This is a genomic window from Marinobacter sp. L-46 (genome assembly GCF_056859535.1).
Genome location: NZ_JBSXOP010000083.1, coordinates 1 through 42,285, shown reverse-complemented (window position 1 = coordinate 42,285; position 42,285 = coordinate 1). Strand labels below are relative to the sequence as shown.

Here is a 42,285-nt window from a genome sequence, read left to right as displayed (position 1 = left end):
CTGATAACCGTCTTGACTGACTGAATAGAGAGAATCGAGACTCTATTCGGCTGGATATTGTGGATACGTTCTCGGGCCGAACTGTGATTCGACGCGGCGGGGTCACTTGCTCAAAATACTTCTGCCGCGCAGACTCCTAGCCGAAAAGAGCCCAAATACTGGAAAGATGGCGATGTGCCATGGCTGACCAGCGCCAGTACAGGAGCAATTTTTACAGATTCAGCGGAACAATTTGTAACTAAGAGTGCCGTTGATGAGTGCTCTCTTAAGGTCTTTCCACCAGGCACACTGTTGTTGGCAATGTACGGTGAAGGTAAAACTCGTGGACAGGTAACAGAATTGAGACTGTCCGCCACATGTAACCAAGCCTGCGCAGCCGTCACTGCCGATGAACAAAAGATCCTACGCAGCTATCTGAAGCTGAGGCTTCTTGAGAATTACGAGGAAACCCGAAAAGTAGCGGCCGGTGGGGCTCAGCCAAACCTTAATCTCAACAAGGTTCGTGGGATTGGCATTTCGGTACCTGAGAAGGAAGAACAATCCGAAATCGTCCGCCAAGTAGACCAGCTCTTCGCCCACGCCGACCGCATCGAACTACAGGTCAACAACGCACTGGCCCGCATCAACAACCTCACCCAGTCCATCCTGGCCAAAGCCTTTGCAAAGCACATCCCTGTGCTTTGCCCTTCGGGCCAGCCTTCGGCTGTCCAAAATCGCTCCCGGCGATTTTGTCGGGGCGAACTCACCGAGCAATGGCGCAAGGACAACCCGGAACTGATCACCGGGGAGAACAGTGCGGAAGCGTTGCTGGAGCGGATCAAGGCAGAGCGGGCGGCGGTGAAACCGGCTAAGAAAACCCGAAATCGGCGGCTATAAGGTAGTAAAAGTCAGAAGAATCAGGAAAATACCCATACAACAGGAAGTGAATCAAAACGCGGAGCATCTGCCATGAAAATAGAAGAGCTACATTTGCAGCATTTTCGCCGCTTTGATGATTTTCGCCTGACCTTTCACGAACAAGCCACCGTCCTGGTTGCCCGAAATGGTGCTGGAAAATCCAGCATTCTGGACGGACTGGCAATCGCCCTTGGTCAATTCCTCACCCGCCTGCCTAAGGTAAGTGGTATCAATCCCAAAGATACCGATTTCCAAATCTATCCGGACGGCAGTAAGCCAGCCTTTATGCGTATAAAGTGCGAATCCATGGATGATGTTGTCTGGGACCGCACGGAGAAAAGGGACAAAACGAAAAAAACCGTCAGCCAGATTCCTGAGGGTAAAGGAATCCGGGATTTGAATGAGTATGTCGATAAGTTCATTGATGCCCATAATGAGGGCCATCCTTATCAACTCCCGATTTTCATCTACTACGGAACAGGCCGCGGCGTCTTCCATATTCCCCAGAGAAAACGGGGCTTTGCAAAAGAATTCAGTCGATTCGATGCATTGAAGGGTGCCCTCGAGAGCCACACCAATTTCCGGAGTTTTGTTGAATATTTCTATGCCCTGGAAGACCGAGAAACCCGCGCCCAAAAAGAGGCGCGATCTTTCGATGTTGAGATCCCGGAACTCAAGGCGATCCGCAAAGCGGTAACGACCATGTTGCCGGCCTTCAGTAACCCGCGAGGTGCCGAGCCCGCGGGCATCAAGCTCGACTGGAATCAGGATGGCGTTGTCAAAGAGCTCCGCATTGAACAACTCAGTGACGGCTACCGAACCACGCTCGCCATGGTCATGGATATTGCAGCCAGAATGGCTGAGGCCAATCCGGATATGCCAGACCCTTTGAAAACGGAAGGTGTGGTGATGATTGATGAAGTTGATCTACACCTTCATCCCGGTTGGCAACAGACTATCCTTCTGGACCTCATCCGTACCTTTGAGAACGTTCAGTTTATTGTGTCTACTCACAGCGCTCAGGTTATTTCGTCGGTCAAGCCCGAGTGTCTTCGGGTAATTAACTGGGTTAATGACAAGGCGGAATTGCTACCCGTTTCATTCTCGGAGGGCGCCGAATCCCAACAAGTTCTGTTGGACGTGCTGGGACTGGAGTCACCAAGAGTAGAGTCCCTCTCCATTGTGAAATCGCTGCATGAATACCAACAGATGGTTGAGGAAGGAAAATGGGACAGCCCGGAAGCGAGATCCCTCCGGGCCAGGCTTGATCAGTGGGGGGCAGAATACGAGCCGGAGTTACGGCGTCTGGATATGGATATCCGTATGCAGGAGTGGGAAAAGGAGAATTCGTGAAATACATTCCAAAGGGACTGGAACCCGAAAAACTGGCCAATTACAAAACACTTAAACCGTATAATACTTGGCCGCAATTTGCCCGAGTCGAACATCGCCGTTTACCCGTGCAGGACCAACTGAAAGAGGATCAAGGCTGGCTGTGTGCCTACTGCGAAATCGATCTTATTGATAAGACGATGGATGGCGACGCTGACTTCAGAGTTGAACATTTCCACCCGAAGTCCGATACAACATCTGGCCATAACTGGCACTTGGACTGGCAAAACCTGTTGGGCTGTTGTCACGGGGGGAGCCAAAGTACGGTTGCTGACTCAGCTACACGTTTCACAAGCCCAGACACATCCTGCGATGTCCCGAAGGGCGATAAAAACCTTGATGGAATCATCCTAAACCCGAGACATATACCAGCCTCCCCCGCGCTCTTCTCATGTAGTCGAAGCACCGGAGAGCTTTCTGTATTAGCGCATAATTGCCAGGCAGCAGGCGTTAGTGTTGAGCAAGCGGAAGAGACGATTCAGGAACTGAATCTAAACGCGCCAAGACTTAACCGCCTGAGAAAGCAGGTTCTGAATGAACTGAACAAACAACTTCGAATAGTCGTCGAACAAGGCGAGGATGTTGGTTTGGCCCGCAAGAAACTTGCTCGCGTACATCTCAGTAAAAATCAGGCAGGAAGGTGGCAGGCATTTTTTACAGCCATTCGTAGCTATCTCGGGAGTGACGCTGAACTGCATCTGGAGGAATCCGGATACCAAGGTTAGCAGCAAGGATGAAAGATTGTGCTACAAAGTGAATTGAGTGGTCTCACTGCTCCACCACAATCAACTCCCCAAGCTCAAACCCCTCAGCCTCAGCCCGCGCCTTAAACGCCTCCAGCACCTCATCACTCACCTCCGGCGTGCGAGACATCAGCCACAGGTAATTCCGGTTGTAGCCGGTGATGTACACCGTGGAGTAGTCGTCATCCAGCTCGAACACCACGTAGGACGCGTAAAACGGCCCGAAAAACGACACCTTCATATGGCCCACGTCACTATCGCCCACAAACACCGCCCGGCCTTCGGCTTCTTGCCATTCGCTTTCCTCGGCGTTGTAGCCCCGGTTGATCACTTTGATGCTGCCGTCGTCGTTCAGGGTGTATTCGGCAGTCACCTTGCTCAGGCCTTCCTCGAAGGAGTGGTCCAGGCGGGCGATTTCATACCAGGTGCCCAGGTAGCGGTCTTTGTCGAAGCCGGTAACCGGTTCGATGCCTTCAGGCAGGCCAGTGCAGCCGGCTAACAGCAGCAGGGTGGCGGTAATCAGGCTCAGTGCTTTCATGGTTCTATCCTCACACCGACAGATGGCGCCGGAACAGCGCCAGTGCGCTTGAGAAAAACACTCCGCCAATGGCCACCAGCGCCAGCATTTGCGGCCACACTACCTCCAGCCCGGCACCCCGGTACAGAATGGCCTGGGCCATGCTCACGAAGTGGGTAGTGGGGGCGGCCAGCATGATGTTCTGCACCAGGTCCGGCATGCTTTCCCTTGGGGTGATGCCGCCAGACAGCAGCTGCAAAGGCAGGATGGTGAGGATCAGCAGCAGGCCGAACTGGGGCATGGTGCGGGCCACGGTGCCGATCAGGATGCCGATGGCGGTGGTGGAGAACAGGTGAATGAGCGCCCCCAGCAGGAACAGCCACACAGAGCCGGCAATGGGTACGTTCAGCCAGCCCTGAATCACCAGGGTGATCGACACAGAAGCCGCCAGCAGCACCACCAGGCCGTTGGCCCACACCTTGGACGCCATAATCTCGAACGGCCGCAGCGGCATTACCATCAGGTGTTCCACGGTGCCGTGTTCGCGTTCGCGAATCAGCGCTGCGCCGGTCAGGATGATGCTGATCAGGGTCACCTGGGTGATCAGCTCCATCACGCCGCCAAACCAGGTGCCGTCCAGGTTGGGGTTGAAGCTGGCGCGGGTCACCAACGTCACCGGCAGGCCGTCGGTGGAACTGCCCGGCTGCAGGAATTCCGCCACTTCGGTCATGGCGAAGCGTTCTATGTAGGTGGTGCCGATAAAGGCCTGGCTCATGCGGGTGGCGTCTATGTTCAGCTGCAGGCTTACCGGCTGGCCCTGGCGCACGTTGCGCTCGAAGCCTTCCGGGATTACCAGGGCGAAGGTGTGGCTGCCCTTGTCCAGCAGGTCGTCTATCTGGTCGTAGCGCACCATGTCTGGCGGCAGAAACCAGGGCTGCTGCAGGGCATTGATGACCCGGCCGGAGAGCACGGTCTGGTCTTCATCCACCACCGCTACCGGGGCGTTGTGCAGCTCCATGGAACCGGCGGAGCCGGCGGTGTAGATCATCAGGGTAAAGGCCACCAGCACGAACACCATCAACACCTTGTCCTGCCACAGGCTGCGCAGTTCCTTGATACCCAGGTGCCAGATGTTACCGAGAGATTTCATCATCAGCGCCCCTGTTTCCGCAGCAGTACCATGGCCAGGCCGGTCAGCACCGGAATAAACGCCGCCAGCGCCAGGAACGCGCCCTGCATGTCGGCCAGGGTCAGGCCCTTGGTGAACACACCCCGGCTGATCTGCAAAAACCAGGTGGCCGGCCAGAAGGGGCCGATCCAGGCGCCAGCACCGCTCAGGGACGATACCGGTTCGGTCAGGCCGGAGAACTGCACGGTGGGCAGAATACTGAGTATGGCGGTGGCCGCCAGGGCGGCAATCTGTGTGGAGGCAAAGGTGGACATCACCTGGCCCAGGGCGGTGGTGGCGGTAACAAACAGCAAGGCGCCAAGCGTGAGGGTGAACAGGCCACCCTTCAGAGGTACATCAAACACATAGACCGCCAGTAACACCAGGCTGGCGTAGCTCACCATGCTGAAGGCGATGTAGGGTAACTGCTTGCCCAGCAGAAATTCCAGCCGGGTGACCGGGGTGACGTACAGGTTGGTGATGGAACCCAGTTCTTTCTCCCGGACAATGCCCAGGGCCATCAGTATGGCCGGGATGAAGATCAGCAGGATCGGAATCACCGCCGGCACCATGGCATCCAGGCTGCGGAAATCCTGGTTGTAGCGATAGCGGTCTTCCAGGCTGACCAGGCTCAACGTGGGTACTTCGCCCCACGCCTGCCGGGCCTGTTCGCTCAGGTAACTGATGTGCATACCCTGCACGTAGCCGAGGATGGTTTCGCCCCGGAACGGCATCGCGCCGTCCACCCACACCGCCAGCTCGGTGTCGCGGCCCCGTTTCATATCCCGGCCGAAGCCGGAGGGAATTTCGATGGCCAGGCTGAGCTCCCCGGAACGCATGCGCCGCTCCAGCTCCTCTGTCTTCGACAGTGCCGGTTGCTCGACAAAATAGCGGGAGCCGGAGATCGCCGCGATGTAATCCCGGCTCTGGGGCGTCTGGTCCCGGTCCAGCACCGCAAAGGGCAGGTCTTCTACATCCATGGTGATGCCGTAGCCCAGAATCAGCATCAGCAGGGCCGAGCCGATTAAGGCAAAGGCCATGCGGATCGGGTCCCGCAGCAGTTCCCGGGCTTCGCGCCGGCCGTAGGCCAGCAGCCGTTGCGGGCTGAAGGCCCTGGGGCGTTCCGGCTGGCCGCCCTCTTTATTCAGCAGTTTGCCGCTGGTCTGGCTTTCCGGTTCCTTGTCCACCGCTTCCAGGGTGGTCATGAAGGCGCCTTCCAGGCTGTCGCTGCCGGTTTGTTCGATCAGTGCTTGGGGCGTGTCACAGGCCAGTACTTCACCGGCGTGCATCAACGAAATGCGGTCGCAGCGCTCGCCTTCGTTCATGAAGTGGGTGGAGATAAAGATGGTCACCCCGTCTTCCCGGGACAGCCGCATCAGCAGCTGCCAGAACCGGTTACGGGCGCCGGGGTCTACACCGGAGGTGGGTTCATCCAGAATCAGCAGTTCCGGCTCGTGCACCACCGCCACCGCTAAAGACAAACGCTGGCGCACCCCCAGCGGCAGTGCGCCGGCCTGGTGGTCCAGCACCTCTTCCAGGCCGAATTCCCCGGCCAGGCTGCTGATGCGCCCGGCAATTTTTGCCTCCGGCAGGTGGAACAGCCGGGCGTGCAGGTCGAGGTTCTGGCGCACGGTCAGCTCGCCGTACAGGGAGAACGACTGAGACATGTAGCCCACCTTGCGGCGGGTGGCCAGGTCTTTGGCATCCAGCGGCTCGCCGAATAACGCCACATTGCCCTCCGTAGGCGTCAGCAGGCCGGTGAGCATTTTCATGGTGGTGGTTTTGCCGCAGCCGTTGGAGCCCAGAAAACCGAAGATCTCGCCTTTCGGGATGGTAAAGCTGACGTCTTTGACCGCGGTAAAGCTGCCGAATTTCAGGGTCAGGTTCTCCGCCACGATGGCCGGAGTGCTGTTTTCGGGAGTGGGCGAAGCTGCCGCTTGTGCCGATACCGGCACGCCCAGCTCCTGCTCCCGGCGGCTGTCCGGCAGCAGGGCGATAAAGGCATCGTCCAGGTTATCGGTGCCGGTTTGCTGGCGCAGCTCGGCGGGGGAGCCGGTAGCCAGCACTTTGCCGGCGTCCATGGCCACCAGCCAGTCGTAGCGTTCGGCTTCTTCCATGTAGGCGGTGGCTACCAGCACGCTCATCCCACTACTTTGCCCACGGATGGTGTCGATCAGGTCCCAGAAGCGTTTGCGGGAGAGCGGGTCTACGCCGGTGGTGGGCTCGTCCAGAATCAGCAGGTCCGGGTTGTGGATAAGTGCGCAGCACAGGCCCAGTTTCTGTTTCATACCGCCAGACAGTTTGCCGGCGGGGCGGTCCCGGAAGGCCAGCAGGCCAGTGGCATCCAGCAGGCGGTCGATCTGCTGCCGGCGGGAGGCACCGGTGAGGCCGAACAGGTCGGCAAAGAAGGCAATGTTCTCGTCCACCGTCAGGGTGTGGTACAGGTTGCCACCCAGGCCCTGGGGCATATAGGCAATGCGCGGGGCGGCCTGGTTGCGAAACCGGTGGCTGGCCATGTCGCCGCCCAGCACCTGCAGTCGACCCTGCTGTAATTCACGAGCCCCGGCAATCAGCCCCAGCAGGGTGGATTTACCCACCCCGTCCGGGCCGATCAGGCCAACCATGCAGCCAGCGGGGAAATCCAGCGTAATGTCGCACAGCGCAGCGGTTTCCCCGTAGTGGTGGCTGATTCCTTCCAGCCGGGCTACGGTGTCAGTCATTGGGCAGGCTCGCCTTCAGGCTATCGGGCCAGGGCAGGCTTTCATCCAGCCGCACATAGGCTTCGCCCGGCACACCGGTTTTTACCCGGTCCCGGTAAGCTTTGAGCAGGTCCGGATTGATGCGGATGCGTACCCGGAACATCAGCTTCTCCCGCTCGCTGCGGGTTTCCACCGATTTGGGGGTGAACTGGGCTTCTGCCGCCACAAAGCTGACCTCCGCCGGCACCACGTAATCCGGCAGGGCATCCAGGATGATGCGTGCTTCCGAGCCTACCCGCACTTTGCCGGCCTGGGCCGTGGGCAGGAAGATGGTCATGTAGACGTCGGTCACATCCAGCACTGTGGCCACCTTGCCGCCGCCAGCCAGTACCTCACCGGGTTCCGCCAGCCGGTATAGCACACGGCCACCCACCGGAGTGGAAAGCTGGCTGTCGTCGATGTTGGTCTGGATTTGCCGGATGGCAGCCCGGGCCGATTCAATGCCGGCATCGGCCGAAGCCACCTGTACCCGGGCCGCCTGCAGGGCAGCCCCGGCGGTTTCTGCCGCCGTGCGGGTGCGGTCCAGCTGCTCCCGGGAGGCATGGCCCCGGTCGACCAGGGTTTCAATACGGGCGAGTTCGGCACGGGCATAGCGCTGCTCGCTTTCCCGCTGCAAGACGATGGCTTCAGCCAGCAGCCGGGCCTGTTCGGCCTGGTGCAGGTTGGCTTCGGCAGCCGCCGCACGGGCCTTGAGCTCGTCGGTGTCCATCACCGCCAGCAGCTGGCCGGCTTCTACCATATCACCTTCACGCACCTCGAAGGATTCAAGGCGCCCGGGTATGCGGGTGGCGATATCCACTTCGGTGGCTTCAATACGGCCGTTGCCGGAAGCAATGTGCTCGGGGAGTTCGTCGCCGTTCGGCATCAGGTACCAGACAGCAGCCGCTATCACAGCCACAATCAGCAGTGCCAGCAGGAGTTTGGAGGCAGTTTTGGCGCTTTTACCGGCCATATGTCGTCCTTGATCAGATGAGTAATACGGAAGGGAAGTATAGAGAAAAAGTGTGACGATAAGGCTGACAGGAATCAAGATCGCTTCCAATCTATCTGGACTGTCAGCCTTACAGTAAATCAGTAAGCGCCGCGAATCAGGTCGATACCCGGCTTCAGTACTTCACGCCAGGCTTGCTGTAACTCGGGGGTCCACTCTGGGTCGTGGGCCCGCACGGTTTTCAGCAGGGATTGCTCCCACAGGTCGTACCATTCCGGTTTGATGTTGTAGTTGCTGCGGTTATGGCTTTCGCCCAGGTCCCGCAGTTTGCGGTCCGACATACCCCGGGCAACCAGGATAATCTGCATTACGCCGTTACGGAGCAGGTGGCGCTGGGCCGGCATATCGGTATTCGCAAACCGGGCGCGAATAGCCTCAGAGCTGGCCATGAAGAAATCGTAGAAGTCGACAAAGAAGTCATCCTTGCGGCAGCAACGGCCATAACTCTGAAAAACGAGGTCCGTGTTGGTCATTTGCAGTGAGTGTCCTTGAATTTTTTCGGGAATGGGTAGGAGGGCACGGATTGTAAGGATGAAGCCAGCCATTGCTATAGCGGCATATCGCTACGACTAAAGACTGCGACAAAATGTCGCCGACCGGGGCCAAGAGTTATTCCGAACCAACCTGAACGGAACCTCCAGTCGTTAAATTCTGCGTAGCAAAAGAATGTAAAACGAACCTGCAAATTCACCTCGCCAAGCAGGGTTTGCGATAGACTTGCCGGAAAATACCAAGGAACCACGTTAAGGAACTAACGAATGGCGTTTGAATACGGTACCCAGAAACTCAACATCCGGAACCCGTTCCGGTTCGAAGGGCTTGTCCGGTCTGTTCGAGGTCTTGTGCTGACGGCGATCGGCGTTTATCTCCTGTTGCAGATCCAGCCATTGCTCTCGACGGATAAAACCCAGGCCTGGGTGAATCTGGTGATTGGTGGTTTATTTGTGATTGGTGGTTTCAAAGCTCTGGGTGTCGGGCTGTTTCAGGTTATGCGTTTTTTCGTGGGCCGGGCAGCCCCCGCCTCGCTGACCGGCAACGTCGCCCGGGAAGCGGTTCAGGAAAAAGAACCAACGCTCTACACAGCACGCAGCATACACAACATGCTGATGAGCAAAAGTAACCCGACCTTTACTGAACCCCAGGGGTGGTTTGCCCGCGCCGTGCATTCGGTATTTCCGGGGCTGATCGTAACGCCCTGGCCTATCCGGAACATGGCCAAAACGCTGGTGATGAAAATCACGCGCAGCCTTATCGCGCTATGCGCCTTCCTGATCGCCTCCCTGGTGGTGATGATGGTGTTCTCCGGCACTGCCGGCGGCGAAGCGGGCAGCGTTGTGGTGTCGTTGGTGTTTCAGGTTGTGTTGCTGGTTTATCTCGGCTTGATTTGGGTAAAGCTGGGTAATCCACTCACTCGCCAAAACATGACCAAACTGAACACCTACTCCAGTGGCGGGCTTGCTCTGGTGGTTATTGGCGCGATCGTGGTTCCGGTATTAGTTGCGCAAGGCTGGATTGCGCTCTGGTCCGAGCTGAGCCCCGGAAACCGCGCCGAATTTGTTGAATTGTTGCCCGTTCTCGAGCCGGTCTTTTACACCGGAACTCTGCTCACGCTGACGCTGGTTTGTGCAGCCATTCTTGCCGCCATTGCCGTGTTGATGATTCGGGCGCGTATTCGGATGGTTGAGATCAAAACCAGTAGCTCGGAGAAAAACAACAGCTGGCGCTACGACCTGCACCCAAGACAAATTTTCACCACGCTGAGAGATCTGGTTTTGATGGGAAAACGGGAGCAGGAACTTCCGAATCGCATGTACCTGGATGAAAACGACACCGGCCAGGCTAACCGGGATAACGAGCAATTTAATGGCGACTTGATTACCGAAATTCAGCCCGTAGTCGAGGATATGCCTGAATCCGTTGTTATGCGCTACTCGCGGATCGGCGGCACGGTATTAGCCCAGATCCTGATGCTGTTGGGTGCCGTCCTATTCTGGCTGGGAGCACAAAGCGTCTTGCCCCATATCGATACATGGCGTCAGCTGGTCAGCCAAAGTGCGGGTATTGAAACCGTGGTCAGTCAGCTATTAGTGCCGGTTGGTGCGACCGCAGCCACTTTGCTTGCGGGTCTTTTGCTGATGGGCTTTGGCCGTACGCTGGACAGAATCTGTCATATGTTCTGGGCCGAGATTTTCTTCCGCTCCAGGATTTTTGATTTTCATTGCGAGGGTACCGTCATGCGGGCCACTCATTTTCGCGGGGCAGACCGCCACAGCGCTTCCAGCGAGCAGGATGTTTTTACCTTTGATGCAACGTACTTTGCTTTGGCGGCAGACACAGTAAGCTCCACTTTTGCGGTATCTGGTCAATACAATCTTGAACAGCCACGCTATGTGTTATCAATGAGCCCCTGCGATGGGTTTATGGAAAGCGTTATGGGCGATCTGGAGCAACAGTTCCGCCAGCGGAATGAAGAAATTCAGAACGAAAAACGGTCAGACAGGGAGCAGCGTCTTGACTATATTCGTCAGGAACAGGAAGCCCGCCGCACTGGCGATATGACAGCGCAAGGCCTGGTGCTTCCCCAGCAACCTGCGCTGGACTCTGAGATGGTAAGCCCGAATGCCGAGCGTGAGAAAATTGCTCGCTGGGAAGGGGATAACGACTAATGCTGCCCGGCCGGAGTTAGCCGGAACCTGCAAACCACCACCCCGGTAGCAGTCGTTTTACCGGCGGCTTAAGGAAACGGTCGTCAATCAACCAGATCACGCCCCGGTCGTCCGGGGTGCGGATCACCCGGCCGGCGGCCTGGGCCACCTTCTGCAGGCCGGGAATCAGGTAGGTGTAGTTGTAGCCTTCCCCGAATCGCTGTTGCAGCCGGCCTTTGAGGATTTCATGCCAGGCATCGAACGGTGGCAGGCCGAGGGTAGCCACGAAGGCGCCGATGAGCTGGTCGCCGGGCAGGTCGATGCCTTCACTGAACACGCCACCGAGTACCGCGAAGGCTACTGAGCCTTCAGGCTTCTGGAACTCCGCCAGGAACTGCCGGCGTTGCTCCGGGCTCATGCCCGGCTGCTGGGCGCGTTGGGGAATATCCGGTGCTTGCTGCGCCAGCGTGTCACTCACTTCCTTCGCGTATTTAAAGCTGCTGAAGAACGCCAGGTAATGGCCCGGCCGTTCCCGGTATTGCCGGGCGATCAGTTTGGCGATGGGTTGCAGCGAGCTCTCCCGGTGCACCTGCCGGGTGCTGATGCCGGGGGTGAACTGCACCTGCAATTGTTCAGCACTGAACGGGCTGGACAGGGAGGTGAAGCGGGCGTCTTCCGGCAGGCCCAGCAGGTCCCGGTAATAGACGCCGGGGCTGAGGGTGGCGGAGAACAGCAGTACCGAGTGCGCGGCCTTGAAGCGTTCAGTGAGGAAATCCGCCGGGATCAGGTTCTGGATGGTCAGGCGGGCCCGGCCACGGCCGCTGCGCTGAAATTCGCACAGGGAGTGGTCGCCGAAGCTGTCCGCCAGTTTCATAAAGGCCACGCTTTCGAACATCACTTCCTGCAAGGCCAGATCCGGCGGGTTGTCGGCCAGATAATCGGTGATCACAGAAACCATGGCCTGCAGTGCACCCAGTAATTGCGGTGGCAGAGTCGCCAGGAACACCGGCTGGGCCTGTTCACCGTGATCCCGGATCAGCGCCTGCCAGGCCCGGGCGGTGCGGTCCAGTGCTGCTTTTACCGGTTTCGGGGCAATCTTCTTCAGCTTTAACAGCCGCTGCTGTTCCAGCTGCACCGAATACATGCCCCGGGCCCGGTCCACCAGGTTGTGGGCTTCGTCCACCAGCACGCTGGCTTGCCAGTTGTTCTGGCGGATCAGGCCGTGCAGCAGGGCGGACTGGTCGAACATTCGATTCACATCACCGATCACCAGGTCGCTCCAGCGGGCCATTTCCTGGGCGAGGAAGTAGGGGCAAATGTCATGCCCTGCGGCGATTTTCGCCAAATTCTGCTGATTTAACGGCCCTTTGCTCTGTACCGCCTCGGCCCGGGCGTCCGGCAGGCGGTCGAAAAAGCCTTTCGCCAAAGGGCAGGATTCGCCGTGGCAGGCTTTGTCCGGGTGTTCACAGGCGTCGTCTTTCGACACCAGTTCCAGGGTACGCAGCGGCCAGGGCTGCAGCTCATGCTGGGCGGCTCGCAACTTATCCACAGCATCCAGCGCCAGCTGCCGGGCGGTGTTGCGGCAGGTGAGGTAGAACAGCCGGTCCTGCTTTGCGGCAGGCATGGCCATCAGGGCCGGGAACAGCGTGCCCAGGGTTTTACCCAGGCCGGTGGGAGCTTCCAGCAGCAGGGTGCCGGCTTTGACGGAGTTCTTGTACACCGTTTCCGCCAGTTGCCGCTGCCGGGGGCGAAAGTCCGGGAACGGAAAGGTCAGGGTGGCCAGCAGGGCGTCGCGCTGCTCTCGATGGTGTTCTTCCTGCTCGGCCCAGGCTTGGTAGCGGCCACACAGAGTTTCGAGTTCCTGCCAGAGCTCGTCGGCTTTGGCGGTTTCGGTAAGTACCGTTTCCTTGTCCCGACCGGTGTCGTAATACACCAGGGCCAGCTCTACGCTTTTGCGATTTTCCTGCCGGCACAGCAGGGCGCCATAGGCCCGTAACTGGGCCCGGTGCAAAGCCCGTTGGTGAGGGCGGATACGGGACACATCGCCCCGGTGGGTTTTGATTTCTTCCAGCCGGTTCTTGTGCGGGTTATAGCCGTCAGCCCGGCCTGAAAGCTTCAGCCCCATGCAGTTACCGGTAAGTGAATACTCGCTTTTATAGCCGTAGCCACGCTTTGACTGGATTGCCTGATGGCCGGCAATGCCCTCTTCGCTGGTGGGCGCCGGGGTATAGCGGAAGTCCAGGTCGCCGTGGCGGGCCGCGAATTCACAGAGGGTACGGACCGCGACTTTCACACGCTCGCCTCATCGCCATCCCAGCGCACATAGCAGACGCTGGCCGGGATGCCTTGCCGGGCGAAAAAGTGTAACCAGCGAACCTGGTGGTCCTGCAACCGGTCGCCGGGGCCTTTTACTTCGATCATTTCATAACGCTGTTCAGGTTGCTCGGCATCCGGCACCAGCCGGATCAGGTCCGGGAAGCCGCTGCGATGTTCCTTGATGTTGTGAAGCAGCCGGCGGAACAGGGCATCCAGGTGGTGGGCGGGAATGCAGTGCAGCGCCAGTTCCAGCAGGGCTTCATCCAGTACCGGCCAGAATACGAAGGGACTGGCGATGCCCTGTTTGGCCTGAAAGGTGTCGCGAATGTGCTGTTTATAGGCATGGGTTTTCAGCAGGCCAAAGCGCTCCTCAAAGGCCTGCGCGCGTCGGGCGACAAAGTCTTCCCGGGTCAGGTCCGCTGGGCCGATATGGAACGGATGGAAGAAGGCGCCGGGGATGGGTTTGAAGATCACCGGCCAGCACAGCAGGCCGAACAGGGCATTGATCAGGGTGTTTTCCACATAGAACACCGGGGCTTGCTCGGTGCTCAGGTGCTGAACCGCCGCCAGCTCCACGGTGCCGGTGTCTGGCCTGGGCAGGGTGAGGGTGAATTCCCGCAGTGGGAGGTTATCCACAGGCTCGGGTTTGTCGGCCCCCACCTTGGGCGCCAGCCGCTTCAGCAGGCGACCCAGGCCCTGGGCTTCGGCGTCGCTCAGGTCACTGGTTCGCCACTGACAGGCAATGCCCCAGGCCTCCTGAAAACGCTTCATCCGTTCCAGTAAGCGAAGCTGTTTCAGCCGCGCTTCCCGGTGTCCGCTGTTTTCCCAGACCTCGAGTGCCAGTTCCCGTTCACCCTGGCGCTCCGCCTGCCGGCCCAGTTCCAGCAACAATCGGTCCCGGCGGCTGGTGAGCCAGGGGTTATCCACAGGCCCGGGGACATCGGGCCAGACGTCCGCCGCCGGTTCGCCGGTATCGAGCCGTTCCCGGCACTGGTGCATCTGCAGGTAACAATCCACTTCTGCCCGGCGCTGAAAGGCGCGGGATTCCGGGGTGAAGGGCACCGGCTCGAACTGCTGCACGCCCAGTTCCACCAGCACAAAGTCGGTCCAGCTCTGGCGCAGGTTGCCGAAAAACATCAGGCGGATGCGGTCGAACAGGGCCATGTCCTGGAGCTGGACCACTTCCGGGGCCTGTTCACCGACTGCCTCTGCCAGCCAGTGCTGCAGGGGCTTTAGTTCACTGAACGCTTCCGCCAGCAACTCCCGCATCTGAGCTTTTCCCAGCGTTTTCGGGTGGCCCTGTTGGTGCAGCCAACCGCCAAAGACCGGCCTTAGTTCAGCCAGGGTAAACAGCCGGAACAGATCATCCAGGCTCAGCTCCGGCGAGTTATCCAGCCAGCCCTCCTGCACCAATAACTTGAGCGCTTCGGCCTCCGGCACCGGCAGCTCCGGATAGAGCAGCTTGTCGGCCCGGAAAAGCTCACCGGTACGCATCACCATCCGCGTGAGCAAGGCCCTTGGCCCGGTCGCCAGGTTGGCAAACGCCGCCAGCCGGTTTCGCTCCCGATCGGTCAGCAAATCTGAGTGATGATCGGCCACCCAGGACACAATGGTGTCCATGTTGCTCAAATAGTACAGGGGGTCTTCAAGGTTTGCTGTTTGCGGGCGCTGGCCCGTGGTTTCTGTCGTCATAGGGCTGGAACTGTAATCCATGCACAAAAATTAATCATCACACGCCTTGCCAACCCCTCTAATGATAACTATTATCATTTGCATCACGACAAGGAGGACGCCATGAAATTTCTCTGCCCACGCCATCGCCAGATCTTCTCCCGCCTTTCTCTCAATGAACAGAACGAGTTATGGCTGTTCTGGATGGAATACGCCTTCACCTTCTGCGAGAACCAGGATGCCGAAAAGATGATTGCCGCCACCGGCAGCGCCTTTGACCTGGCCTGCCTGGCGCGGGCGGAGCACCCGGACTGCATGCATGTGGAACTGACGCTGGCCGCCATTCTGGTGTGCCGTGCCCTACGGGACCGGGGCGAGCACAATGCGGCGGATTATGTGCTGTTCACGGCAGTCGAAAACCTGCAGCTGGCCGAGCCCTGTGTTAACAGCGCCAGCGGCTGCTGCAGCACCGATGATTGCATTGCCGTGCTTCTGGACACCACTCGCCAGGCTGATTTCTTCAGCGAATACCTGAACTGGCCGGTATTCCCGGTGGCTCAATACCCGGCCACCCTCGCCGAAAACGCAATCAACTGAGGACGGGAGGCTCTATGGGAATGGCTCTCTTACACCCCGATCTATCCCGGCAGCATCACTACAATCCGGTGAACTGGCCCGGTGCGACGGATTCCGCTCAGGTCGCCATCTCGATTTCCGCCGACTCCCTGTGCCGGCTTTTGCAAAGCCACCAGCTGCACGTGGAAGACCTGACCTGCCTCGATGCGGAATCGAGGGCCCGGGTGCGGCAAATGCTCCTCGACCTGGTGCGTTGACCGAACGCGACCTTCTTTGTCGCAAGTCACAGGTATCCTTTGTTCTGCAACCTGGCGCACCCTCTGCGAATCCGGGAGCGCTTAAGGTAAGCTGTTTGCCATCCATTCCAGCGAATTCCGCAGCTAAGGACACCCATGGCCGCCATTGAACCCGGCTTTCACGCCATCCACGCCAACCACCTGGAAGACCTGCGCCGTGCCGTGGTCTATATCTGCCGGCAGAACCCCATGCCGCCGCTGCAGAGCGAGACCTTTCTGGTGCAGAGTAACGGCATTGCCCAGTGGCTGAAGCTGGCGCTGGCGGAGAAGCGCACTAATGAAGGCGTGGGGGGTGGCTTGGACGGAGGCCTGGGCATTGCCGCCGGCATGGATTTCCTGTTTCCCGCGCGCTTTATCTGGCAGGCCTACCGGGCGGTGTTGCCGGACGGCGAAGTGCCGGAGCAGTCTCCCTTCGACAAGCGCCGGCTGGTGTGGCGGCTGTACCGGTTGTTGCCGGAGCTGGTGGGGCAGGATGAAGCGTTCACGCCATTGGCACGGTTTCTGGACGGCAGCGATACCGACCTGCGCAACTTCCAGCTGGCCGAAAAAGTAGCCGACCTGTTCGACCAGTACCAGGTGTTCCGCGCCGACTGGCTGGCGGCCTGGGAGCAGGGCAAGGACGTGGTGATCACCGCCCGGGGTGAGGAAAAGGCCCTGGATGCGGAAACCCTCTGGCAGCCGTTACTCTGGCGCAAGCTGGTAGAAGACGTGGGCAGCGAGGCCCACACCAGCCGCTCGCAAATTCACACCCGCTTTATGGAGCAGGGCCAGCGCATCAGCGAGCCGGCCAATCCGGGGCGCCTGCCCAAACGCATTGTGGTGTTCGGGGTGTCGTCATTGCCCCGGCAGGCGCTGGAAGCTTTATACGTATTGAGCCGCTTTAGCCAGGTGGTGCTGTGCGTGCACAACCCCTGCCAGTTTTACTGGGCCGACATCATCAGCGACCGGGAGCTGCTGAAAGCCGAACGCAAGCGGGGCGCCGCACACCCGGTGTTGTCGCAAATTGAGGACCCGGACCAGCTGCACCAGCATGCCAACCCGTTGCTGGCGGCCTGGGGAAAACAGGGCCGGGACTACATCCGCCTGCTGGATGAGTTCGACAATCCGGACGATTACCGCAGCAGTTTTCAGACCCCAGGGCAGAAGATCGACATCTTCACCGACCATGGCGATGTGGATAACCCCTGCCTGCTGCACCAGTTGCAGAACGATATCCACAACCTGACCCCATTGCAGGAAATCCGCCAGCAGCACCGCACGGTGGATCTGGCCCGGGACCATTCCGTGGTGTTCCACGACGCCCACGGCCCCCAGCGGGAGGTGGAAATCCTGCACGACCAACTGCTGGCCGCGTTCAATGCCAACCCCACGCTGCGGCCCCGGGATGTGATTGTGATGGTGCCTGATATTAATGTGTATGCGCCGCACATCCAGGCCGTATTTGGCCGCTATTCGCCGGGCCGCAAACGCCACATTCCGTTCACCATTTCCGACCAGGGCCAGCGCCACCACGAACCGGTGCTGATAGCCCTGGAAACCCTGATGTCGCTGCCCCGCAGCCGCTTTGGCGTGAGCGAAATTATCAGCCTGCTGGAAGTGCCCGGCATTCGCGACCGCTTTGATATCAGTGAAGACGAGATTCCCCTGGCCCGGCGCTGGGTGGAAGGCGCCAACATTCGCTGGGGCCTACATGGCGAGCACCGGCAAAGCCTGGACCTGCCGGCGGAGCTGGATCGCAACACCTGGCAGTCTGGCCTTCGGTCCATGCTGCTCGGCTACGGCATGGGCGATGACGAACCCTGGGGCGGGGTAGAGCCCTATGGCGAAATCGGCGGCCTGCAAGCCAGCCTGGCCGGGCGCCTGGGCGAGTTCGTACACCAGCTGGAAACCCTGTGGCAGGCCCTGCAAGCCACCCGCACGCCCGGTGAATGGGAAGCCCTGTTCTCCGCCATGCTGGAGCAGTTTTTCCACAAGGTGGAAGGCCAGGACCTGCTGTTGCTGAACCGCTTCCGCCGCCAGTTGGAGCAATGGCTGGAAGATGCCCTCGCCGCAGGCCTTGATCACCAGCCGCTGCCTCTGAACATCGTCAAGGATGTGCTGCTGCAGGGCCTGGACGAAGGCGGCCTGAACCAGCGATTCCTCGCCGGCAAGGTGAACTTCGCCACCCTGATGCCGATGCGCGCCATTCCGTTCCGCAAGGTGTGCCTGCTGGGCATGAACGACGGCGACTACCCCCGCTCCCGGCCGCCCGTGGATTTCGACCTGATGGCCCAGGACTATCGCCCGGGCGACCGTTCCCGCCGGGAAGACGACCGTTACCTGTTCCTCGAAGCCCTCCTATCCGCCCGGGAGCAGCTGTACATCAGCTGGGTAGGGCGCAGCATCAAGGACGATTCCGAGCGGCCACCCTCGGTCTTGATCGGCCAGTTGCAGGATCACCTGGACAGCCTGTGGTCTGTGGCAGGACAACCGGAACTTGCGGTGACCAAAGCCCTGACCACCCAACACCCATTACAACCCTTCAGCCGGGACTACTTCCCGAAAGCCAATGGCCTGGGCGAAGGCGAAGAGGCCCGGCCCAGGCCGCTGGCCGAGGTGCTGCAGGCCCGTGGATTGTTCACCTACGAACGGGAATGGCGCAGCGCCCACGCTGTGGATAACTCTGAGCAGAGCCGGGAAGCCCTGCCATACCAGGCTCCGGAAGAACCCATCAGCCTGAACGATCTGGCAAACTTTCTGAAAAAGCCCATCGACAACTTCTACCAGCGCCGGCTGCAGGTGCGCTTTGAAGACGTGGAAGACGAGGATACCGACAACGAAAACTTCGACCTGAACGGCCTGGACCGCTGGCGCCTGGATAACGAACTGATTCAGAACAGCGTGCTGAAAGCCGACAGCGAGGAAGAACTGCACGAACGTCTTGCAACCAGCCTGGACCGCATGGCCCGGCGCGGCGACCTGGGCATGGGGGTCACCGAACACCGTCTGCGCACGGAACTGGCCGGCCGGCTGCCGGACCTGTTCGAACGCTATCGGGGCGCCCTGGCGGAATGGCCGGAAGTGATGGCGGAGCCTTTACCCTTCGAGTTTCGCCATACGAGTGACCTCGGCTCGGCGGAAGTGGCGGACCTGATCGACAACCTGCGCTGTAATCCACAAGGGCAAGTGTGCCGGCTGGTCATCGCCAGCTCCGGCCTTCTGAGCAGTTCAGGCAATGGCAAGAAAGTGCGCTACGCCAACCTGCTGCGGGACTGGCTGATCCACCTGGCCGGGCAACTCAGCGGCCAGCCCTTTGAAACCCTGATTCTGGGTAAGGAAGAAGGCCGCAAGTTCCACTTCCCGGTGATGGCACCCGAACAGGCACGAAAACACTTCGAAGCCATTCTCAGAAGCTGGATGGACGCCACCACCCGGGCACTGCCCATTCACTGCGAAGCCGGCTTTGCCTGGATCACCAGTTTCTATGGCGGCAAGAAACACGTGGGCGACCACGAGCGGGCCATCAGTGAGGCAGAGCAGGCCTACACCACGGCACTGGAGCGAGACGCCGGCTACCTGCGCGGTGCCTTTGAAAGCCCCGAGATACTGATGGCCAGCGGCGAGTTCGAAGCCTTGCTGCACCAGCTTTACGTGCCCTTGTGGGAAGCGGAGCAGGGCAAATCGGCGGCCGAGCAGGTGGGTTACCAGGAGGAGCAGGCATGAATCAGACAACCCCTAACCGCAACCCGAACCTGGACCCGCTGGCGTTGCCCCTGAACGGCAGCGCGCTGATCGAGGCCAGTGCCGGCACCGGTAAAACCTTTACCATCGCCATCCTGTATGTGCGCCTGGTGCTGGGCCATGGCCAGGCAGAAGACAGCCCGCTGCAGAACCTGCTGCCGCCGAACCTGCTGGTGGTGACCTTTACCGACGCCGCCACCAAGGAGCTGCGGGATCGCATCCGCACCCGGCTGACCCAAGCTGCCGAGGTGTTTTCCGACGCCGCTGACAGCCTGGAACCGACCCCGGAAACCGCACTTATCCACAAGCTGCGGGATAACAGCTATCCGGACCCGGCCAGCTGGCCCGACTGCCGCAAGAAACTGCTGCTGGCCGCCGAGTGGATGGACGAAGCCGCGGTGTCCACCATCCACGGCTGGTGTAACCGCATGCTCAGCGAACACGCCTTCGACAGCGGCAGCCTGTTCAAACTCACCCTGGCCACCGACCAGAGCGAACTGCTGGAAGACGTGGCCCGGGATTACTGGCGTACCTTTGTCTATCCGCTGCCGCCGGCCCTGATGGACGAAGCCCTCAGCCACTGGAAAACCCCCACCGACCTGCGCAAGGCGGTACGCAACCTGATCGACGATCCGGACGCCCTGGGCACACCGCCAGAGAACGTGCACCAGGCCATCAACCAGGTGGTCAGCGAGCGGCTGGCACGGGCCAATGAGTTGAAAGCGCACCCCTGGGCCCAGTGGCAGCAGGAAGTCACCGATCTGTTGACCGACCTGCACCAAGCCAAGCGCCTGCACGGCGGCAGCAAGAACGCCATGATCAAGGTCTGGGACAACCTGCTGGACTGGGCCGATTCCGACGAACTGCTGCCGGAGAAACTGGACAGCGCCGCCGGTTACAAGAACCAGACCCCCGAAGGCCTGGATAACATCCTGAAAGGGGAGGAGCCCGGCCCCCATCACCCGGCCTTCGACGCCATCGAAGCCTTGATGGCATTCGGCCAGAACCAGCCCAGCGCCAAGTCTGACATCCTGCGACACGCCAGCCACTGGATTGCCAGCCGGCTGGAAGCGGAAAAGCAGCAGCGATCGGAAATGGGCTTTGATGACCTGCTCACCCGCCTGGACGACGCCCTGCACGGCCCCCGGGGCGACCAGCTGGCGGCCACCATCCGCCGGCAGTTCCCGGTGGCGCTGATTGACGAATTCCAGGACACCGACCCGGTGCAGTACCGCATTTTCAACCGGGTCTATAACGTGGATGCCAACAGCCCGGACACCTGCCTGCTGATGATCGGTGATCCGAAACAGGCCATTTACGGCTTCCGGGGTGCCGATATCTACACCTACCTGCAGGCCCGTCTGGGTGTGCAGGCCCGCACCTACACCCTGGGCAAGAACTTCCGCTCCGCCGAAACCATGGTGAGCGCCGTCAACCGGGTGTTTGAACACAGCGACCAGCACAGCGACAAAGGCGCCTTCCTGTTCGGCAAGGGCGACAGCACGCCGCTGCCGTTCCAGGGCGTGGATGCCAACGGCACCAGGCGCCTGTGGGCGGTGCAGGGTGACATCCAGCCCAGCCTGGTGTTCTGGACCCACGAATCCGGTGAAACCGACAAGGAAGGCAATCCGAAGGGGCTGGCCAAGGGCACCGCCACCACCGAGGTGGCCGAAACCTGCGCCAGTGAAATTGCCCGGCTGCTGACTCTGGGTCAGGCCGGACAGGCCGGCTTTGCCCTGCCGGATAACCCGGCGGACCTGGAGCCAGTGGCCCCCAAAGACATCGCCGTGCTGGTGAACAACCGCAACGAGGCGGCCGCAGTGCGGGATGCCCTCGGGCGCCGGCGCATCAAGAGCGTGTACCTGTCCGACCGGGATTCGGTGCTGACCTCCCAGGAAGCCAAGGAAGTGTTGTGCTGGCTGCGGGCCTTCGCCGAGCCCCGGCAACTGGCGTTTATCCGTGCCGCGCTGGCCACACCGACCCTGGGCCAGAGCTGGCAGACGCTGGACTTGCTGCTGACCGACGAGCTGGTGCTGGAACGGGAAATCGAGCGCTTTCAGGGCTACCAGCAACAATGGCAAAGCCAGGGCGTGCTGCCCATGCTGCGCAGCTTTTTGATGGACTTCGAAGTGCCCGGCCTTTTGCTGCAACGCCCCGACGGTGAGCGAAGGCTGACTGACATCCTGCACATTGCCGAACTGTTGCAGCAGGACAGCCTGCAACTGGACGGCGAACACGCGCTGGTGCACCACTTCACCCAGATCCTGCGGGCAGCGGATGAAGAGGACGAACACCGCACCCTGCGCCTGGAAAGCGACGCCGGGCTGGTAAAGGTAATTACCGTGCACAAATCCAAGGGCCTGGAATACCCGCTGGTGTTCCTGCCCTTCGGCACCGCCTTCCGGGCAGAGAACCAGAAGCAGGCGTATGTTCGCTACCACGACGACACCGGCAAGCTGGTAACGGTGTTCGACCCCACACCGGAAGACATCGAACAAGCCGACCAGGAACGCCTGGGCGAGGACATCCGCAAACTCTACGTGGCCCTGACCCGGGCCCGGTTTGCCACCTGGGTGGGCGCTGCGGCTGTGGATAACTGGCATCAGAGCGGTTTGGGATACGTGCTGGCCGGATCACCGGAGCAGGGCATCAGCCAGGCGCTGACAACCCTGGCCCAGGGTCGCCCGGAAATCCGGATGACCCCGCTGCCGGAAGCCGAAAGCACGGTATTCACCGAAACCGCCCCGGAAGCCCTGGGGCCGGCGCTGGTCTCCAGCCGGGAAGCGAAGGAAGACTGGTGGATTGCCAGTTACTCCAGCATCGAATACACCGGCATGGCCGGCACCGGTATTACCTTCACCGGCGAGGTGGAAGACGCCCAGACCCAGAACCTGCTGGAAGAAAGCGCCCAGGAACCAGCCGAAGAAGCCCCGGCCATGCCCAGCGTACGGAACCATCACCACTTCCCCAAAGGCGCCGGCCCCGGCACCTTCCTGCACGAATTACTGGAATGGTGCACAGCCCAGGGCTTCCAGCGGGTTGTGGATAACTCCGAGCTGCTGCACGAACAGCTCACCCGCCGTTGTGGCACCCGGGGCTGGGGCGACTGGGTGGAACCCCTGCAGCAGTGGCTGCTGGCGTTGATCCGGAAACCGCTGAAACTGGACCGGGACGGGCAGCAAAGCGCCAGCCTGGCAGAGCTGGGCAACCTGCGCCCGGAGCTGGAGTTCTGGTTTGAAAGCCGCAACGTCAGCATCCGACAACTGGATGCGCTGGTCACCCGTCACACCCTGAACGGCGCGGACCGGCCCCGGGCCGAAACCTACCGCTTCAACGGCATGCTCAAGGGCTTTATCGACCTGGTGTTTGAACACAAGGGGCAGTATTACGTGCTGGACTACAAATCCAATGCTTTGGGCGAGGACGACGCCGCCTACACCGACCAGGCCATGGGCCAGGCGATCCTGGACAAGCGCTACGACCTGCAATACGTGCTCTACCTGCTGGCCCTGCACCGGCTGCTGAAAGCCCGGCTGCCGGGTTACGACTACGACCAGCACATCGGCGGCGCGGTGTACCTGTTCCTGCGCGGGGTGAATTCCGCCAGTGGCGGCGCGTTTACCGATAAGCCCCCGAGAGTGCTGATTGAACAACTGGATGCCGTGTTCGATGGCGAGCCAGTCTCCGGGGAGGTAGCCGCATGAGCCGTACCCGCCACACCGAAAGCCAGTTTGCCCTGGATCTGGGAGACGACGCACCGGTGAACACAACGGCAACGGAACCGCACAAGCCTGTGGATAACTCACAGCTATTGGCCAGCCTGAACGAAACCGAAGCTTTGTTAGGGCAATGGCAACAGGCCGGCTGGATTCGCCCGCTGGATACCGGCTTTGCCCGGCTGATCCGGGAACTCAGCGAAGAGCAGGGCGAAAGCCCGAAGCCTCTGGTGCTGCTGTTGGCGGCGCTGACCTCCCATCAGGTGGGCCGGGGCCACGTGTGCATCGACCTGGCCACGCTACTGGCCGATGCCGGCCATACGTTGGCACTGCCGCCGGAAGAACCGGCCCATGCCGGTCTGTCCGAATCCGAGGTGGCCAACCTGCAAGGGATTTATCCACAGGAGCTGCTGGCCCGGGTGCAACTGGCCGATTGCCTCGCTGCCCTGCAAGGCTCGCTGGCAGTCAGTGATGGCTCCGTGCCGACACCGCTGGTACTGAACGGCACCCGGTTGTATCTTCGCCGGTTCTGGCGCTATGAACAGCGTATTGCCGAGGGTATCCAGCAACGGCTGGCCTTGCCATCGCCGCTGGCTGACCTGCAATCAGTGGCCGCGCAAACCTTATCCACAGCCCTGGGCGCGCTGTTCCGGTCCACCGAACCGGTGGATTACCAGAAACTGGCCTGCGCCCTGGCGGCCCGCAACCGCTTTGCGGTGATTACCGGCGGCCCGGGTACCGGCAAAACCACCACTGTCGTTAACCTGCTGGCTGCCCTGCAGGCCGTAGCCGGAGAAAGCCCGGAACGGGCCGGGCGCAAGTACCGTATCCGCCTGGCCGCGCCCACCGGCAAGGCCGCCGCCCGCCTGAACGAATCCATTGGCGGCGCCGTCAGCAAACTGCCACTGGCAGACCTTCCCGGCTCCGTGCAACTGGACGATATTCCCTCCAAGGTCACCACATTGCACCGGTTACTGGGCAGCCGGCCAAACACCCGGCAGTTCCGCCACAACCAGGACAACCCGCTGCTGGTGGATATCCTGGTGATCGATGAAGCCTCCATGGTGGATGTGGACCTGATGGCCTCGGTGTTCGACGCACTGCCCGCCAATGCTCAACTGATCCTGCTGGGCGACAAGGACCAACTGGCCTCGGTGGATGCCGGTGCGGTGCTGGGCGAGCTGTGCCAGCGCGCCTTCGACGCCCACTACACCCCGGACACCGCCAACTGGCTGGCCGCCATCACCGGCGCCCGGGTACCCGACGGCCTTGTGGATAACTCAGGCCAAGCCTTGGACCAGGCCGTGGCCATGCTGCGCAAGAGCTATCGTTTCGGGCAGGACAGCGGTATCCGCGAACTGGCGGAAGCTGTGAACACCAGCGCGCTCACCAGCCGTGTATTGGGGCAGATCCGGGGCGCCGAGTTCGAGGATGTGATCTGGCTGAACGGCGACACGCCGAGACCCGACCCGGAACAGACGCTTGAGCTGATCTGCCGCCACGCCATCACCGGCACCCCGGAGAGCTTCCGCAACGCCGGGCAGGGGCGGGTGGTGAATGGCAAAGCACTGCCACCGCCGGTGGGCTATCGTCATTATCTGGAAGTTATCCACAGCTCAGGTTTAACCGCGGACAGTCCCCGGGAAGCCTGGGATGCCCACGCCGCAGAGGTGCTGGAAGCCTTCAACGATTTCCAGGTTTTGTGTGCGTTACGGAAAGGCCCCTGGGGCGTGGAAGGCTTAAACCAGCAAATCGCCCAAAAGCTGCTGGCGGAGAAACTGATCGACAAAACCGACGGCTGGTACGCCGGCCGGCCGGTACTGGTCACCGGCAACGACTACAATCTGGGCCTGATGAATGGGGATATCGGGATTACCTTCAGTGTACCCTGGGATAAAACTGCCAGTGGCGAGCCCAAAGACACCCTGCGTGTGGCGTTCCCCAGTGGCGACAGCACCGGCGGCATTCGCTGGATTTCCCCCAGCCGTCTGCAGCAACTGGAAACCGTGTACGCGATGACTGTGCATAAGTCCCAGGGCTCGGAGTTCAACCACACCTGTCTGGTGCTACCGGATCGCCTCAGCCCGGTGCTTACTAAAGAGCTGGTATACACCGGTATTACCCGCGCGAAAAACTGGTTCAGCCTGATTACCGGCGATGCGCAGGTGTTCAAGGATAGCGTAGGGCAGCAGGTGGTGCGGGCTTCGGGTCTGGCGCTTCGGCTTGTGGATAACTAGGCCCTGGTATTCGGTCTTTGAGGGCTCCGGGTCGCCAGTAAGCGGAGGGCCTTGCCAAAACACGCTCCTTCGGCACATCCCTGTGACGCTTGAGCTCCGCCATCCATGGCTCCGCACAGTTTTGGCAAGGCCCTCCGCTCACTGGCTCAGCTAGGAGTTGTCCTCACTCCGGTGCTGCTGCTCCCACAGATGGGCGTAGTGACCACCGGCAGCTAACAGTTCATTGTGACTACCACTTTCCACAATCCTGCCACCGTCCATCACCAGAATGGTATTGGCGTCACGAATGGTAGACAGCCGGTGAGCAATTACCAGAGTGGTACGCTGACGACTAACCTCCTTCAAAGCACCGAGGATTGCCTGTTCGGAAAGGGAATCCAACGAAGAGGTCGCCTCGTCCAAAATCAATAACGGCGGGTTCTTCAGAATAACCCGGGCAATCGCCACCCGCTGCTTTTCGCCACCGGACAACTTCAGGCCACGCTCTCCCACTTTAGTTTCGTAACCTTCCGGCAGGCTGTGGATAAAGTCTTCCAGATGGGCCATGCGGGCGGCCCGGTAGACTTCTTCCTCGGTCGCTTCGGGCCGACCGTAGGCGAGGTTACGGTACAGGGTGTCGTTGAACAGGACGGTGTCCTGCGGAACCACACCGATGGCCGAGCGCAGGCTGTCCTGGGTTACTTCACGGATATCCTGGCCATCAATCCGGATAGCACCTTTATCCACATCGTAGAAGCGGAACAACAGCCGGGCGAGGGTAGATTTGCCGGCGCCGCTGGCGCCTACTACGGCCACGGTATGGCCGGCAGGTATGGTGAAGTTCACATCCTGCAGGATGGGGCGGTCCGGCCGGTAGGCGAAGTGAATGTGTTCGAAGCGTACCTCGCCGTTATCCACAGCCAGGGGTTTGGCATCCGGTGCGTTCTGGATGGCGGGTTTATCCCCAAGCAGTTTGAACAGGCGCTCCACGTTTACCAGGGCCTGGCGGATTTCCCGGTAGACGAAGCCCAGGGCGTTCAGGGGGATGAACAGCTGGATCAGGTAGGCGTTGATCATGGTGAAATCGCCCAGGGTGATCTCGCCACTGGCCACTTCGCCCACTGCCATGGCCATGATGACAATCAAGGCCACGCCGATGATCAGCGCCTGGCCGGCGTTCAGGGTGGCCAGGGACAGGCGGTTTTTCAGCCGGGCCTTTTCCCAGTCGTCCAGGTCCTGGTCGTACAGTTCGGCTTCGTAGCGTTCGTTGTTGAAGTATTTGACGGTTTCGTAGTTGAGGAGGCTGTCGATGGCCCGGGAGTTGGACTGGTTGTCCCGGGCGTTGGCTTCCCGCACGAACTTCGTTCGCCACTCGGTGATCTTGATGGAGAACACCACATACACCACCACCGCCACCAGAATGGCCAGCACGTAACCCACGTTGAACACCACCAGTAGAATACCGGCCACCAGCAGGATTTCCAGGATGGTGGGCACGATGTTGAACAGGGTAAAGCGCAGCAGGAAGCTGATGCCATTGGTGCCACGCTCAATATCCCGGGCCAGGCCACCGGTTTTGCGGTCCAGGTGAAAGCCCAGCTCGCGCTGGTGCAGGTGTTCAAAGATGCGCAATGACACCCGCCGCATAGCCCGCTCGGCCACCCGGGCGAACACCGCATCCCTCAGCTCGTTGAACAGGGTGGCGCCAAAGCGCAGGGAGCCGTAGGCCACCACCAGGACCACCGGAATCCACAGCAGCATGTCGGCACCGCGGTTCTGGTCCAGGTAATCCACGATGTATTTCAGGGCGACCGGTGTGGCTACGGTGGCCAGCTTGGCCAGTACCAGCAAAGACAACGCCAGTGCTACCCGGCCCCGGAACTCGGTCAGGTAGGGCCAGAGCCCGGCAATCACTTTCCAGTCGGGTTTGTGGTCGGCGGGGTAGTCGTTATCAGCGTAGGCGCGCACGGGAATTCCTGTTCGGTTGGTAAGGAGCAGATTGTGCCAGATTCATCGTATACTGTGGGTATTCACAGGGTGCTGAACAGCACCAAATTTTCAGACTCAGGTATTTACATGACTTCGGATAATTCCCAGCCCAAGACCACGCCGGATCACCAGCCGCGCCCCTGGATCGATTTGCTGGTCAGTATCGTGATTCCCTCCGTTATTCTGATGAAGTTCAGTGGCGATGAGCACCTGGGCAGTGTTAATGCGTTGATCCTCGGCCTGGCCTTCCCGTTAGGCTGGGGCTTGTTCGAACTCATCCGGTACCAAAAGAAGAACTTCATTGCCCTGCTGGGCCTGATCAGTGTGGGCCTGACCGGTGGTATCGGCCTGCTGGAGCTGGACGCCGGCTGGCTGGCTATCAAGGAAGCGGCGGTACCCGCGGTGATCGGGCTGGCAGTGCTTATCTCCACCCGCACCAAATACCCGCTGGTGCGCACCCTGCTGTATAACCCCAATGTTCTGGATGTGGATAAAATCCATGCTTCATTGGAGGAGCGGGGCAGTGTGGATGAATTCGAAGAGCGGCTGATGAAGGCCAGTTACTTCTTTGCCGGAACCTTTCTGTTCTCGTCTATCATGAACTACGTGCTGGCGAAGTGGATTGTGGTGAGCCCGTCTGGCACCCAGGCGTTCAATGAGGAGCTGGGGCGGATGACCCTGGTCAGCTACCCGATGATCGCCATTCCCTCCATGGTGATGATGATGCTGATTTTCTGGTATCTGTGGCGCACCATTCGCAGGCTTACCGGCCATACCCTGGAAGAGGTGATGGCACCGCACCTCGTGGAGAAAGAGAAAGAGAAGGAACGGAAGCGGGCACAGTCTTCCAAATAGTACGAACTGGAATATCCATTCGGTACTGATAACAAAAAACGGTGGCTTCCTGCGGATGCCACCGTTTTTTTTGCCCTGGATAGCGCCCGGGAATCAGACGTCCAGGTTGGTTACTTCCAGTGCATTGGTCTGGATAAACTCGCGGCGCGGTTCCACATCGTCGCCCATCAGGGTGGTGAAGATCTGGTCTGCCGCAATGGCGTCTTCGATGGTGACCTTCATCATCCGGCGTGTTTCCGGATCCATGGTGGTTTCCCACAGCTGTTCCGGGTTCATTTCACCCAGACCCTTATAGCGCTGGATGTTCAGGCCACGCGAGGCTTCCTTCATCAACCACGCCAGGGCGCCCTCAAACGACAATACAGCCTGCTTACGCTCACCTCGCTGGATGTAGGCACCCTCTTCGATCAGGCCTTCCAGGGTTTCGCCAAGGCGGGCAATGGCCTTGTAGGAGGCAGATTCGAAGAAATCGTGGCTGAACACGTGCTCGTAGGGAATACCGTGCACGTAGATCGTCACTTTCGGCAGGTACAGGCCACGCTCTTCGTCCCGGGTAACGGAGAAGGTGTACTTGGTGCCGGTCTTGGTATCCAGCTCCAGGCCTTCACCCAGGCGTGCCACCCAGCGTGCGACCGCTTCTTCGTCCTTCAGCTGCTCCGGTGTCAGGGTGCTGTTGTAGATCATCTGCTGCAGCACCATGGCCGGGTAGGCACGGGACAGGCGATCAATCATTGCCATAACGGCCTGGTAGTCCTTCACCATGGTTTCCAGGGCGGAATCCTTGATGGCCGGGGCCTCTGGGTTCACGTACAGCTGGGCACCTTCCAGGGCGGTCTGGGTCAGGTAGGCTTCCTTCGCCTTCTCGTCCTTCAGGTACTGTTCCTGCTTGCCGCGCTTAACCTTGTACAGGGGCGGCATGGCAATGAACACGTGGCCACGGTCGATGATTTCACGCATCTGCCGGAACAGGAAGGTCAGCAGCAGGGTACGAATGTGGGAGCCGTCTACGTCGGCGTCCGTCATGATAATGATGGAGTGGTAACGCAGTTTGTCCGGGTTGAATTCTTCCCGCCCGATACCGCAACCGAGGGCGGTAATCAGCGTGCCCACTTCGGCAGACGACAGCATCTTGTCGAAACGAGCTTTCTCTACGTTCAGGATCTTACCCTTCAGGGGCAGGATGGCCTGGGTTTTCCGGTCACGACCCTGCTTGGCACTACCACCCGCAGAATCACCCTCCACTATGAACAGTTCAGACAGGGCCGGGTCTTTTTCCTGGCAGTCGGCCAGCTTGCCGGGCAGGCCGGCGATATCCAGCGCACCCTTGCGGCGGGTCATATCCCGGGCTTTACGGGCGGCTTCACGGGCACGGGCCGCTTCGATCATCTTGTTGACGATCACCTTGGCTTCGTTCGGTTTTTCCTGCAGGTAATCGGCAAACTTCTGGTACAGCTCCTGCTCAACCGCAGTTTTCACCTCGGATGAAACGAGCTTGTCCTTGGTCTGGGAGGAGAACTTCGGGTCCGGCACCTTCACGCTGACAATGGCTGTCAGGCCTTCCCGGGCGTCATCACCGGAGGTGGCCACCTTGGCTTTCTTGCCCAGGCCTTCCTGCTCGATGTAGTTGTTCAGGGAGCGGGTCAGAGCCGCCCGGAAGCCGGCCAGGTGCGTACCACCATCCCGCTGGGGGATGTTGTTGGTGAAGCAGTAGATGTTTTCCTGGAAGGCATCGTTCCACTGCATGGCCACTTCCACGGCAATTCCGTCTTCACGTTCGTGGGTGAAGTGGAAAACCTGGTTCAGCGGGGTCTTGTTGGTGTTCAGGTGCTCAACAAAGGCCCGCAAGCCGCCTTCGTACTCGAAAATCTCTTCCTTGCCGCTGCGCTCGTCTGTCAGGCGGATACGCACACCACTGTTCAGGAACGCCAATTCCCGCAGGCGCTTGGCCAGGATGTCGTAATGGAATTTGATGTGGGTGAAGGTTTCCGGTGAGGGAATAAAGTGAACCTTGGTACCGGAATCCTGGGTGTCGCCCACTTCGGCCAGCGGTGCGTTGGGAACACCGTGGGTATAGGTCTGCTCGTAGACCTTGGCATCACGGCGGATGGTCAGGGTCAGGGTAGAGGACAGGGCGTTAACCACTGACACACCCACACCGTGCAAACCACCGGAAACCTTGTAGGAGTTGTCGTCGAACTTACCGCCGGCGTGCAGCACCGTCATGATAACTTCGGCGGCGGATACACCTTCTTCTTCATGGATATCCACAGGGATACCACGGCCATTATCCTTGACCGTGATGGACTCATCGGGGTGGATGATCACGCCGATTTCAGAGCAGTAACCCGCCAGAGCCTCGTCGATGGAGTTATCCACCAATTCAAAGACCATGTGGTGCAGGCCGGTGCCATCGTCGGTATCGCCGATGTACATACCCGGGCGCTTGCGCACCGCATCCAGTCCCTTGAGGACTTTGATGCTGGAGGAATTGTAGTTCGATTCACTCATTAACGAGACTCCTGAGGTGATTCCCGGTCTATTCTTCCGTCAATTTTCCATGTTCCACGTGGAACATTCTGTATTCAGGGGCATCGACACCGGCCCACAACAGGTCGGGTTCCGGGTGTTCGATGGAGGTAATAAACACCTGACAACGCAATTCCTGGAGCTTGCGAGCCAACATAATCCGGTGGCGCACATCCAGCTCCGCATTGATGTCATCCAGCAGGAAGGTAACCTGTTTACCGAGATCGCTCAGAACCTTGCCCTGGGCAATCTTCATCAGGATCACGAGGGTTTTCTGCTGTCCCCGCGAAAAGGTTTCTGCCACCGGACGCCCGCCTAGCTTCAAGCGAATGTCCGCACGGTTGGGGCCGTACAGGGTGTGCCCCATCCGGCGTTCCTGTTCCCGGTGACCGGCCAGTACCTCAACCAGTGACTGGCTGCGATCCCAGCCCGGATAGAACTCCAGCTTGAGGCCTTCTGTCCATCCGGCATCCAGTTCTTTGAGCACTTCATTGAAGGCTGTTTTGAACTTCCTGAAAACCTGTTCCCTGATGTCGCTGAGGGTTTCTGCAAGGGCACCAAACTGATTGTCCCATACCCGCATCAATGATTCGTCCAGTCTACCATTTCTGAGCGTTTGATTCCGCTGTGATGTCACTCTCTGGCATTGTTGCCAGGTTAAAGAAAAGGAAGGTTCCACGTGGAACACTAACCAATCCAGAAACTGGCGACGCTTGCCCGGCCCCCCGGCCACAATGTCGAAGACGCCGGGATCAATAACCGACACCGGAAGATGCATAGCCAGTGCCGACAAACTACGAACAGCCTCACCGTCCACGCGAAGAGAGGTTTCCTTGGCTGAAACATCCCGGGCGATGCCCAGGCGATGAACAACAGGTTCCTGGCTATCATCTGAAGTTCCGGCCATGCCTTTATCCAGGCCACCAAAAACCGTGAGTTTGCTCTGACCATGGGAAACGACCGCCTGGTGCCGGGTAACCCGGAACGAGCGCCCGAGCCCCAGATAACCAATGGCTTCCAGTACGCTGGATTTACCACTGCCATTGGCACCGTAGATCAGGTTAAAGGAGGGAGAGAAGCTGATGGGATCCGGCGCCAGGTTACGAAAATTCTGGGTCTGAAGTTTCACTAGCGCCATAGGGAGAAAATCTCGATAAACCTGGGCCCCGTTAATGCAGCATGGTCAGGCGTTCATCCATAAACACATCCATTTCCGGCGCCAGGATATGCACATAACGGTCGAAGTACAGGAACTGTTTCAGTAACAGCGCGAACTCACGCGGAAAATGCAGCCCGTGGCTTTCCCCAACCTTAACCATATCCATCAGGATGTTGTTCACATCATCCTCGGCCTGGTCGACCTGATAGGGCACATCGTCCGGCACCATGCGATCCATCTGACGGTATAGTTTCTGCAAATCCGCAGACAAATCTTCCACCCGCACAGAGCGACGGGTCACGCCGATACGAATCATGGCATCGGCCATGCCATCGAAGTTGCCCACCATGATGGCGGAAATAAAATCGCTTACCGCCTGCCAGGTGTCCGGCTTGATACGGCCCACAATGCCGAAATCGATAAACCCGACCCGTCCGTCCTTCAACACCATCAGGTTACCGGCGTGCACATCCGCGTGGAAAAATTCGCACTTGGTCAGGCTGGCAAACCAGGTATTCATGGCCGTAATCAGGGTGCGTTCCGGATCGCTGGAGAATCCGCGAATACTTTCCAGGTCGGTCAGCGGTACGCCATGGAAGCGTTCCATGGTGAGGATCCTACGGCTGCTGCAATGCTCGTACACCAGGGGAACCGTGGCGTCTTCGTTGTGGGTATCGTTCAGGAACTGTCGGAAAACCTTGAGGTTATTGGCTTCCTTGATGAAATCACATTCTTCCATCATGGTTTGCTGGATTTCATCGACAATGCCCGACAGGGAAGTCCAGGACAGTTTCGGAGCCAGGGTTTCCAGGATACGGGCAGACAGATACAGAAAATTCAGGTCCGTCAGCAGGATGTTTTCCACACCCGGCTTCTGAACCTTGATCACCACATCTTCACCGGTCACCAGCTTTGCCGCATGTACCTGGGCAATGGATGCGGAGGCGAGGGCCACCGGATCGATCTCGGCAAACACCTGGTCAATCGGCCGGCCCAGTTCATCCCGGATAATCTTGCGGATGACGCTGAAGGGCAGGCTCGGGGTTTTATCCAGGCAATACTGGAACTCCTCCACATACTCCTTCGGGAAAAAGGTAGGCGAGCTGGCGATAAACTGGCCCAGCTTGATGTAGGTAGCACCCAGGTTTTCGAAGGTCTGGCGCAGCAGCTGCGGGGTAGGGGGGCGATCGCCCCGCACCCAGTTCAGCCCGGTACGGCCCAGCACCGACAAGGTCTGGCCAATTCGGAAAGCACCTTTGATTCCATTCGTTACGGCACCCATAAAGTCCTCCGGAAATAATTACAGCCGCATGGGCATGACAACATACAGACAGCTGTTGTCATTCTCGGCTTCAATCAGCGCACTGCTGTTTGGATTAGACAGAGTGATCTTCACCTGGGCATCGTCCAGGACGTTCATCACATCCACCAGGTAGCCTACATTGAAACCGATCTGCAGGGATTCGCCCTGGTAGTCTACCGGCAGTGCATCTTCGGCCTGTTCCTGGTCCGGGTTGTTGGCAAATACCTGCAACTGTCCCGGGGACAGGTTCAGGCGTACGCCGCGAATGTTTTCGTGGGACAAAATACCGGCCCGCTGCAGGGTATTCTTCAGGGTCGCGCGATCGGCCAGGACAATCTTGTCGCCGCCACGGGGAATAACCCGGTTGTAGTCCGGAAACTTGCCTTCAATCAGCTTGGAGGTAAAGGTGTACGCACCCACCGTGGCCCGGAGGTGGTTATCGCCGATCACCAGGGTGACGGGCGACTCGTCGTCATCCAGCAGGCGGGCCAGCTCAAGCACCCCTTTTCTCGGCACAATCACCTGGCGCAGGTCCGGACAACCGGTCTGCAGATCACAGTGAGCCATGGCGAGGCGGTGGCCATCGGTAGCCACGGCACGGACATGGCCGCTGTCCACTTCCAGTAACAGACCGTTCAGGTAATAACGCACATCCTGCTGGGCCATGGCGAAGGCGGTGGCGTCGAACATACGGCCGAGTTCCTTCTGGGGCAACTCCAGGCGGAAACTTTCCGGCTCGTCTTCCACGTTCGGGAAATGCTCCGCCGGCAATGTAGACAGGGTGAAGTGGGAATTACCCGCGCGCACATGCAGGCGGTCACCTTCCAAAGCCAGGTCAATCGGGGCCTCGTCGCCAAGGGCGCGACAGATATCCGACAGCTTGCGGGCCGGAACCGTGATCCTGCCAGGCTGGTCCACGTGTACCGGGGTTACCCGGCCTACCAGCTCCACTTCCATATTGGTACCGGTCAGCGTCAGGGTATTGTCTTCCGCTTCCAACAACACGTTGGACAGCACCGGCATGGTCTGTTTCTTTTCCACAACGCCCGCAATGCTTTGCAGCGGGGTGAGCAGGGATTCACGGCTGATTGTCAGTTTCATGGCACTCGGCTTCAGTTATCGGAAGTGAATGTTATTGGTTTTGCCACCCCGGTCAGGTGGTCAGCAGTCTCATAAAGTTCTGGTAGTCTTCCCGGATGCCCGGATCGGTTTCCTGCAACTCGATTATCTTCTTGCAGGCGTGCAGCACCGTGGTGTGGTCACGGCCGCCAAAGGCATCGCCAATTTCCGGCAAACTGTGGTTGGTCAGTTCCTTGGCCAGGGACATCGCCACCTGGCGGGGCCGGGTGACGGTACGGGTCCGGCGCTTGGACAACAGGTCCGATACCTTGATCTTGTAATACTCCGCCACGGTGCGCTGGATATTATCAATACTGACCTGCTTTTCATGCAGTGCCAGCAGGTCTTTCAGGCTTTCCCGGATAAACGGAGGAGTAATCTCAGAGCCAGTGAAGTGGGCATTCGCTATCACCAAACGCAGCGCGCCTTCAAGCTCCCGAACGTTAGAGCGTATTTTCTGGGCAATAAAAAACGCCGCTTCGCTGCTCAGTTTCACATTGGCCTGCTCGGCCTTCTTCATCAGAATCGCGACCCGGGTTTCCAGCTCCGGCGGCTCGACCATCACAGTCAGACCCCAGCCGAACCGGGATTTCAGCCGCTCTTCCATATCCACGATTTCTTTCGGGAAACGGTCACAGGTCACAATCACCTGTTGGCCACCCTCAAGCAACGCATTAAAGGTGTGGAAAAACTCTTCCTGGGAACGCTCCTTGCGGGCAAAGAACTGGATATCGTCAATCAGCAAGGCATCGACTGAGCGGTAGTAGCGTTTGAATTCGTTGATGGCGTTCAGCTGCAGCGCCTTGACCATATCGGCCACAAACCGTTCCGAACGCAGGTACGCCACCTTGGCCTTCGGGTTGCGACGGACAATCTCGTTACCGATGGCGTGCATCAGGTGGGTTTTACCCAAGCCTACGCCACCATAAAGGAATAACGGGTTATAGGCGCCACCGGGGTTCTCTGCCACCTGCATGGAGGCCGCGCGGGCCAGCTGGTTGGATTTACCTTCTACAAAGGTATCGAAGGTAAAGGTTTCGTTCAGGAAACTCTGGTGCTTGATATCACCCTCAACCTGCACCGGGCGCCGTTCGTTACCACCGGTCCTGCCGGCAGACGTGCTGCCTGGCGCCTGGCGCGGACTGGCCACCGTAGCCGCCACGCTTTTCTCTTCTTCAGTAACGGTCTCGCCGGTTTCATCAGACAGGCGTTCCGGAACCGGCTCGGCCACCGAACGCACCACCGGCTCGCTCGCCTTGGGGGCAGACCCCACTTTCATCTGAACCCGGGGGGCCTGACCGCCTCCCAGCTCCTTTAATACTTCTTCTATACGGCGCAGGTATTTTTCATTCACCCAATCCATCACGAAACGGTTGGGAGCGAACAGCATCAACTGCCCTTCGCGCTGATCCGACTGGAGGGGCCTCAACCAGGTATTAAACTGCTGTGCGGGAAATTCATCCCGGAGTACTTCAAGACATTGATGCCACATACTGTTCGGCACGACCGCCTGCTCCCGACTACCTGACTGTTCTTACACCGGAAAGGGCTTTCCCGTTGCTCAAGGTGACCCCGGATTCTACCCCGAGCCGGGGTTCAGTAAAAGGCCGGCTGTGCAGGTCATGAACAGCCTGTGGAAACTTTTTATTTTCAGTTTCAAATTCTTACAAACCTATCTACAGCCTTGTGTACAGAAAACCCCTGAAAAAAAGTTATACACAGGGCTCTGTGTAAACCCCCGCTTCAACCCTGTGTGCAACACCTTGACCGAACCATGGATAACTCGCTCCCTGATTCCGAACCGGACTTGTTCACAATTCGACAGGGTGTTCTCCACAGGGCTCAGAGCGACCTGTCACAAGCCTTATCATTATTCTATTTTTTTGTTTCTGTTGATATTTTTAGGCTTTTCCACAGAAATCATGGTGCGTAATAACAGTAATAAATAATCTTTGAAAGAATTTAAAAAAGACTTATAGATTCTGTTAGTGAGCCTTGCGGGTTTTACCCATACGGAAAACTTGCTTTACCTGTCGCTCAAACATTGAACTTGTCTCAGGATTTGACTAGAATGCCGCTCCTGTTTTGGCTGTCTATTTTCCAGCCAGTTACCAATGTCCATTGACGATTTGTGAGATCATCACCATGAAAAGAACATTCCAGCCAAGCGTCCTGAAGCGCAAGCGTGTTCACGGTTTCCGTGCCCGTATGGCGACTGCGAACGGCCGTAAGGTAATTTCCCGTCGTCGTGCCAAAGGCCGCGCACGTCTGTCTGCGTAACTTTACGCTCGCCTCATGAAGGCTTTGACGTTTCCGAAGTCTCATCGACTGTTGAAACCTTCGGACTACAGCAAGGTCTTCGATGGCGTACAGCTGAAAGTTCCGCACAGGAATTTTCTGATCCTGGCTGCTCCCAATAATCTGGGTCACGCCAGGGTCGGACTGATTTTCTCGAAGAAAAACCTGAAACTGGCGGTCCAGAGAAACCGGATCAAACGCCAGGTACGGGAAACCTTCAGAAATCAGCAGGATTTACCCGCCCTGGACATTATTGTTCTTGGCAGACAAGGCCTTGCCCAGCTGGAAAATCCAGCGGTGCATTCCGCTTTGGACGATATCTGGCGCAGAGTGAAAAAGCAGTTCAACAAGCAACTCGAAAAAACGTACCGAAAATCAACGTCTGAGGGCTCAGACGCGACGTCCCGAGGTACAGATTGATGCGCCAATTACTGCTTTTACCCATCCGGTTCTACCAATATGCCATCTCTCCAATGATGGCGAGCCATTGCCGGCACTACCCTACCTGTTCACAATACGCTGTCGAAGCCATTCAGCATCATGGCGCTCTCAAAGGCAGTTACCTGGCAGGTGCGCGTCTACTCAGATGTCATCCCTGGGCCGAAGGCGGTTATGATCCTGTACCGGGAACCGGGCACGTTGCTCCAGAGCCAACCGGCAACCTGACTGAATCCACTCACACCACTACTCAGACCAGACCCTAAGTTTATGGATATTCAACGCATCGTTTTGTTTGCCGGTCTTGCGATTGTCAGTTACCTGATGGTGCTAGCCTGGAACGAAGATTATAACCAGCCGCAAACTACCCAGGTGGTAGAGGCTGAGTCCTCCGTTAACGGCAACGCAATGGCAGACGATATGGTGTTGCCGGAGTCCGGATCGACAGCATCAGGCAACGATGAATTCGCGACACCGGAAACCGGTAGCCTGTCGTCAACGTCTGCAGCTGCGGAAGGTTCAGTCAGCAACCGCTACATCACCGTAACCACCGACGTTTTCCAGCTGAAGATTGACCGCATTGGCGGCAACGTGGTGGAAAGTTCACTGCTCCAGTACGACGAATCCCTCAACAGCGAACAACCCCTGAAACTGTTGTCCAGCACCCAGACCCGTACCTACCTGCTGGAAAGCGGACTGATCGGCCGTGATGGCCCGGATGGCCGTAACGCCTCCCAGGCTCCGGTATTCAACGCTGAAAGCAGCGAGTTCGAATTATCTGAAGGCCAGGACGAACTCAACATCGACCTGACCTTCACCACCGATCAGGGCGTGGCTATCACCAAGCGTTACCAACTGGCCCGGGACAGCTACGAAATCGGTGTTCGTTACCTGATCAGCAACAACTCGGAATCCGACTGGCAGGGCAACTTCACCGGCAAAATCGTTCGTGACCAGGCTCCGGACCCCACTTCCCAGGCCAGCATGGGTATCAAGGCCTATCTGGGTATGGTGGTCAGTACGCCGGAAGATCCCTACGAAAAATACGACTTTGATGACCTATCCGAAAACCGCATCAACCAGTCCGTTACCAACGGCTGGCTGGCGTTTCTGCAGCACTACTTCCTGACCGCGTGGGTTCCTGACCGTGATCAGACAGCCCAGTTCCAGAGCACCCGTCGGGATCAGTTGCACGTGATGGGCTTTGTTTACCCCGCCACCACGGTGGCTGCCGGTGATACCGCGGAAATTGGCGCAACCGCATACGTGGGCCCGAAGATCATTGATCGCCTGGAAGCCCTGGCACCCAACCTGGACCGCACCGTTGATTTCGGCTGGTTGTTCTTCATCTCCCTGCCGCTGTTCATCATCCTGGAATGGTTCTATGGCCTGGTGGGTAACTGGGGTGTGGCCATTATCCTGCTGACGGTTCTGGTAAAGGCGGTGTTCTTCCACCTGTCTGCCACCAGTTACAAGTCCATGGCCAAGATGCGTGCGGTTGCTCCGCAGCTGACCCGCCTGAAGGAACTCTATGGCGACGACCGCCAGCGCATGTCCCAGGAAATGATGGCCCTGTACAAGCGCGAAAAAATCAATCCGCTGGGTGGCTGTCTGCCGATACTGGTTCAGATGCCGGTGTTCATTTCCCTGTACTGGGTACTGTTTGAAAGTGTGCAGCTGCGCCATGCGCCGTTCATGTTGTGGATCCAGGATCTGTCCCAGATGGACCCGTACTTCATCCTGCCGATCCTGATGGGTGCCAGTATGTTCATCCAGATGAGCCTGAACCCGACACCGCCGGATCCCATGCAGGCCAAGATCATGAAGCTGATGCCGCTGATCTTTACTGTGTTCTTCCTGTGGTTCCCGGCAGGCCTGGTACTGTACTGGCTGGTGAACAACATTCTTTCGATCTCCCAGCAGTGGTACATTACCCGCAAGATCGAAGCGGAAACTGCAGGCAAGAAGTACTGATTTAACAGTCCTTCTGACCTGACAAAGGCTCCCTTGGGGAGCCTTTGTTTTTTCTATCCCGGGAAAATGAAGATGCAGCCAGCTACAGACACCATTGCCGCCATTGCCACTGCTCCGGGCCAGGCCGGTGTAGGTATTGTTCGGGTGTCCGGCCCGAAAGCCATGACCATAGCCCGCGCCATGCTGGGCTTCGAGCCCAGACCCCGATATGCTCATTACGGTCCATTCCGGGACCAACAGGGTGAACTGATCGATGAAGGCATCGGCCTGTACTTCCCCAATCCGAACTCCTTTACCGGCGAGGATGTGCTTGAGCTTCAGGGCCACGGCGGTACCGTGATCCTGGATATCCTGTTGCGGGAAGTCTGCAGCCTGGGTGCCCGGCTGGCCCGCCCAGGTGAATTCTCCGAAAGAGCCTTCCTGAATGACAAGCTGGACCTGGCCCAGGCCGAAGCTATTGCCGATCTGATCGAAAGCAGCTCGGAACAGGCTGCCCGTTGTGCCGTGCGTTCCATGCAGGGGGTGTTTTCCAAGCGTGTGGATAACCTGGTGGAAGCCATCACCCATCTGCGCATTTACGTGGAAGCGGCCATCGATTTTCCGGAAGAGGAGATCGACTTCCTGGCGGATGGCAAGGTGGCAACCGACCTGCAGAACCTGCTGGAACAGGTAGAGCAGATCCTGGGCGAAGCCCAGCAAGGCACTATTTTGCGGGACGGCATGAAAGTAGTGATTGCGGGCCGACCCAATGCCGGAAAATCCAGCCTGCTCAATGCCCTGGCGGGCCGGGAAGCGGCGATTGTGACCGCTATCGAAGGCACTACCCGGGATGTCTTGAGGGAACATATCCACATCGATGGCATGCCGCTGCATATCATCGACACGGCCGGCCTGCGGGACAGCCCGGATGAAGTGGAACGCATCGGCATTGCCCGGGCCTGGGAAGAAATCCGCCAGGCCGACCGAATCCTGCTGATGGTGGATGCCACCACCACCGACAAAACCGAACCCCATGAAATCTGGCCGGACTTTATCGACCAGCTGCCCGCCAGCGCACCGGTCACCGTCATTCGCAACAAGGTGGATTTGTCCGGTGAAGCTGTGGGTATCACCGCAGAGCCGCATCAAACCGCCCCGGTTATCCGGCTTGCCGCCAAGGCCGCGGAAGGCCTGGAAGTACTTCGGGACCACCTGAAACAGTGCATCGGCTTTGCCAGCACCACCGAAGGCGGCTTCCTGGCCCGGCGCCGGCACCTGGATGCGCTCGAACGGGCACGGGATTCCTTGCTCCAGGGCCAGACCCAGCTGGAAGGCTATGGTGCGGGGGAACTACTGGCGGAAGACCTGCGGGCAGCCCAGGATGCCCTGGGGGAAATCACCGGGCATCTGACGCCGGACGAGCTTTTGGGTAAGATTTTCAGCAGCTTCTGTATCGGGAAGTGAAGTGGTAAAAAAAGGGTTATCCACAGCAACCAAAAGCAAATCAAGTAACTGTTTATAAAGGGTTTTATTCTTTCTCGCTGTTTTTGTCTTTCCATTTTTCTCGATGATTTACCCCGAGAGTACCCCGAAGTATGGTCTTGGGGGACTCTTGGGGTACAAATGGAGGAAAAGGTGAAAATCAGCATCGAGATTCGGAAACCAGATACAGAAGGAAAGCGGGCAATCCGCCTGATTTACTATGGCGGTTCCTACACAGATCCGGAGACTGGCAAGCGTCGGCATAAGCGATCTCGGGAACCCTTGGATTTGTTCCTGTATGACAAACCCAGAACGCCTGCGCAGCGTCATCACAACAAGGAAGCCGAGCGCGCAGCTGAAGCAATCCGCGCAAAGCGCCTTTATGAATATGAAACCGGCAAGCACGGGCTCGGAGGCACCAATCAACTAAAGGCGAGCTTCTTCGATTATTTCCAGTCCATCACAGATGAAAAAGCCGCGGGTAGTAAGAGTAACCATTCAATCTGGGTTTCGACACTCAAGCATCTGAAAGTTTTCCACAGGCTTCCGGAGCTGACGTTTGAGGAAGTAGACCAGGCTTTCCTTGAGGGCTTCAAACATTACCTTACCCACATTGCACGCACTAAAAGTACCGCCCCTCTCAGCTCTAATACCCAGCATGCGTACTTCAATAAACTTCGGGCTGCTCTGAACCAGGCTGAGCAGCAGGGTATTATTCATGACAATCCGGTTCGCCGAGTAAAGAACATCAAACCAGAGAACAATCAGAGGGTGTACCTCACGGAGGACGAGCTGCGGGCTTTGGCCAAAGCCGATTGCAGATACGACGTCCTAAAGCGGGCATTTTTATTTTCAGCAAGCACAGGCTTGAGGTGGTCAGACGTGCAAAAGCTGACCTGGGCCGATGTTGAGCAGTTCTACGATGGGCACCGGCTCATCTTTCGTCAGAAGAAAACAAAGGGCTTGCAGTATCTCGATTTGAATCGCACTGCTATAAAGCTCATGGGACTTCCCAAAGAGCCATCAGAGCGAGTGTTCAAAGGGCTGAAATATTCGGCTTGGCATAATATGGAGCTCACCCGTTGGGCTATGAGGGCTGGCATAACAAAACACGTTACTTTCCACAGTGCGCGCCATACTTTTGCAGTAATACAACTTTCCAGGGGTGTGGATATCTACAGCGTGTCGCGACTGCTTGGCCACTCAGAACTGCGCACTACGGAGATCTATGCGGACATCATCGAGCCCCGTCAGAGAGAAGCGATGGTGAGTTTCCCTGAAGTACTTTGATCTACCAGTGCAGCTGGAACCCCCTTCCTCCTGGAAAGAAAGCATGTGCCGGGGCATCAAGCCCCGGCACTAGGTTGTAGATTATTATAGATAATCATAGATCAGATCCGGAGTTATTGTCAAATCTGGTGTATGACCATCAGGCAGCGTTCCTGCCAGATTGATCTTCCACCTGTATTCCATCCTGAAACTGCACGTTGTCCACGACCAGCTTCAGTTGGTCAAACCCCTTGATTCGCTTCCAGCGTTT

28 protein-coding genes and 1 pseudogene are annotated in these 42,285 nt (G+C 58.6%); 16 read left to right on the top strand and 13 right to left on the bottom strand.

Translation table 11 applies throughout. From position 1 onward, the window contains the following. Positions 1 to 141: 141 nt before the first annotated feature. The 3 genes and pseudogenes from AC13DJ_RS14695 to AC13DJ_RS14685 all read left to right on the top strand — a co-directional run. Positions 142 to 876, top strand: a pseudogene (locus AC13DJ_RS14695) (restriction endonuclease subunit S); the annotation flags it as partial. 72 nt (positions 877 to 948) lie between these two features. Beyond that, complete coding sequence (locus tag AC13DJ_RS14690) at positions 949 to 2,250, top strand: AAA family ATPase (protein ID WP_482932893.1); 1,302 nt, start codon at positions 949 to 951, stop codon at positions 2,248 to 2,250. Next, positions 2,247 to 3,014: a retron system putative HNH endonuclease gene (locus AC13DJ_RS14685; protein WP_482932892.1), complete on the top strand. Its 768-nt coding sequence runs from the start codon at positions 2,247 to 2,249 to the stop codon at positions 3,012 to 3,014. The genes AC13DJ_RS14690 and AC13DJ_RS14685 overlap by 4 nt, the downstream gene beginning before the upstream one ends. 43 nt (positions 3,015 to 3,057) lie before the next feature. Here the strand turns inward: AC13DJ_RS14685 and AC13DJ_RS14680 are convergent, their stop codons facing one another. From AC13DJ_RS14680 to AC13DJ_RS14660, 5 genes are all read right to left on the bottom strand, one after another. Beyond that, entirely contained in the window at positions 3,058 to 3,570 is a 513-nt protein-coding gene (locus tag AC13DJ_RS14680) for a lipocalin family protein (protein ID WP_482932891.1), read from the bottom strand. A gap of 10 nt (positions 3,571 to 3,580) precedes the next feature. Further along, complete coding sequence (locus tag AC13DJ_RS14675) at positions 3,581 to 4,699, bottom strand: ABC transporter permease (protein ID WP_482932894.1); 1,119 nt, start codon at positions 4,697 to 4,699, stop codon at positions 3,581 to 3,583. A 2-nt stretch (positions 4,700 to 4,701) separates the two neighbouring features. Continuing rightward, a complete protein-coding gene (rbbA, locus tag AC13DJ_RS14670; protein ID WP_482932890.1) occupies positions 4,702 to 7,437 on the bottom strand; it encodes a ribosome-associated ATPase/putative transporter RbbA in 2,736 nt (911 codons plus the stop codon). Further along, positions 7,430 to 8,428 (bottom strand): HlyD family secretion protein, encoded by a 999-nt coding sequence (locus tag AC13DJ_RS14665; protein WP_482932889.1) that lies wholly within the window; start codon positions 8,426 to 8,428, stop codon positions 7,430 to 7,432. Before AC13DJ_RS14665 ends, rbbA begins: the two co-directional genes overlap by 8 nt. Before the next feature lie 119 nt (positions 8,429 to 8,547). Next, on the bottom strand, positions 8,548 to 8,940 hold the full coding sequence (locus AC13DJ_RS14660) for a globin domain-containing protein (RefSeq protein WP_482932888.1): 393 nt from the start codon (positions 8,938 to 8,940) through the stop codon (positions 8,548 to 8,550). A gap of 285 nt (positions 8,941 to 9,225) precedes the next feature. On the opposite strand from AC13DJ_RS14660, the gene AC13DJ_RS14655 reads away from it, so the two are divergent. Further along, the gene (locus AC13DJ_RS14655; protein WP_482932887.1) at positions 9,226 to 11,133 is read left to right on the top strand and encodes a hypothetical protein; all 1,908 of its coding nucleotides are present in this window, start codon (positions 9,226 to 9,228) and stop codon (positions 11,131 to 11,133) included. Positions 11,134 to 11,149: 16 nt separating this feature from the next. Here AC13DJ_RS14655 and AC13DJ_RS14650 read toward each other — a convergent pair whose 3' ends face one another. Then, positions 11,150 to 13,405 (bottom strand): helicase C-terminal domain-containing protein, encoded by a 2,256-nt coding sequence (locus tag AC13DJ_RS14650; RefSeq protein ID WP_482932886.1) that lies wholly within the window; start codon positions 13,403 to 13,405, stop codon positions 11,150 to 11,152. Next, positions 13,402 to 15,120: a VRR-NUC domain-containing protein gene (locus AC13DJ_RS14645; protein ID WP_482932885.1), complete on the bottom strand. Its 1,719-nt coding sequence runs from the start codon at positions 15,118 to 15,120 to the stop codon at positions 13,402 to 13,404. The genes AC13DJ_RS14650 and AC13DJ_RS14645 overlap by 4 nt, the downstream gene beginning before the upstream one ends. A 102-nt stretch (positions 15,121 to 15,222) precedes the next feature. Here AC13DJ_RS14645 and AC13DJ_RS14640 point away from each other — a divergent pair, with 102 nt between their 5' ends. From AC13DJ_RS14640 to recD, 5 genes are all read left to right on the top strand, one after another. After that, positions 15,223 to 15,696: a hypothetical protein gene (locus tag AC13DJ_RS14640; RefSeq protein ID WP_014420008.1), complete on the top strand. Its 474-nt coding sequence runs from the start codon at positions 15,223 to 15,225 to the stop codon at positions 15,694 to 15,696. A 20-nt stretch (positions 15,697 to 15,716) separates the two neighbouring features. Continuing rightward, positions 15,717 to 15,932: a hypothetical protein gene (locus AC13DJ_RS14635; RefSeq protein WP_158011860.1), complete on the top strand. Its 216-nt coding sequence runs from the start codon at positions 15,717 to 15,719 to the stop codon at positions 15,930 to 15,932. 135 nt (positions 15,933 to 16,067) lie between these two features. Next, positions 16,068 to 19,673, top strand: a complete 3,606-nt coding sequence (gene recC / locus AC13DJ_RS14630) for an exodeoxyribonuclease V subunit gamma (protein ID WP_482932884.1) — start codon at positions 16,068 to 16,070, stop codon at positions 19,671 to 19,673. Then, positions 19,670 to 23,395 carry an exodeoxyribonuclease V subunit beta gene (gene recB / locus AC13DJ_RS14625; protein WP_482932883.1) on the top strand — a complete coding sequence of 1,242 codons (3,726 nt, stop codon included), beginning with the start codon at positions 19,670 to 19,672 and terminating at the stop codon, positions 23,393 to 23,395. Before recC ends, recB begins: the two co-directional genes overlap by 4 nt. After that, entirely contained in the window at positions 23,392 to 25,644 is a 2,253-nt protein-coding gene (recD, locus tag AC13DJ_RS14620) for an exodeoxyribonuclease V subunit alpha (protein WP_482932882.1), read from the top strand. The genes recB and recD overlap by 4 nt, the downstream gene beginning before the upstream one ends. Positions 25,645 to 25,794: 150 nt before the next feature. On the opposite strand, the gene AC13DJ_RS14615 is transcribed toward recD, so the two are convergent. Further along, on the bottom strand, positions 25,795 to 27,591 hold the full coding sequence (locus tag AC13DJ_RS14615; RefSeq protein ID WP_482932881.1) for an ABCB family ABC transporter ATP-binding protein/permease: 1,797 nt from the start codon (positions 27,589 to 27,591) through the stop codon (positions 25,795 to 25,797). A gap of 108 nt (positions 27,592 to 27,699) precedes the next feature. On the opposite strand from AC13DJ_RS14615, the gene AC13DJ_RS14610 reads away from it, so the two are divergent. Continuing rightward, positions 27,700 to 28,467 carry a VC0807 family protein gene (locus tag AC13DJ_RS14610; RefSeq protein ID WP_199457680.1) on the top strand — a complete coding sequence of 256 codons (768 nt, stop codon included), beginning with the start codon at positions 27,700 to 27,702 and terminating at the stop codon, positions 28,465 to 28,467. Positions 28,468 to 28,560: 93 nt separating this feature from the next. On the opposite strand, the gene gyrB is transcribed toward AC13DJ_RS14610, so the two are convergent. Genes gyrB through dnaA form a run of 5 tightly spaced genes read right to left on the bottom strand, consistent with a single transcriptional unit; the run spans position 28,561 to position 36,078 of the window. After that, positions 28,561 to 30,975, bottom strand: a complete 2,415-nt coding sequence (gene gyrB, locus AC13DJ_RS14605; protein ID WP_474539772.1) for a DNA topoisomerase (ATP-hydrolyzing) subunit B — start codon at positions 30,973 to 30,975, stop codon at positions 28,561 to 28,563. Positions 30,976 to 31,003: 28 nt separating this feature from the next. Then, on the bottom strand, positions 31,004 to 32,131 hold the full coding sequence (gene recF / locus AC13DJ_RS14600; RefSeq protein ID WP_474539773.1) for a DNA replication/repair protein RecF: 1,128 nt from the start codon (positions 32,129 to 32,131) through the stop codon (positions 31,004 to 31,006). A gap of 31 nt (positions 32,132 to 32,162) precedes the next feature. After that, positions 32,163 to 33,434, bottom strand: coding sequence for an ABC1 kinase family protein (locus tag AC13DJ_RS14595; RefSeq protein WP_058342179.1), 1,272 nt, complete (start codon positions 33,432 to 33,434; stop codon positions 32,163 to 32,165). A gap of 18 nt (positions 33,435 to 33,452) precedes the next feature. After that, positions 33,453 to 34,556, bottom strand: coding sequence for a DNA polymerase III subunit beta (gene dnaN, locus AC13DJ_RS14590; RefSeq protein WP_058342178.1), 1,104 nt, complete (start codon positions 34,554 to 34,556; stop codon positions 33,453 to 33,455). Between the two features lie 52 nt (positions 34,557 to 34,608). Beyond that, the gene (gene dnaA / locus AC13DJ_RS14585) at positions 34,609 to 36,078 is read right to left on the bottom strand and encodes a chromosomal replication initiator protein DnaA (protein WP_094624301.1); all 1,470 of its coding nucleotides are present in this window, start codon (positions 36,076 to 36,078) and stop codon (positions 34,609 to 34,611) included. Between the two features lie 641 nt (positions 36,079 to 36,719). On the opposite strand from dnaA, the gene rpmH reads away from it, so the two are divergent. The 6 genes from rpmH to AC13DJ_RS14555 all read left to right on the top strand — a co-directional run bounded on the left by rpmH (position 36,720) and on the right by AC13DJ_RS14555 (position 42,035). After that, on the top strand, positions 36,720 to 36,854 hold the full coding sequence (gene rpmH, locus AC13DJ_RS14580) for a 50S ribosomal protein L34 (RefSeq protein ID WP_008172542.1): 135 nt from the start codon (positions 36,720 to 36,722) through the stop codon (positions 36,852 to 36,854). Between the two features lie 15 nt (positions 36,855 to 36,869). Next, entirely contained in the window at positions 36,870 to 37,292 is a 423-nt protein-coding gene (rnpA, locus tag AC13DJ_RS14575; RefSeq protein WP_232901983.1) for a ribonuclease P protein component, read from the top strand. Then, a complete protein-coding gene (gene yidD / locus AC13DJ_RS14570) occupies positions 37,292 to 37,576 on the top strand; it encodes a membrane protein insertion efficiency factor YidD (protein ID WP_082641126.1) in 285 nt (94 codons plus the stop codon). Before rnpA ends, yidD begins: the two co-directional genes overlap by 1 nt. A gap of 4 nt (positions 37,577 to 37,580) precedes the next feature. Next, on the top strand, positions 37,581 to 39,284 hold the full coding sequence (gene yidC / locus AC13DJ_RS14565; protein ID WP_199457676.1) for a membrane protein insertase YidC: 1,704 nt from the start codon (positions 37,581 to 37,583) through the stop codon (positions 39,282 to 39,284). 72 nt (positions 39,285 to 39,356) lie between these two features. Further along, entirely contained in the window at positions 39,357 to 40,727 is a 1,371-nt protein-coding gene (gene mnmE, locus AC13DJ_RS14560) for a tRNA uridine-5-carboxymethylaminomethyl(34) synthesis GTPase MnmE (protein WP_474539774.1), read from the top strand. Between the two features lie 171 nt (positions 40,728 to 40,898). Beyond that, positions 40,899 to 42,035: a tyrosine-type recombinase/integrase gene (locus tag AC13DJ_RS14555; RefSeq protein ID WP_482932879.1), complete on the top strand. Its 1,137-nt coding sequence runs from the start codon at positions 40,899 to 40,901 to the stop codon at positions 42,033 to 42,035. Positions 42,036 to 42,285 lie beyond the last annotated feature (250 nt).

Bases quoted from the DNA above. Each gene is read 5' to 3' on its own strand.
- yidC (WP_199457676.1), top strand. From the start codon at position 37,581: ATGGATATTCAACGCATCGTTTTGTTTGCCGGTCTTGCGATTGTCAGT.
- rbbA (WP_482932890.1), bottom strand. From the start codon at position 7,437: ATGACTGACACCGTAGCCCGGCTGGAAGGAATCAGCCACCACTACGGG.
- AC13DJ_RS14645 (WP_482932885.1), bottom strand. From the start codon at position 15,120: ATGACGACAGAAACCACGGGCCAGCGCCCGCAAACAGCAAACCTTGAA.
- AC13DJ_RS14595 (WP_058342179.1), bottom strand. From the start codon at position 33,434: ATGGGTGCCGTAACGAATGGAATCAAAGGTGCTTTCCGAATTGGCCAG.
- gyrB (WP_474539772.1), bottom strand. From the start codon at position 30,975: ATGAGTGAATCGAACTACAATTCCTCCAGCATCAAAGTCCTCAAGGGA.
- rpmH (WP_008172542.1), top strand. From the start codon at position 36,720: ATGAAAAGAACATTCCAGCCAAGCGTCCTGAAGCGCAAGCGTGTTCAC.
- recF (WP_474539773.1), bottom strand. From the start codon at position 32,131: ATGGCGCTAGTGAAACTTCAGACCCAGAATTTTCGTAACCTGGCGCCG.
- recD (WP_482932882.1), top strand. From the start codon at position 23,392: ATGAGCCGTACCCGCCACACCGAAAGCCAGTTTGCCCTGGATCTGGGA.
- AC13DJ_RS14610 (WP_199457680.1), top strand. From the start codon at position 27,700: ATGACTTCGGATAATTCCCAGCCCAAGACCACGCCGGATCACCAGCCG.
- AC13DJ_RS14660 (WP_482932888.1), bottom strand. From the start codon at position 8,940: ATGACCAACACGGACCTCGTTTTTCAGAGTTATGGCCGTTGCTGCCGC.
- AC13DJ_RS14690 (WP_482932893.1), top strand. From the start codon at position 949: ATGAAAATAGAAGAGCTACATTTGCAGCATTTTCGCCGCTTTGATGAT.
- AC13DJ_RS14635 (WP_158011860.1), top strand. From the start codon at position 15,717: ATGGCTCTCTTACACCCCGATCTATCCCGGCAGCATCACTACAATCCG.
- AC13DJ_RS14675 (WP_482932894.1), bottom strand. From the start codon at position 4,699: ATGAAATCTCTCGGTAACATCTGGCACCTGGGTATCAAGGAACTGCGC.
- AC13DJ_RS14640 (WP_014420008.1), top strand. From the start codon at position 15,223: ATGAAATTTCTCTGCCCACGCCATCGCCAGATCTTCTCCCGCCTTTCT.
- AC13DJ_RS14680 (WP_482932891.1), bottom strand. From the start codon at position 3,570: ATGAAAGCACTGAGCCTGATTACCGCCACCCTGCTGCTGTTAGCCGGC.
- AC13DJ_RS14665 (WP_482932889.1), bottom strand. From the start codon at position 8,428: ATGGCCGGTAAAAGCGCCAAAACTGCCTCCAAACTCCTGCTGGCACTG.
- AC13DJ_RS14655 (WP_482932887.1), top strand. From the start codon at position 9,226: ATGGCGTTTGAATACGGTACCCAGAAACTCAACATCCGGAACCCGTTC.
- rnpA (WP_232901983.1), top strand. From the start codon at position 36,870: ATGAAGGCTTTGACGTTTCCGAAGTCTCATCGACTGTTGAAACCTTCG.
- recB (WP_482932883.1), top strand. From the start codon at position 19,670: ATGAATCAGACAACCCCTAACCGCAACCCGAACCTGGACCCGCTGGCG.
- mnmE (WP_474539774.1), top strand. From the start codon at position 39,357: ATGCAGCCAGCTACAGACACCATTGCCGCCATTGCCACTGCTCCGGGC.
- recC (WP_482932884.1), top strand. From the start codon at position 16,068: ATGGCCGCCATTGAACCCGGCTTTCACGCCATCCACGCCAACCACCTG.
- yidD (WP_082641126.1), top strand. From the start codon at position 37,292: ATGCGCCAATTACTGCTTTTACCCATCCGGTTCTACCAATATGCCATC.
- dnaN (WP_058342178.1), bottom strand. From the start codon at position 34,556: ATGAAACTGACAATCAGCCGTGAATCCCTGCTCACCCCGCTGCAAAGC.